We start from the raw sequence: 46010 nt of genomic DNA, 5'->3' as shown, positions 1-46010 counted from the left end.
CAGTCCACCCACAGCCCCAACGCCACCCCCACGGGTCCTGGCCCCAGCGCTCCGGCAACCGCCATCAGCCCCGCCGGCGCCGACCCGCGCATCCCACCTGGGCCGACGCCTCTGCGCTGACGGCCTCGCACGTGGACCCGTCCGCGCAATCCGCCGCTCCGCGGCGCCCTCCACCACGACCCGATCGACACAGACACTCGGAAGAGACCACCATGATCTCTGCACAGTCCACCACCGCCACGGCAACCGCCCCGGGCCGGCTGTTCGAGCAGATCCTCGACCCCGCCAGCCGCCCGAACCCTTACCCGCTCTACGCGCAGCTGCGGGAGCAGCCGGTCACCGTCCAGGACGACGGCAGCTACGTGGTGAGCACCTATGCCGAGATCAGTCGGCTCCTGCACGACCCTCGGATCAGCTCCGACGAGCGCAAGAGTGCCAGAGGCGCCGGTGCGCTGGCGGCCTCCGGACGTCTGAACTCGGGTGGGGAACCCCGCAACCCGGCGTTCATCTTCCTCGACCCGCCCGAACACGACCGCCTGCGGCGTCTCGTGATGCGCCACTTCACCCCGACCCGGATCGGCGGCATGCACCAACGCATCGTCCAGCTCGTCGACGGGCTGATCGACGCCCGGAGCGACCTCGGTGAGCTCGACGTCGTGGGTGATCTGGCCTATCCGCTCCCGGTCGCCGTCATCTGCGAGCTGCTCGGCGTGCCCAGGGAGGACGAGCGCCGTTTCCACGGCTGGTCCTCGGCGCTGATCCGTAGCCTCGACCCGGCGGCGGGGATGACGGAGTCGGAGATCCAGCAGGCCGGACAGGCCGCTCAGCAGATGCGCGACTACTTCGCCGAGCTGGTGGAAGTCCGCCGGGCTCGACCAGCCGACGATCTGCTGTCCGCTCTGCTCTCCGAAACCGACCCCGATGATCGAATGAGCGATCAGGAGCTGCTGAGCACGATGGCGCTGCTGCTCATTGCAGGGCACGAGACCACCGTCAACCTCGTCACCAACGGAATGCTCACCCTCCTGCGCCACCCCGACGTGCTCGACCGCCTCCGGGACGACCCCGCGCTGGCGCTGACGATGGTTGAGGAGATCCTGCGTTACGACCCGCCGGTGCAGTACCGCACCCGCACCACCCTGGCCGACATCCAGATCGCCGGCACCACAGTGCCGGCGGCGGCCACCGTAGTGCTGTTGCTCGCCTCCGGCAGTCGCGACCCCCGCCGATTCCCGGCCGCCGACTCCTTCGTGCCCGACCGCACCGACAACGTCCACTTCGGATTCGGCGGTGGCGGCCACTACTGCGTCGGTGCTCCGCTCGCCCGGATGGAGGCACAGGTCGCCCTTGCCGCGCTGGCGCGCCGCCTTCAAGCTCCCCGGTTGCTCACCGAGCCTCCCTCCTACCGGGACAACGCCGCCCTCCGGGGCCCGGCACACCTTCCCGTCGCCTTCGACCGCTTGCGCACGTAAGGGCCCGCGGCCACCTGTTCCCGGTGACGGTGGAAGGTGGTACGAGACGTCGACCGAGCGCTCGGCGATCAGCTCTCGTGACCGTCGACGGTCACACCGCGGCGAAGATCTCACGCCCCAGTTCTCGAGCAAGTTGGATAGGTCGTCCCCGATGCGAGCTAATCGGCGTCGACTTCGCCGAGGTCGCGCTGGCGATCCTGGTCCGCACCTACGTCGAGGGCCGGCGCGGCAGCGAGCACGCCTGGGGGCAGGGTTCGGCGATCTCCGGGTTACCTGAAGCTTTTCGTCGAGTGCGTTCGCTGTCCCTTTCCGGGACGTAGGCTGCTTCCGTCCTTGTTGGATGTTTCTGCCGTTACATAGCCTGTCTGCCCCGTTGACCGCCGGACATATGGGGCCTGTGATGAACGCACGACCGGTGGGTCGGCGGTCCGTCGCGGCGCGACCTTGCTTCCGGGTCATCCGCGTGTTAGTCATGATTTATCCCCATGCTCGACCGGTCGTGATTCTCCTGATCCGGTCGAGCCTCCATGTGACATTCCGAGTGAAATCGCTATATCGCACTGCTGGCGCCTGTTATGCCGGAAACGAGGCGGCCGGAACTTCGCCTCTGACCAGGACGACGAGGAGATCACGATGGCAGGACGGCTCGAAGGCAAGGTCGCTATGGTCTCCGGCGCGGCGCGGGGGCAGGGCCGGTCGCACGCGGTGCGGCTGGCGCAGGAGGGCGCGGACATCATCGCGTTCGACGTGTGCCGTCAGCTCGACACCGTGCCTTACCCGATGGCCACGCCGGAGGACCTCGCGGAGACGGTGAAGCTCGTGGAGAAGCTCGGCCGCGGGATCGTGGCGGGTGAGGCGGACGTGCGGGACTCGGCTGCCGTGCAGGCCCTGGTCGACGGGGGAGTGCGCGAGTTCGGCCGCTTGGACGTGGTGTGTGCCAACGCGGGTATCGCCGGGATCGTGGAGAACACCTGGTCGATCACCGAGGACGAATGGGAGGAGCTGATCGCGGTCAACCTCACCGGGGTGTGGAAGACCGTGAAGGCGGCGGTGCCGACGATGATCCAGGCCGGCAACGGCGGCTCCATCCTCATCACCAGCTCGACCTTCGGGCTGAAGGGCATGAGCAGGATGGCGCACTACGCGTCGGCCAAGCACGGCCTGGTCGGCCTCATGCGGACCCTGGCCACCGAGCTGGCCCCGCACTTCATCCGCGTGAACTCGGTGCACCCGACGGGCGTGAACACGCCGATGATCGTCAACGAGTTCGTGGCGCAGGTGCTGTCGGACGCGGACGGGTCGTTCAGCCTGCAGAACGCGCTGCCGGTGGAGATGGTCGAGCCGGTGGACGTCTCGAACGCGATCGCCTGGCTCGCCTCCGACGAGGCCCGCTACGTCACCGGGGTGTCGCTGCCGGTGGACGCCGGGTTCCTGCAGCGGTGACCGCCCGGTCAACCGTTGCAGCAGGAGTGCTGACGTCAGCACGCCCCTCACAGTCCGAGCCGAACTGGACCGGCTGACCATCCACGCTCGGGGCTTCGCCACCGTCAACGCTGATCACACGAGGGGGGAAGTGGTCTCGAGCGCAGGTCGATGGACAGGCGACTGATCATCCAGGTCTGCCCGGACTTGACCAATCGTCAAGCTCCGCCCGGACCTTACGGATCGTCAAAGGGTCCTTAGATCGAAGATCAAAGACGAAAGTGGAACGCTTACGTACTCACGGAACAGCGTTTCTGGACACTTGGTCATACTGAATCCTTCTAGGTACGTCCGTCGGGTTCACCGGCCGCTCGCCGACACCATCGATGCCGATGGGGTGCGAGCGATCGCCAGGCGGTTCCAGCTCGCGCTTGCCTGGATCGGCGTCGGGACGCTGCTGGGCGCGCTGCTACCGGTGCTCGGCGTGGCCGTGATCGCCGCGTTCGCCATCTTCTACCGGCTGCCGATCTCCGGCGAGGTCGGCGCGGCACCGCCCGGCGCGGCGCCATGACCTGCTCCCGGCGGGCCCCACCGGGAGCACCGCATCCCGCACGGCGCGGCCCGCCCAGACCCGTGACGGGACTGCCGACCGCGCCGACCGCGCCGTACCTGACGACCTGTCGCGTTGCGGTCAGCCGTCGTGCCCGGTGAAGGATGCTCCACTGTTCATCGGACACCGGAAGCTGGTCGACCGGAGCACGTGGGAGTCGGCCGCCAGCGTCGTTGTGCTGACCGTCACGGCACTGTCCGCAGTCACCTTGTAGCGGATGTACTCGGTGACCGGATGACTCTGCGGATCCAGCGTCTGGTGCACGTCCGAGAATGCGACATTGTCCTGAGAAATTTGAAATCCGTTGATATGGAGGCCGCCGGAGACCGCCGGCCCGGGGGCCCCGGTGTCGGCTGCAGTGCACTTCGGAAAGGAGACCGCAATGGCGACGTCCTCACTGTGGCTCAACGCGGTGACAAGCTGGGGATAGGTCGTGAGGGCCTCGCTGTGATCGGGGCTCGGTGCTGTCGCCGCTGATCCGCTCGCGCAGCCCTGAATCAGCACGACCGAACCGGCCATCGTGATCACGGACATCGCCGAAAGAACAAGTTTCCTACTAATCATCCGTTGGTACTCCGTCGTCATCGGGGGGTTGTTTTCGGTAGCAGACGTGACGAGCACGGGACGCACTTTTCACCGCCCCACGGGCCGCCTGTCGTCCTGGCTGTCGTCGGTCAAGAAATGGCTGATCGCAGGCCGGATATGGCGAGCAGTTCGGCGAACTCCGCTTGCGTGCGTGCCCTGCCCGGCAATTCGATCAGCATGTTCAGATCCCGCACCAGCATGGCAATGTCGAAAGCGGCGGGATCGGTGGGTACCACCGACTCGATCAGGTACAGCCTCGCGTCGGCCGTCTTCGACTCCCGGCACCGGGTCAGTACCGTGGCGGCCCGTTCGTCGTCCCAGTCGTGGACGATGTGCTTGAGCAGGTTAGCGTCGCAGCCACCGGGCACCGATTCGAAGAAGTCACCAGACACGATCTCGCAGCGGTCCCGGACCCCGGCTTCGGTGAGCGTTGCCTCGGCTTCGCACAACCCGGAATCGGTGTCGTAGAGCAGCCCGAGCGTCTGCGGGTTCGCGGCGAGCACACCGGCAAGCAGGGCTCCACTGCCGCCACCCACATCAGCTATTCGGCCGTGCCCGGCGATTCCCAGTACGTGCAACGACAGTGCCACGCTCCGGCTGATCTCGGCGAGCTGATCGGCAGGCGCCGCCCCGTCGGCCAACAGATCGACGACGCCGAAACTGACCAGTGAGTACAATACGTGAGGAATGAACGAGTTCCAGATGAAGGAGACAAGTCGGGCGCGCTCCTCATCGACATCGTTCACGACACCGTCCTACCACATGTCCACACGTCCGGCCGCTCAAATCAGCAGCGCCTCCGCCGACCAGCTCGACCCAGCCATCGAAAATTTCGTGGCCATTCATAGAAAATCCTCGCGGCTCGGCTGCCTCACCGCGTGAATTAGGGGTGCAATTCAGACAATCCATGACCACGACCATCGTGGGAAACATCTTTCGAGGCAACGTGGGCGGCCGCGAGCGAGGGGCTTGGTGAATCGCGTCCCGCTACTACGAAGCTTGACTGGAACGAGTTCCGGCGCCGCCTCAAGGGCCCGCTCCACCGGCCGGGGGAGGCCGGATATGCCGCAGCCCAGTTGTTCAACCCGAGGTTCGAATCGATCCAGCCGGTCGGCGTGGCGCGGGCCACCACCGCAGACGACGTGCGCGCGTCGATCCGGTTCGCCCGTGACAACGCGCTGGCCTGCGTCCCCAAGAGCGGGGGGCAATCGTTCGGCGCCTCCACCGTCGAGAACGCGCTGGTCGTCGACGTCGGTCCGCTGAACGGCATCAGCTATGCGGACAATGTGGTGACCGTCGGCGCTGGGGCCGGGCTGTACGACATTCACTCGTTGCTGGACAAGTACGGCAGGTCGCTCCCCACCGGCGCGGGCCCCACGATCGGTATCTCCGGACCGGCTCTCGGTGGCGGCATGGGAATCCACACTCGCGGCCACGACCGGCCACCAGCCAGAAGCCCTCGGCAATCACACCGCGCTCCGCTGCGATCCTGACAAGCTGCTCCCCCCGCTGGCGACAGCGCAGATTCGCGGGCGTCCGACCAGGCGCTATCGGCCTCGCGGCGCCAGACGTAGCGGGTGAACGAATCGGGACACGGCGCCTACCTGCGAGTGCGCGGCGAGACCTCATGTGAGCTGCGCGAACACTCGCCGGTGGTTCTCGTCGTTTTGCTCTGCCGGTGGACGTCCTGACGAACGTTTGACGAACGGCCCGACCCCGGCGCGCACCTCACCACCACGGGGCCCGTGTTGCATCCCGTCGACCTGGCGCAGCGCGTAGCCCTCAGGGAGGTCGACGGGATGCCGCACCAGCCCCCGGTCGATGACGACCTCAGCCCGGCGACCAGCTGGCTCGCACGAGGAGGAAAGGCGGGAGTGCGGCTCGCTGGGGTTGCTCGGCGATGACGAGGGGGTGCGCCAGCGGCTCGGCGACCATGGTCAGGGTGAAGTCATGAGCGATGAGGGCGTTGAGGTAGTGCGAGATCATCCGGTGGTGGTTGCCGGCACGGCGCACGCCGTGTGGATTGGCGGAGCGCCAGAATCCCTCGGTGGAGTAGCTTCCGATCACTCGCTCGGCTCCGACCCAGCGCGCGTGAGGAGCCTCGAAGCACGGATGGGGCACGGTGAAGGCTAGTTGACCCCCGGGAACCAGTGCGCGCCGAATCGAGGCGATGGCGGCATTGAGATCGGGGACGTTGTTGAGCGAGAGGCCAGCGGTCACCCAGTCCGCCCAGTCGTCGGCGACGGTGGCCAGGGTGCATCCGTCGTCCACGCGATATGTCGCGCCGGTGGCGCCCGTCGCTTCGATCGCGCGAGCCCGTTCGATGAGGCGGACCGTCGGATCCACCCCCACCACCTCAGCACCCCGGCTCGCGGCCGCGCGTGTGATCAGGCCTTCGCCGCAACCCAGGTCGAGCACTCGCTGCCCGCTCATGTCCATGGGCAAGACATCAACCAGCACGGCACGGGCGAACTGGTGCATCGCGGACCCTCGATCGACGTGATCGGCATACCAGTCCGCAATGGTGTCCCAGGTATCGGCCATCGCGCTGGAGTCTACGGATGCGGTGGAGGCCCCGGTTCCAACTCGGACGTACATCGCTGCAGCCCGCGGCGCCCGGTACGCGGACCTCTTCGTCCCGAACGCGGATACCTTCGCCTGGCTACTGACGTCGCGTGCCAGCGTGGACGGTTTGACGTGCGCGTTCATGCCGCTGTGTGCCGGGAAGTGACGGTGCGCGTAGGCCGTTCGCTCCGGGTTTGCTCAGTCAAAACCACGCCCAGCCGGGCCGGCTACACGGCAGATACCCGCCCGAAGACGGCAACGGCATGCACTCCGGCTCGGCGTCGCACACAAACAAACGACCAGCACCACGACCCGACCGGGAAGGGCTGATCCCTTGACCGCGCCCTATCCGCCCCGTCGCGGCCGCAACACCCAGCCCCTCCACCGGTCTGACGCAAGATCGTTTTACCCAGCCGTTTCCGCAGGTAGAAATGCTGATGGGCGGCTCCCCCGACGAAAGGGAACCGCACATCATGCCGTCGGGACGACAGGATTTGAACCTGCGACCCCTTGACCCCCAGTACGGTCGCAGTAGTCCTCTGACCAGCGGATATCGAGATTCCGCTGCTCGGCCTGGTGCACCACAGCGCATGTCAGGCACACCCAGGGCTCCCCCGCACAACGCACAACACCGTGCTCCACATCTGCTCCACGCTCGCCAGTCGTCGCATTCTGCGGCGCGGCCGCAACGATGCGTCGACCGCTTCGTGCAACCCGGTACTGGCCGTGGAAGCCCAGCGGCGCGGGAGCCGGGGTCGCGATCGTGCCGACTCGGGCGAGCGGGGCGCCTCAGGCGTCGAGGGTGGTGGTGGGCAGGCCCACGGTTCGTGCTCACGCCAACGCACCCGGTCGCTACAAGTCGGGTAACCGCCACCCCTGCTCGGCGGGGAGACGCAGGGTCTCGCTCGGCCCCCACGAGCCGCGTGGGTGATGCACCGGCAGCGGGGGGGTTCCACAGCAACGGGTCGCACAGGAGCCACCCGCTCGCTCCGGGCGGGAGCATGATCGGCTCGTCCGGGCCGACGATGGTGTGACCGGCTTCTCGTTGCCGTTGTTGCCCACGGCGATCGTCAGCGGCCGCGCTCGATGGCCGCGAGCACGTACTCGTCGGCGAACGAGTCGCTGACGTCCACCGGCGTGCCCCAGATCAGGTGGCGCCCGCCGCGGGCGGTGTGACCCGGCATCCCCAGGGCGTACGCGGATGGATAGTCAGCAGCGGGATCCCAGGGCACGCGCCACCAGCTGCCCGCGGCTTCGCACGTCGAACTTGGCGAACAGGGATTTCACATGGTCCTGCACGGTGTTGGGTGAGATCGTCAGCGCGCCGGCGATCTCCCTGGAGGAACGACCGGAGATCACCTGCTCGAGGACCTCCCGCTCCCGCACCGTGAGCCCGTACATGCGCATCAGCATCTCGGTGATGTCGGAGGCGGGGGTCGGCTGGATGACGATCGAAGCGCCACCGTGGGGGTCACCGTCGACAGGCGATCCCCACAACGACAGCCAACGCCCGGTGCGGGACCGCACCCGCAGATACGCCTCCTCACCCCGGCCGGCTCGGGCTGCCGTCGCCACCTCGTGCGGCGCCAGCGTTCCGATCTCGTCCATCCAGTGCCGCGCCGCCTCGTTCGCGACGAATGTGCGGCCCGCGCTGTCGAGCACCAGAACACCAGGCCCGGCTGGGCCGGACAACGGGACCGGTGCGGCGTGGGCACAGGCCCGGCGCAGCGCCGCTGCGACCGGCCGCGAGAGCGCTCGGACCAGGGCCGCCTCCCGGTGTGTGAAGTCGGCCCGATTGCCGCGCCGGAACATCGAGACCGCGCCCCAGCACTCGCCGTCCGCCAGGAACACCGCACGCAACTCGTGCCGGGCCCCGATGACCGGCAGGACGGCCTGCGGAACCGAGCGCTCGAACTCGGGTCACCGCCGGCGCTGCGGCTGAGAACCCCGACGGTTCGGCCGGTCCGCGCCAGGTCAGCGTACTTGTCCACATCGGCCACGAAGTACTCATTGTGGGACGCGAGTCCTGCGTTGCCGGGCGGGATTCCCTCGGACACGTCATCGGTCACCAGCAGTGTCCACGGGTCGATGGTGCCGAAGCAGAACGCGTCGAAAGCGACGTCCTGATGCAGCCGGGTCATCACCCGGGAGCGCAGCGTTCGCGAATCCAGATCGAGTCGACATATCCGCTCGACATCTGCCTGCAACCTCATCGCCCGGGCAATCCGATCCAATCTTGAAGATCCCCAAATTCTGGGATACCGGGAGCAGGGGTACCGAACCTACTGTTCAAGTCCCGCCCATCGGAGCAGAAGGATCGCCATGAGTTCTCCCTACGTCGCCCAGCCCGGCGATCATGAACAACTGAAGTGGATCGATGGTGGAACTATAGAGGTCCTGCTGGACGCGCGGCATACCGGCGGCCATCTGAGCATTTTCCGGTCGACCGTACCGACCCGCACGGCTTCCCCGGTGCACGTGCACCCCGATGAAGACGAGATCGTCGTGATGCTGAGCGGAAGCGGCGTGATCTGGATCGGCGACCGCCGTTGTGAGCTCACCTCCGGAGGCGTCGCGTTCCTGCCGCGCGGCATTCCCCACGCGTACCGCTTTACCTCCGACAACGTCGACATGCTCACGATCGCCACACCCTCGGGATGGAGGGGTTCTTCCGCGACGCGGGCTGGAACCGGTCCCAGCCGACGCCGGCTGGCTGGGCGCTCACCCCGGCCGTCCTGGGCAAGGCCGCCGCCGCGAACGGTCAGATCGTGCTGGGCCCGCCGCTTGCCGCCGACGACATGATTCCGGCCGCACTTCTCGCAACTCCAGGAGAATGAGTTGAGCAACGTCAGCCTGCACGATCAGTTGAACCACGAGCCCGTGCCGTTCGACGCGGCGCCGGCCGAGACGATCGCGGAATGGGAGCCGGGCACGTTCGTGGAGAACCTCGCGCCCCACCCCGACGGAGGTTGGCTCGTCACGGTGCCCTCCCACCACCGGATCGACCACGTCACGGTCGACGGCAGGCACAACACCTTCGCCCAGCTCGCCGCTATGCCGACCGGCATCGTCACGGCCGGCGACGAGACCTGGGTGGTCTCGGGGTTCATGGGCGAGCCCGGCTGGCGCCTCGATCGGGTGCGCCGCGGCCGGGTGGAGCACGTCTGCGAGCTGCCTCTGCTCCGCTTCGGTAACGGAATGGCTCGGGCCGGTCGTCGCCTCCTGATCGCCGACTCCGCGCTCGGCATCGTGCTCGCGGTCGACCTCGACTCGGCGAGGGCCGCGCCGTGGCTCGAGCACGAGCTCCTCACCCCGCCGGCCGGGGCAGCCGGTATCCCCGGCGTCAATGGGATCGTCGTCACCAGCGGCCATGTCCTGCTGACCAACACCGCGCGTGCACTGGTGCTGCGCATCCCGGTCGCTGCCACCGACTCGGCGGGCCTGGAGGTACTAGCCGAGCGCCTGGTCGCCGACGATCTCGCGGCCGACGGCGACGGCACTCTCTACTTGGCAACGCACCTGTTCGACACCGTGCTGCGGCTCGACCCCGACGGGCGGCGTACCGACATCGCCGGACCCAGCCAGGGTGTCGAGACCAGCACCTCGGTAGCGATCGATGCCGGGGATCCGGACGTGCTCTGGGTCACCGCCGCGGGCGAACGCTTCGGCGGTGGGCACGTCAAGCCCGCCCGGCTCATCCGGTTGATGGTCAGCCATCCGAGCCCTTCGACATCGACATGAGTCGTGGGCCGACCGGGGTTGAGGAAGCCGCTGGAGAACGGTCCGAGCAGGGTGACGTCAGCGACCGTCCGCCCAGGTCCACATGGAGGCACGAGCCTCCAGCACCCGACCTGGCGACACGGCAATCCCGACGCGCCTCAGCCGGCGCCGGTACGAGCAGCTGGCGCCGCTCCGATCCGTCGGGGAGACCCCGGCTATCGCGCTGCTCTGGACCGTGACGGCGACGGCGAGGGCTGCGCTGGCGACTAGACCAGACGTCCTGCGTGCCTGCCGCCGTGCCGAGGTCACGAGCAGCCCGCGCCGTCGGATCACCCGCGCGGGAGAATGAATCACGGGGTACTCGTCGCCAACGTCTCGAACCACACAGCAGTCGTCGCCATCTCCTGAACCTGCCGGGAGGTCAGTTCCCGGTGGGTTCGAGCAGGATCAACGGGACTTCGCGGTTGCCGGTCTCGGCGGCACGGTCACGCATACTCGCGAAGAACGGGTAGAGCTCGTCGGCGTAGGCGAGCCAGCTCTCTCGCTCGGCGCCTTCGGCGACGCGTGCAGTCATCAGCGAGCGGTCGGGGCCGTCCTGCAACTGCACCGTCGGGTTGGTCACCAGGTTGTGGAACCAACCCGGGTTACGGGCCTGGCCACCGGCGGAGGCGCCGATGGCGTAGACCCCGCCGCGCTCGATGCGCATCAACGCGACCTTGCGCAGCTTGCCTGAACGCGCCCCGCGCATCGTCACCACGATCACGGGATTGCCTTGCATCGTCGCGCCTTCGCGGCCGTCGGTGCGCTCGTAGAGCTCGACCTGGTCGCGGGTCGTCGCATCGGAGCTGGGGACGTACTCACCGTCGAGCAGATTCTTTGTCACGTCGGGTGGTCCTTCCTTCAACGGGGTTTCTGCTCCCGCTGTCGATATCGAAGTTCGAGCCGTCGCCTGGCCAGTCGGGACGAGGAGGTGCGAGCCGACGGCTCAGAGGGCGATCACCGTCTTGCCGATGGTCCCGCCGGTCTCGACGAGCGTGTGCGCCGTCCTCATGGTCTCGCTGGTCAGGCCCTCGAGCGTGGTCGTGACGATCGACCGCAGGCGGCCCGCGGCCACGTCGTCCGCCGCCCGGGCGAGAATTCGCCCCTGACTACCGGCGTCGCCGCCAGCGGTGATCTTGCTGAACACCATCTCGCTGTGCAGCGACAGCGACTTCCCGATGAACGCGTCGAGGTCCAACGGGCCGGGGGTGTCGATGAAGGCCAGGTGACCGAAGGGCCGCAGCACCTCGACGATCGACGCCAGGTTGCCGCTGGTGCCCGAGGTGGAGAACACCAGATCGACTTGGTCGATCCCGGCTCCGCGCAGCTGCGTGGCCAGGTCGGCGTGGTGATCGACGACCAGGTCGGCCCCCATCGCAGTGGCCCACTTCCGCGACTCGGGTCGCGAGGCCGTGCTGATCACGAACGCGGACGTTCGCGCCTTCAGTAGCTGCGTGGCCGACGAGCCCACACCGCCGGCCCCGCCGATGACCAGAACACTTCCGACGCCGGCCGGCACAGTGCGCTGGTCGCGGAAGAGCGCTTCCCAGGCCGTGAGGATGCCGATGGGTAAGGACGCGGCGTCGGTGAACGTGAGCTCGTCGGCGATCTTGGCGACAACCCGGTGGTCGACCGCAACGCGCTCGGCCCAGCAACCGTCGCGGGTGATGTCGCCGGTGCCCATCACCCGGTCCCCGATCGCAAACCCGGTGGCGGCGGGCCCGTTCGCGACGACGACTCCGGCGAACTCCCAGCCGAGAATGACCCGGCCGCCGGGTTCGGCGCTGCGGGTCTTCCGGATCGCGGCTTCGCCCGGGTTGATACCGATCGCACGCACCTCGACCAGCAGGTCACCGTCACGCAACTGTGGCTCGGCGACCTCGACCAGGTTGATGGCGAAGGCTGTCAGCTCGTGTGCCTTCTCGTAGGCGAGTGCTTTCATGAGGTCCCCCCTTCTTTCGGGGTTAGTCCTGCTTCAAGGCGTGCAGGCCCGAGAGCGGGCCACCGATCTGCATCAGCCGGCCGCCCTCGCGTAGCGACCCGGCGTCGACCGCCGCAAAGCCGAGACTCTCGGCGACATCTCGGAAGGTGGCTTTGGTGGCGGTGTCGTCGCCGGCGTAGAACAGCAGCTGTCGACCCTCCGGGTGCCGGGGGTCAGCGGCGATGTACTGGGCGTAGAGAGTGTTGAAGGCCTTGACCACGTGCGCGCCCGGCGCCCGGCTCGCGACGAACTCACTCGGCGTCTCGACCCCGAGGTCCGCGGTGATCGGCGGCCTCGGTAGCTGATTGGTCGTGTCCACCAGGATGCGGCCGCCCCACGGTGGCAGCCCGGCCAGCGCGTCGCCGACCTGCGGCCACATCACGGCGAGGAACACCATGTCTGCGGCGGCGGCCTCCTCGACCGTGGCCGCGCTCGCCAGCGGCCCCAGCCGAGTCACGACGTCGAGCAGCGTGTCCGGGCCGCGGCTGTTGCTCAGGGTCACCTTGTGGCCTGCCGCCACGAGGTGACCGGCGATGGCCTGCGCGACCACCCCGGCTCCAATGGTCCCGAAGTTCACGACGGCTCCCTCGCAGTCTTTGATGATGATCGACATCATAGTTAGGCTGCCGTCGCTGTCATCCGCTGTCAAGCGCGGCGTCGCCGGGGTGCCCGATTTGATGGTGGGCATCATCGAAACTGGCTAGACTTCGCCTGCGTAAGGCATGCGCCTGTCCGGAAAGGTGATCAATGTGCCCCGCATCACACAAGAGCAGAAGCGGCTCAACCGCGAGAAGATCGTCACCGCAGCAGGCGAGGGATTTCGGCTGCGCGGCATCGACGGCTTCGGCATCGAACAGCTGATGAAGTCGGCCGGCATGACCCATGGCGGCTTCTACAACCACTTCGCCTCCAAGGACGCCCTCGCCCTCGAAGTCCTCCACCAGGGCTTCACCGAATCGCTGGCAGCGCTCGACGCCATCCGCAAAGCGCACCCCGGCTCGGCCCGCGCAGCCCTGCACGACATGGTCGACCGGTACGTCAACGCCGAGCATCGCGACCACCCCGAGGTCGGTTGCGCCTCGGCCGCCTTCGTCTCCGACACCGGCCGCCATGGAGTCGCCGCTCAAGCCGAGTACCGCCGGGGACTCAACGGCTACCTCGAAGCTATCGCGGACATGCTGATCGAATGCGGCCGCGAGTCAGGCACCGACCTCGCTCCTGCCGAAGCCCGGGAGCATGCAGTCGCGCTGTTCAGTCAGATGATCGGCGCAGTGCTCCTCTCCCGCGCCATCGCCGACGCTGCCCCGGAGCTGTCGGACGAGGTTCTGGCGGCCAACCGGAGACGGCTCAAGGCCGTCTGACCGGCGGCTTGTCAGGATAATGGCTATGGCTCGGAAGAGGTGGTGGTCGGTATGCCTGGTGCAGCGCAGCGCATTACGCGCAAGCCCAGGACTGGCTACTGGGTCTCGAATCCCGCACACCCGGGTGAGAACTTCGCCGACAAATGAACCGAGTACCCCGACCGCCGCACCGCCTTCATCAAGTGGCACACCGAGATCAGCACCGCGCTCGCCGATCTCGCACAGCTGCGGGGTACCGGGCTCCACGTCGTCGTCTCCGCGCTGGAGAAGGCCTTCCCTGGGAGTGCGGTCCGGACGTCGGCCTCCCGATACGGCGAGCACCTGCGCTGCCAACGCGTCGACGGGCTGCTCCGAAACCACGGTGAATGGGACGACAGTTGTCTCCTGGTCAGCACCGTGTCGAGGCCCCCAACAAGTTGGCCAACGCAGCGGCCAAACCCGCAACGAGCAACCGGAGACCCGGCGGCCATCACCGCAATGAGCACCCGCCCGGGCCCGATCAGCCCCGCCGGTCCAGCCAGACCCGCTCGTACCAGACACCGGAGGTCATGTACCGGTAGACACCTTTGACCTCCTTGCGCGCGATGTTGGACGAGTAGTTCCGGCTGTACCAGGCCACCGCCAGGTCCCGCCCGGACAGGAGCTCCACCTGCTGGTAGTCCCGCGTGCGCGTGGCCTCGTCGGTGGTCACCGCCGCCTCGTCGAGCAGCCGGTCGACCTTGGGATTGGAGTACTTGCCGTAGTTGGCGCTGCCGTTCGAGTGCAGCATGTTCGCGACGACCGGGTAGGGCGTGTCGATCGAGCCGACGTAGGTCGTCAGCTGGAAGTCCCCGCCCTGCACGACCGCCGACGAGAACTGCGCGAGGTCGTACTGCTTGACCTGCATGTCGATTCCGATCGCCGCCATCTGCGCCTGCATGAACTCGGCGAACGCCGTCCGGGTGGTGGTCGTCTTGAAGGTGAAGTCGGGGTTTCCGCCGTCGGCTCGGTAGGCCTCGACGAGCCTGCGTGCCTCGTCGAGATCGAACGTCGGCCACGCCTCCGACGCCGCCTGCGTGTGATATGGGCTGGCCGGGTCGAACAGGCTGTCGGCGGCGATCATCTGGCCGCCGTACTGGCTGACCGAGAGCGCCCGCAGGTCGATCGCCCGCACGATCGCCTCTCGCATCCGCCGATCGTCGAACGGAGCGGCCGCGTGGTTGAACTGGAGCCTCTCACCTCCGGAACCGGGCCCGTAGTAGACCTTGAGGTCCGGGTTGCCGAGCGCTCGGCTCAGCTCCTGGTAGTAGCCGCCGTAGACGTAGTCGACATCACCGTTGGCGATGGAGGCGAATCGGGTGTCGGTGTCCGGGAGCGGGCGGAACTCGATGCCGTCGAGGTAGGGCAGCCCCGCCTGCCAGTAGTCCTCGTTGCGGACGAAGGTGATGTGCGAGTCACGCACCCAGTCGACCAGCCGGAAGGGACCGACGCCGACCGGGTGTGCGCCGACGTCCGCGCCGTACTTCTGGATGGCCGCCGGTGACAACAGCATTCCCAGCGTCCCGGCCGAGTAGCTCAGCGCGAACACCGTCGGGAACTCCCCCATCGGCTCGATCAGCGTGAACTCGACGGTGAGCGGGTCCACGACGCGCATCGAGCGGATGCGCTCGGCGAACTGGTGCGCCGGCGACGCGACCCGGTCGATGTGCCGTTGCACGTTGACCACGACCGCATTTGCGTCGAGATCGGTGCCGTCCTGGAACCGCACCCCGGGACGCAGACCCATCCGCCAGGTCAGCCCGTTGTCCGGACTCTCCATCGACCGCGCGACGAACGGCTCGGTCTTCCCCTCCGGAGTGAGCCGCATCAGCGAGTCGTAGACAACCGACGCCGCCTGGTTCGCGTTCTGAACGGCCGGGTCGAAGCTGACCGCATCGCGGTCCATGGCGACGCGCAACGTGCCGCCACGCACGGGCTGCCCTTCGCTCGCCCGATCCCCGCCATACGGGTTGACGGCGGTGAGCGCGGGACGGTCCGCCGGACCGTTGCCGGGAGCTGCCCCGCAGGCGCCGGTCACCATCAGCGTGACTGCCGCCAGTGCTGCCGATATGCACACCAGTCGATTTCGCATCGTCGAAACGCTCCCCCGAGAACGGCCCCCGACTCAGCGCACACCGGCCGGAAGGTCGTCGATGTCGTCCACTCCACTCTGTCGTTCATGTGCGGCCCGCACCGGCCGCCACTGGCTGCGAGGGCGCCTGCCGCGCCCTCGCAGCCACGGGACCACGCCGCTAGTGCGACAGCCAGGCGGTCGCCCACATCTGCGGGCCCGTCGGGATGTCCAGCACGACGCCCTTGACGTTCTTGGTCGCCAGGAGCCCCGTGGAGGCCCGGCTGTACCACCCGATCGCGAGGTCCTGGCCGGCGATGAGCTGCACCTGCTTGTAGTCCTCGACCCGTTTCGCCTGGTCGGTGGTGCTGACCGCGTCCAGGAGCAGGGAGTCGACCTGCGGGTTCGAGTAGTCGCCGTAGTTCCCGCTGCCCCCGGTACGCAGGAGCTGCAGGAGGTTCGGGAAGGGGTCGGGCCATCCCGACACCCAGGTCGTCATCTGGAAGTTCCCGCTCTGCACCACCGCGGAACTGAACGTGGCTAGGTCCTGCAGGTTCAGCTTCACGTCGATGCCCACCGCGGCCCACTGGGCCTGGACGAACTCGGCGAACTGCGCGCGCGTCGGGTTGTTGGCCGAGGACAGGGTGAAGTTGGGGTCCCCGCCGCCGGCCTTGTAGTCGGCGATCAGCTGGCGCGCGCGATCCGGGTCGTACTTCGGGTACTGGTCGGCCGCCTCCCGGCTGAAGTAGGGGCTGTCCGGCGAGAACGGCGTCTGCGCGGGTTCCATGTACCCCTGGTAGAGGGTCGCGCTCATGGCCTGCGGGTTGAGCGCCGCCAGGACCGCCTCGCGCATGCGCCGGTCGTTGAACGGCGGCTTGGTGAAGTTGAAGTAGAGGAACTCCCCGCCGTTGCCCGGGTTGTAGTAGGTGACCAGGTCGGGGTTCTTCGAGGCCCGCACCAACAACGTCTGGTACGAGGCGAACAGCATGTCGATGTCGCCGTTCTCCAGAGACGCGTACGCCGAGTCGGTGTCCGGCAGCGGTCGGAACTCGACGCCGTCGAGGTAGGGCAGGCCCTTGTCCTTCTGCCAGTAGTTCGCGAACTTCTTGACCACGATCCGGGAGTCGGGCTGCCACTCGACGAACTCGAACGGACCGGCTCCCACCGGATGGCGCGCGTACTCGTTGCCCCACTTCCGGACCGCGGTGGGCGAGGCCATCAGACCGAGCGTCCCGTCGTTGGACCGGAGCGCGAACGCGTTGGCGAACGACCCGAACGGGTCCTGCAGGACGAGCTGGACGGTCAGGTCGTCGACCGCCGTCATCGAGGCGATCTGCTTGGCATACACGTTGCCCGGCGACCGGACCGTGTCCTGCTGCCGCTTCAGGTTGAACAGGACCGCATCCGCGTCGAGCGGTGTCCCGTCCTGGAACTGCACGCCCGGACGGAGCTTCAGGATCCAGGTCCTGCCCCTGTCCGCCGTCGTCATGGACTGCGCGAGGTAGGGCACGAGCTCGCGCTTGTCGTTCACCCGCATCAGGGGGTCGTAGATCGCGTAGATCGCCTCCTGGGAACCGGGGACGACGGGATCCAGAGCCACCGGCTCACGGTCCATGCCGTATCGGAGGACCCCACCGGGTGTCGGGGTGCCCTCGGTCGCCGGGTCACCACCGAAGGAACGCGACGTGTCGAGCGTCGCGCTGCTCGGGCCCGCCGACGCAGAACCGGCGGGGCTGCCACACGCCGCTGTCAGTATTCCCACGCAGGCAATGAGGACCCAGATCATCGAGCGCGTACGGGTACGAATTCGGCACACAATGTGCTCCTCGCGTTGCCGCGGACTGCATTGGCCGCGGTCGAGGGGTGGGGTGGCAGCGGGGGCCGCCGGAAGAAGAGCCAGCGAGCTGACCGAGCGCCGATTTCCGGAGTGCGTCAGGTTTGCTCGCCGGTGGCGAGCATCGCCTCCTGGACCGTCGGGTCGTCGTCGGTGCCGAGGATTCGCCAGTCCTCACCGGGTTCGAGGATCTTCTCCGCGGAACGGAAGGTCCGGAAGTCGTGCCCCTCGACGCCGGCCAGAGCGGGCGGGGTCGCGCCGTTCTCGGCGAGGCGCTTGGCCGCGTCGAGCAGGATCCGGCGCATGCGGATCACCGCCCGGTCGGTCGTGCCGAGGTGCTCCTGCGACCGGTCATAGATCGGGCCCATCGACTCGGTCGCCATGAGGTCCTGGCTGTTGAAGTCCGGGATGCCGGTGAAGGTCTCGTTCCGCTGGACGTCCCGGTCCATCTCGTACTCGTTCTCCGCCGTCCAGCGCCGGCCGCGGATGCCGGTGAACTTGCGCGCCTCGTACGGGTAGTTCGTGACGTCGAAGAGCTCGTGCCCACCGCCGTAGCCGTTGGGGTTGCGCGGCGGCTGGGCGACGGCGTTGATCCGCCACGTGTTCTCGTCGTCGATCGGCACGAACATCGAGAGCCGGGACCGGAACGGGATGCTCGCGACCGCCGTCATGTACGGGACGCAGAAGCCGGTGATCCGCACGTGGGTGTGACCGCCCGGGGTGGTCCGGATGCCGGCGTACCGGTAGCCGTACCAGGTGTCGTGCACCTCGAGCCGCGGTGCGCGGTCGTGGCGCCAGATCTTCCACGACATGTCGACGGACAGGTAGCCCGGCTTGTCGCTGCCGTCGTCGGGGATGTCGTCGATCGCGTTGAACTGGTGCAGCCACGAGATGTGTGCACTGTCGAGATTGCCCTCCATCGCCTGCACCCAGTTGCACGGCGAGAAGGTCTTCCCGGCCGACACGTACTCCGGGGGGAGCGAGTCGGTGCCGAAGTCCCGGAACGGCGTCATGGTGTCCGGGGCACCGAGGTAGGTCCAGATGAGCCCCCCGGACTCGTGCACGGGGTACGCCTTCGCCCGGACCCGATCCTTGAAGGTGCTGGTCGGCGGCTCGGACGGCATGTCGATGCAGTTGCCGTCGACGTCGAACTGCCAGCCGTGGTACGGACACCTGAGTCCGCAGAGGCCCTCCCCGGCGACCAAGGGCGCGTGCGCCGTCCCCTCGTTCCGGCCGAAGTAGAGCGACGTTCCGCGGTGCGGGCAGTTCTCCTGGATGAGCCCGACCCGGCCGTTCAGGTCGCGGAAGGCGACGAGATCCTCGCCGAGCAGGCGCACCCGGACGGGGTCGCCCCCCGGCGTCGGCACTTCGTTCGCCAGGAGCGCGGGCGTCCAGTAGCGCCGCAGGAGATTGCCCATGATCGTTCCCGGCCCGACGCGGGTCAGGATCTCGTTGTCTTCGGCTGACAGCATTGTCGGAGCCTTTCTCTCGGACCGGATCCAGGGCGTGGCGCGGCACGCCGGGCACCGCAGCGGCGGGCCGGATCGTCGGAACAGGTGGGCGCTGGCGTCTACACGCGCAACGGCGCGCGCGGCGCCGGGACCGGCTTGCCCTGCTCGTACAGCTCGGTGACCATCTCGACGCGCAACCGCTCGAGGCGGGTCAGCGCGTCGAACGGGGTGCGCCCTTCCGCGACACAGCCGGGCAGCTCGTCGTAGCCGACCCGGCAGGCCCACTCCCCCGGCGCGACCTCCACCGCCTGGACGTCGAGGACGTAGGGGATCCGGAGCAGGTCGTCGAGTGAGGGTGCCGTGGTGGTCTCCGGCATCTCACGCCCCGCCGGCCAGTGCGGGGTCGAGTTCGGGGTGCTCGACGCCCGCCTTGCGCAGCTCCGCGGTCGCCTCCATCCAGTCGGCGTCGGCCGGCAGCACGATCCCCCCGGAACGCTGCTGGTAGACCGCGGGGGCGTCGACCGCGGGCGGGACGGTGCCCTCCGCTGCGAGCGCGCGAGCCGCCGCGAGCAGCCGGCGACGCACCCGGATGACCATGATGTCCGAGCTGCCGAGGTGCTCGCGGGTGCGGTCGAAGATCGGGCCCATGCTCTCGGTGATGGCCTGGTCCTCGACGTTCACCCCGGCAAGACCGGTGTAGCTCTCGCCGCTGCGCTGCAGCGCGCGGTCGATGAGGTGGTCGTTCTCCACGCGCGCGGTGATCCGGAAGCGGCCGAACCAGTCCGAGGTGTTGGGAAGGAACTCGGTCGCCGTGGCCTCCCGCTCGGTGATCCCGACCTTCTGCGACGCCGGCGCCGTGTAGCGCCGCGCGGCCGGGGCGGAGTGGAACGCCATGGTGTGCGTGTCGTCCATCGGCACCCACGCACGCAGCTGCGACTTCGTGCCGAGCACACCGGTCGGGACCATCGTGTAGAAGGGGAACAGGAAGTGCGCGAAGCGCCAGTACAGGCTGTCCTCCGAGCCCGCCGGGCGGTACGCGCCGTACGTCGCTCCGAACTCGGTGTCGAGCACCTTGTACCGCGGGGCGCGGTCCTCGATGGTGTACCGGAGGAACGACCCCTCCGGAGCGTCCTCGGGATCGGCGTGGCCGACGTGCAGGAACCCGAAGTGGCTGGTGTCGATGTCGCCCTCGAGCGCCTGCAGCCAGTTGCACTCGCGCTGGAACGCCCATGACGCACTCGTGCCGTCCGGGTTGTCGAACCACTCGAAAGACGGCATCGGGGGCGGGGTGTGGCGGGACCCGATGTAGGCCCACACCAGGCCGCCTGCCTCCGTGACCGGGTAGGTGGGCAGCCGCACCTTGTCCTTGAAGTTGCTGCCCACCGGCTCGTTCGGCATGTCGACGCACGCGCCGGTCCCGTCGAACTTCCAGCCGTGGTAGACGCAGCGGATCCCTTCGTTCTCGTTGCGCGCGTACCACATCGACGCGCCGCGGTGCGGGCACGTCTCGTCCATCAGCACGGGGGTGCCGGACGTCGTCCGGATCGCCAGGAACCGCTCGCCCAGCAACATGATCCGCACCGGGTCGCAGTCCGGCTCCAGCTCTTTCGCGAGAGCGAACGGCACCCAGTACTCGCGCATCAGGTCGCCCATGGGCGTGCCCCTGCCCACGCGGCAGATCGTTTCGTTGTCGGCATGGCTCAGCATCGAGTTCCTCCGCAAGAACGGTTCACGACCGTGATCGCCGCCAGAGCACGCGAAGTCACACCTGGTCAGAGGGCGTCGTCGCGCGAGATCGAGCCGAACGCCTGCCGGCGCTCCGTGGTGGAATGGTGGGCGGCAGTGTCTTCAATCGTGAAGCCACTGATGGGTGGTGTCAATAGACGCCGTGCCGACGGCGGCTTTCTGCCAGGAGGGACGCGCGCTATCCGGCGGCGCGACGGCCGGGCCCGGACGGCATGACGTGGCTCCCCACGGCCACCCCGGACCGCCCGCGCAGCGTCGGTCGCAGCAGCAGCTCCCGCAGCCGGGGAAGGTCCTTGGCCCGCAGGACGTCCACGATCACGTGCAGCCGCTGGCCCGATCGACCCGGGTCACTGCTGACGTCGACGCTCAGCGAGCGGTAGGCAGCCGTGCGCACCCACAGCCGCTTGACCTCTTCGACGATCAGCTTCTTGGGAGACAGCTCGTAGATCCCGAGGTAGAACTCGGCGAGCTCCTGGAGGGCGATGTCGGGACGCCCGGAGCGAGCGTGCTGCTCGATGTCGTCGGCGACGTTCTCCAGCTCCGCGAGCTGGGCCTCGCTCGGCCACTCGATCTCCTCGAGCGCCTCGCGCTCCAGCAGCAGGCGCATCGTGTAGAGCTGCTCCATCTCGTCGCGGTTGAACTTCGCGACGAAGTAGCCCTGGTTGAGCCCGTGCACGAGCAGGCCCTCGTTGGTGAGGATCTCGAGCGCCTCGCGCAGCGGTGGCCGGCTGACACCGGTGCGGTCGGCCCACAGCTGTTGCCGGATCTGCTCGCCGGGGCCAAGGTCACCGCTCAGGATGGCTGCGCGCAGGGTCGAGAGGACCGTTGCGGTGGCCCGGCCGGCCGGCTTCGACGGTGACACCCGCGGCATCCTCGCTCCCATCGATCGTGCGGTCCGCCAACCGTCGACCGCGACCACACACCCACCGGAGCGGCCGTTGCAGCCCTCGTCGGTCGCCCCACGTCAGTTGCCTGCGAGGACGCGCACACGATACCGCCGGTCTCGAGCTCCCAGCCGAAGAACGGCTCGGGGCATCCCTCGACCGTCGCCACGCCCACTCGGCGAGCGCGCCGGGCTCGTCCACGCGGGCGATGCCATGTCCCGCGTCCCGTTGGGCAGCACGAACCGGTGGTGGTTGACGATCAGGCGTTCCGCAGCCGGATCGCCGAGGGCCGGCCGGGGACCGGTGGCGTCGCCACCCGCAGATCTTGCGCAGGTTGGTGCCCTGCCCGAAGTCCGGCCCTGCGCCCAACGATCTTGCGCACGTTGGTGCCGCCACTGGCCTCCGCGGAGTGCCCGTTACGGGTCGACCAGCTCCTCGGTCGATTCCCGTCCGAGAAGTTCGCGTAACTTCGCGGCACTTGCGCCGATCCTGCGGGTTCCGCTCCCCGAACGCACCGCTGTTCGCCTGCCACAAGACCCTTGAAGGACAAGCGACCGCCGGCTGGCTTGCCGTCGAAGGCTCCGGACACGTCAGGCGTCCACATCGCCGTCGCAACGGGACGGCCCGACCACGCCGCCGTCACTCCCGCTCCGGACTGTCCACGCTCTGAGACTCCTGCGCCGGCACACCACCGCCAACGGTGCACCACCACGGCCACGTTCCACCGACGGCAGCGGTGTCGACCGGTTGCCGATTCGCTCCGCCGGAAGTCAAGACCTGCAGACTGCTGAACGTGCGAGGGCAGGGGCTCGAGGCCGACGAATGCGCGCATGACAGGTGCCTCCAACGCGGGTACGGGAATGTATTTCAGAGGCGGGCCTGCAGCGTCGTCCCGTGCTCCCCGGGGTAGCCCCGACGCCCCCGCGCAGCGATCGTGGTTCTGATGTCCGCCCAGAGCCCAGATGGTCGGTGCCAGTCCCGGTGATCCGATCAGCACCCGGGGCCCGTAGCGGGAGCGGCGGCGTTCGTGGCTGTCGCGGCCGTGGACGCGCCAGCCGCCGCCGTCGCGGAGCCGGCCGAGTTTCTTCACATCCACGTGCACGAGTTCGCCGAGGCGGGCACGTTCGTAGCGGCGGATCAGGGTGCCGGTGGGGTGGTCCAGCCAGCCAGGCGGGCCAGTCGGTGGCGGGTCAGGACCGCGTGCACGGTCGAGGTGGGCAGCCCGAGCAGCGGGGCGATGCGGGCGGATTCGACGCCGCAGCGGGGCGACTGCGACTGCGCACGGACGAGCCGGGCCCCGACGCGGGGTGAGCCCGACCTGCGCCCAGTGCCCCCTGCCGCTCTGCGCCGACGGCGTAGCCGAAGGACCGCACAGACCCGGACAAGGACGCCAAGCTGGCTTCTACGCAGTCCGACGAGACGATCGTTGGCGCAGCGCCTGTGCGCTGGACGGTCTGGTTGCCGAGGGCTGCCAGTGCGGCACCCTGAGTTGGATACGGTGGTGAAACTGGATTTTCGGCTGGACCCAGGGGAGCCGCAGGGTGGATCCGATTTCCTCCGCATTGCTCGCGGCACTCAGTGCCACCTTCGCCGCCCTGCACGAGTGGGGCGTGGAGCGGGCGGGCGACCGGCTTATCGAGGTCGGACGCGAACACGCACTCGCGAACCCCGAGCGTGTTCTGGACGAGGTCGCGCCCCGCCTCGCCGAGATGCGGCGGATCGAGTTCGGCGGGCTGCCGGACAACGAGTGGGCGGCGGCGCAGGCCGCGGTGGCCGACTCCCTCCGCGCCGCAAGGATCGATCAGCTGACCACGATGCCGCACGTGCTCGTCAACGTGGACGCGCTCTGCGACCACGTCGGCACCGCCGGGCGCCCGGTGCTGCGCTCGGCCGGTCTCGACCGGTCGGGCCGCGAGGTGCACGACCGGCTGCTGCGGGAGACCTGCCACCGCATCGCGGAGCAGGCGCTGCGGATCGACGTGGTGATGCGGAACCTGCACGCCGAAACGGCCGAGCGGGTCGGCGACGTCACCACCCAGGTCAACAACCTCGTACGCCGGCCGGACGACCAGGCAGCCCGGTTCGAGCGGGTGTACGTCCAGTACGTCGCCGATGACCACGCGAAGTTCGAGCTGTTCCAGGTCAGCATGGGCCGATCCCGCGCGCTCCGCACGTTCGACGACTTCTACACCACGCCGTCGATCGCGCGGCGGCAGCGTTCGGTCGACGGACCCGAACTGACCGGTGCGGGCACGGACAGCGCGGACGCGATCGGCACCGAGCGCCGGGTCCTGCTGCTCGGCGGTGCAGGCGCCGGCAAGACGACGTTCCTGCACTGGCTCGCGCACACCGCGGCGGTCTCGGTTCGCGACCGCCGTGAAGGTCCGTGGCGCGACGACATCCCGTTCCTCGTGTCGCTCCGCCAGTTCAGCAACCGGCAGCTGCCCGACCCCGAGGAGCTGGTCGCCGTCACGGCCCGGCCGCTGGCGGGGGAGAAACCGGACCACTGGGTGAGCTCGGTGCTGCGCTCGGGCCGCGCGGTGATCCTGGTCGACGGCGTCGACGAGCTCCTGCTGGAGAAGCGCGAAGAGGTCCGGGCCTGGGTGACGAACCTCGTCCGGGCCTATCCGTCGGCGCGGTACGTGATCAGCACCCGCCCGTCCGCGGTCCCCGACGAGTGGCCCGACGCCTCCTTCGCCCGCTTCGAGCTGCTTCCCCTGAGTAGGAACGGTCTGGAGAACCTCATCGGCCACTGGTACAAGGCCGCACAGGAGCTGGAGTCCGATCCGGAGCTGCGCGCCTGGCTCAGTCGCTGCGAGCGGCGCCTCGTGCAGAGCCTCGCCACCCGGCCGGACGTGCGCGGCCTGGTGTCCAGCCCATTGCTGTGCTCGCTGCTGTGCGCCCTGTACCGCAAGGAGAACATGTACCTGCCGCAGAGCCGCAAGGAGCTGCTGGACAAGGCGCTGGAGCTGCTGCTGGGACAGTGGGACGTGCAGCGGAACATCGAAGTCGAGGACGAGCTACGGATGTCCACGCGGGAGAAGATCATCCTGCTGGAGCGCTTCGCGGCCCCGATGATCCGCAACGCGGAACTGCTGGTCGGGACCGAGACGGCGACCCGGCGCTTCGGCCGCGCGATGTCCGGGCTGCGGCCGGAGGCCCGGGAGCTGGCGCCCGAGCAGGTGCTGCGGCACATGCTCGAACGCACCGGCCTGCTGCGCGAGCGCGACGGCCAGATCGAATTCGTTCACCGGACCTTCCGAGACTTCCTCGCAGCGGGTGAACTCGTCAAGGCCGGCGAGCTGCGCTATCTCATCGACCACGCGCACGACGACTCGCTCAACGAGGTGGTGTTCATGGCCGCCGCGCAGGCGCGGGCGCGCGAGGCCGGTGAGCTGCTCCGGGGCATGCTCGACCGGGCAAGCCGGGTGACGCCGAGGAACTCGGAGACCTCACACCGGCTGGAACTGCTCGCCGCCGCGTCACTCGGCTACGTCGACGTGATCGACCCGGAGCGGGTGCGGACCGATGTGCTCGAGGCCGTCCGTCGGCTCATCCCGCCGCGTTCCTTCCAGGACGCGGAGATGCTGGCCAGGGCCGGCACGTTCGTCGCGGATCTGCTGCCCGGGCCCATCGAGGTCGGCAAGTACGCGGACGAGAGAAGGGTGGACCGGGGCGGGGTCGCCGCGTACGTGATCCGCACCCTCGCGATGACCGGCGGCGAGGAGGCGTGGGACAAGATTGAAGCGTTCACCGACACCGACCGCGGGGCGGTGATCGACGAACTTCTCCGGGCCTGGCGCCAGTTCGACTACTCGGAGAAATACGCGCGCACTTTACTGTCCCGTGTCGACTTCGGGGAGCGTGTGCTGGAGGTGCACCGCTGGGATGTGCTGGCCCGGCTGCCGCATCTCCAAAAACTGACCGCGGTGCGGCTGATCGGCGACTTCGCGCTCAGCGGCAGGGACCACGTGCGCCCGCTCGCGAAGATCCCGCGGTTGCGGCATCTGGAGATCCGCTCCAACGAGGTCGCCAAGGACCTGACGGGACTCGAAGGCTGCCTGGAACTACGGACCCTGCGGATCTCTGGCTACAGCGGGCTGCGGGATTTCTCGGCGCTGGCCAGACTCGGTGTCGAGGACTTGCACCTGCATACGATCGGCCGCTTCGCCGGCCTGCGCGCTCCTGAGCTTTCGACGCTCGCGGGCGCGCCGCTACGGCGGCTGTCGATCCGACATCCCGCACTCCACCGCGGGCTGGGCGTGCTGCCATCGGACCTGCCGCTGACCGAGCTCGTCCTCGACGGCCGCGCAACAAACCGTTCCTTGCGAGGGATCGAGCGGTTTACGGGACTGGACACGCTGATCGTGAACGGGATCCCCAGCGTCGAGGAAGTCCGGTTGCTCGGTGAGCTGCCCGCGCTGAAGCGGCTCGTCGTGCACGATGCCGTGCCCGCCGCTGATCTCGTCCGGCTCCGCCCGCTGAGCGGAGTGACCTTCGAGCTGCACGGTGTGACCGACGACGTCGCAACCCGGAACGCGTTGCCGGAGGCGAACCTCACCGTCCACACGCGACAACGAACGACGTCTTGAGCAGACGTGGATTGATCAAGAGATGAGCACGGCTGGGCGCGGCTAACCAGGAACGGGCACCGACCGTCGATCATGTGGCGACCGGGAGCAACTGCTGCCGTCTGCCGGCCCGGCGTGTGGCGCGCCGCCTCGGCGGCTGCCGGATCGTGACTCACCTCGCCCTCGCTGACGGACCTGTCTGGCTGCTCGACGCGGGGCGGATCAAGCCAGAGGGAGTGAACTACGGCGGAGGCTCCCGCGGCGGTGGTGAGCGCCGGCGAGATCATCATGCCCTCGGGATGTTGCCGATGCCGATGACGGCGAGGTCACGGGGAACCGCGACGCCCAGGTCCCGGGCCGCCCAGATCCCGTCGACGGCGGCTCGGTCCGTGGCCGAGAGAAGCGCGGTCGGCGCATCGGGCCGGCGCAGCAGGTCGCGTACCGCGGCGTAGGCCGCCGAGCGGGAGGCGGCCGCCGGCAGCACCAGGCCTGGGGTCGACGTGAGGCCAGTCATGGACTGCTCGCCGCCGGCACGCCCGGATCGGTCCATGCCATCTCGGCGGACGCGGGAAACCGAACGGCGGACGCACCTCACGTCGCTTGCCTCACCGACATCACCGCCCACGGCGAGAGGTCGACATCAATTTCGAGCGTGCCGCTGTCGGGCACCGTCAGCGTAAACCTGCGGAGCGAGTCCGCGACTTCGCTCAGGTACTTGCTCTCGGTGCGAGACAGATTGAGGGGGGAGCTGAGATTGTACCAAGCTTCGGCGACGTTCCCGTGCTCCCAGTCCATAATTTCGACCAGGAAAGTCCTCCCCGGCAGGAGTTCACCGATCGAGTGCCGGATCCTACGGTTCGGGCCCACCCCGGCCAGGGCACGCGTCGCCGAATACGAGTTGGCCGAGCCAGGCGACTTCATGGCCATGTCGTCGGGGTAGTTGAAGAACAACGCTGACACGGCGGACGTCCGGCTGTCCCGGGTCACGACGCCGTCGGCCGCCGCGAGGAGCAGTCGGTCACCGAGCTGTTCGAGCATCCTGAATGCGTGAAAAGTGGGCTTGTGGATCCCGGCCTCGTTCACGATCCCGAACCCGCCGTGGAACGGTCCGAGCCCGGCTCCGCCCTCCTCGAACACGTCCGTGAAGGTCCAGTAGGAGATCGAGTCGGCAAGCGTGGCGCACTTCAGGTACGTCCGGGTGATGAACGTCGCCGCGAACAAGGTGTCGTGGATGAAGTCGCGGGCCGACGGCGAGGTCGACCACTCGGTGATGTGGATCTCCGCGTCCGGATACTCGCTCTTCGCCACGAGTTCCCGCAGGAGGGTGAGGTCGTCCAGCGTCGCGTCGGCATAGCGGGAGATGTGCACCGCTTCACCGTCGGCGCCGTACGCGAAGTCGGTCGGGTACGTGTGGGTGGAGATGAAGTCGATCGGGAGTTCGCGCTCCGCGCACCAGTCGATGAAGTCCTCGATCCACACCGGCTGCCAGTCGAGCGCGTCCACGTCCGGGGCCCCGGCCGTCTCGTGCTGCGCCGAGCGGTCCTCGACTTCGCCCTTGTAGCGGTCGTCGGGCACGAAGACGCTCGTGGAAGGTCCGCCGACCTTCAGCTCGGGATCAATTTTCTTGATCGCCAGCACGGTCTGCTCGTAGAGCTCGAAGTACTCCGTCTTCGTTCCCGTCCAGAAGTGCGGGACCAGGTTCGGCTCGTTCCACACCTCGAATCGCCATTCGCGCACTTCTGCGAGCCCGTACCGGTCGATCCAGTGTTCGACCGAGCGGGTGACCAGCTCGACCCAGCGAGCCATGTCCTTGGGCGGGCTGCAGTGCGCACCCCACCAGAACACCGTCTCGTGCACCGTCGCCAGCTCGCGGGGCATGAAACCCAGCTCGACGAAAGGACGGGCCCCGGACTCCAGGATGAAGTCGAACACCTTGTCGACATAACTGAAGGTGTACACCGGCGCAGCGAGGGGAGAGTTCGGGCCGAATCCGTGACCATAGCTCTCCCGGTACACGAACATGTCGTCGTGGAAGACACCGTGAAACCGGATGAAACGAAATCCGCAGGCATCGACCGCCTCGCCGAACTGCTGCTGCCAGTCCGCTCGCAGCGCCTCGTTCGCCCGTCCGGCGCCCACGCACTCCGACCAGATGTGCGGGAGCGGGCTCTCCTCGCGCAGGTCACCGTCGATCCGGAGCAGAGGTGCACCCGGAAGGTCGTTCGTCATGGCCTCAACTTCCGCAGAGTCGAATGTGGGTGACGGGCTTTCGCCGCGCGTCCGGGTTGCCGACCCCGATCCGGGGTCGACATCGATGTGCTGAGCCGCCCCGGCCCTAGCCCTTGACGGCGCCGAGCGACACGCCTTCCTGCCAATAGCGCTGCAGGCAGAGGAACGCGACGATCAGCGGGATGATGGTGAGCAGCGCGGCCGTGATCACGAGGTTCTGGATGAGGGCGCCGCTCCCCGCGGTCGAACCCAGCTTGTTCCACTCGTTGAGCCCGATGGTCAGCGGATACCAGTTGGGATCCTTGAGCATGATCAACGGCAGGAAGTAGTTGTTCCAGATCGACACGAACGAGAAGAGCAGAACCGTCACGCTCGCCGGCGCAAGCAGCGGGGACGCGACCTGGAGGAAGATCCGGAACTCCCCCGCACCGTCGACCTTCGCCGCATCCAGCAGTTCCGTCGGCACGGCGTCGGCCGCGAACACCCACATCAGGTACAGCCCGAAGGGGTTGATGAAACTCGGGATGAGGACGGCCCACGGGGTGTTGGTGATCCCGAGCTGGGCGAACAGCAGGAACTGCGGGATCGCCAGCGCGATGCCGGGCACGGCGATCGATCCGAGGATGACGAACAGGAGCACGCGCTTGCCGCTGAAGTGGAGCTTCGCCAGTGCGTACCCGCCGAGGGCCGCCAGGAAGGTCGACCCCACCGCGCCGACGACGACGTAGATGACGGTGTTGAGGAGCCACCGGGAGAAGATCCCGTCCTGGTACCGGAACACCTCGACGATGTTGTCCCACAGCGCGAAGTGCTGACCTGGCGCGAGCCCGAACGAGGAGATGAAGTCGTCCTGCGACTTGGTCGCATTGATGACCAGCCAGGCGAGCGGCAGCAGGCTGTACAGCGCGAACAGCCCTGTCACGACCGTGAGCGTCACGCTCTTCCGGGGGTTCTCGATGCTGTGGAAGCGCCCCCGGCGGGAACGAGGCATCGCGGTGCGTGAGGTCGCGACGCCGGGTTCTCCGGTTCCGGCGCGACCGCTAGTGATCGAAGGCATTCTTCAGTCCTCTGATCTGGACGGCGTAGGCAACCGCGATCGTGATCGCCGCCATGACGAGCGCGAGCGCTGCCGCATAGCCCTGTTGAGATCCGGTGAACGCCAGGTTGTACGCGTAGAGGTTGGGCGTGTAGTTGGTGGTGATGCCGCTGTTCGCCACCAGGGACGGCAGGATCTGGGGCTCGTTGAAGATCTGGAACGTCCCGATGATCGAGAAGATGACCGCGATCACCAACGAGCTCCGCAGGGCAGGCAGCTTGATCTTGCGGACCACCTGGAACTCGTTGGCCCCGTCGAGTGCGGCGGCCTCGTACAGGTCGCGGGGCACGGCCTTCAGCACGGCGTAGAAGATGAGCATGTTGAAGCCGGTGAACGCCCAGGTCACCATCACCCCGATGGAGATGAGCGTGGTACCGGGACCGAACGGGTTGAGGTCCGTGCCCAGCGCCTTGTTGAGGCTCCCGAACAGGCCGTACTTGACGCCCAGCATGAAGCCCCACATGAGCGTGGAGACCACCGCGGGCACCGCGTACGGGAGGAAGATCGACACCCGCATGAACTTGGCACCGTGCAGGCGCTTGGAGTCCAGCGCCAGCGCGAGTGCCATCGCGAGGATCAGCATGACCGGCACCTGGATGAGCGTGAACCAGAAGACCCGGCCCACGCCGTCCCAGAACTGCGCGTCCTGGAACAGCTTGGTGTAGTTGGCGAGTCCGGTGAACTTGTTGCCGCCGATGAGCTTCTGCTGGAAGAGGCTCAGGTAGGCGGCATACAGGATCGGTATGACGTACACGAGCAGGAACAGCAGCGCGAAGGGCGCGACGAACACCAGCCCGATCTGCTTCTTCCTGTGCTTTCGGACCGGTGTCCGGTGTTGCGTCGCGGATCGCGATGCCACAGCCTCGACCGTGCCGTCCGGCCGACCGGCATGGTCCACGGCCGCGGTGTTCCTCGTCATCGGTTCCATTCCCAGACTCGCCTCCTTGCGCCGCCCTGACGGGAACCCGCTAGTCCACCTGGAAACCCTGCTCGTTGCCGTACGCGATCATGCGCAGGCGCCACTGGTCGAGGATCCCGGCGAGCGAGCCCTGGCCGCTGGCGTAGAACGGCGCAACGAGGTCGGTGTAGGTCGTTCGGGCCCACTCGAAGAACGGCGGGTACTGCCAGCCGGTCGCCACGTCCTTCGACCCTTCGGCCAGCACGGAACCAACCTTCTGGCCACCGAAGTAGTCGTTGGTCTTGCCCTGGAAGTCCGGGCTCGTCAGCACCGGCTTGTCCGGCACGAAGGCGCCGGCGTCGACGCGGGACGAGAGACCGCCGCCGTGCGTGAAGTACTCGAGGAACTTGTACGCCGCGTCCTTGTGCGCCGCCGCGGCCGGGATGCCGAAGCTGCTTCCGCCGTTCTCGGCCCCGAGCTCCTCGCCCTGGTTCCACTGCGGCATCGGGGCGACCCGGAAGTTGCCGGCGGCCTGGGCCGCGCGCTGCGGCAGCGTCGACGTCAGCCAGCCGCCCGTGACCTGCGCGGCCAGGGTGCCGTCGTTGAGCGTGCGGTTCCAGTCGTCCGACCACGCCGTGACCTTGGTGTTGACCAGGCCCTCGTCGAGCATCTTCTGCCAGAACGCGACGGCCTTGGCCGTGGCCGGGTCCGTGAAGTCGATGTGCACCTTGTCGCCGTCCACCGTGAAGGGACGACCGCCGGCCTGCCAGATGAGCGAGAGCAGGAAGAAGATGTCCCCGGTGTCCTGGGCGATGTAGTAGTCGCTGCCGAGCGCGTGGATCTTCTTGGCGTCCTGGTAGTACTCGTCCCAGGTGGCCGGAGGCTGGTCGATGCCGGCCTTCTTGAAGGTGTCCTGGTTGTAGAACATGGCGACCGGACCGTAGTCGGACGGCAGCGCATAGGTCTTGCCGTCGACGGTCACGTCGTTCCAGGCGGCGTCGACGAAGTCGTTCTTGACGCTGTCGACACCGTATTTCCCGAGATCCTCCAGCTTGCCCGGGATGGCGAAGTAGGGCACCGCAAAGTACTCGAACATCGCGACGTCCGGCACACCGGAGCCGGCCTGGATCGCGTTGTCGAGCGCCGTGTACTCGTCGGTCGACGAGCCGGCGTTGACCACGTTGACCTTGATGTTGGGGTTCGCTGCCTCGAAACCGGGCACGGCCTTCGCGACGGTGTCGTCCCAACCCCACACCGTGAGGGTCACCGGACCGTCGCCGCTATCGGCCGACCCACTCGAGCAAGCGCCCAGTACGAGCATCGACACGAGCGCCGCGGAAATGAGCATCGCGGTCTTGCGGAGCCTCATGAGCCGCCTCCTCCTCGAGATGACCCGAAAACATTTCGCATCCTTTTCGAATGTCCCGGCAAGTTACGTGGCACCCATCGCCACGTCAAGCCCTCGCCTCGCCGTCCGCGGACTGAGCCGGATGCGTGTAGGGTGCGCATCGTCCGAAACAGTTTCGAATGCGAGCGGAGTCACGATGGGTCGCCGGTCTGGTGCTGGACGAGCCACCCTCGCGGATGTCGCCCGGATGGCCGGTGTCTCGCCTGCGACCGCCTCGAAGGTCCTCAACGGGCGCAGCGACGTGGGAGCGAACACGCGTGACCTCGTCCTCGGCGTCATCGCCGAGCTCGGCTACAAGCCGACGACGGCGCGGCGAGATCTGCAGCGCGAGCGGACGCTCGTCACGGTGCTCGACGTCGTGGAGTCCCGCTACGCCGGCACGGTGCTCCAGGGGATCCTGGTCGCGTCGACCACCGCACAGAGCGAGCTCCTCCTGCGCCTGCCGCCCGAGCAGTGGATCGACACGAACCGGACAGTGGCGTGTGCATGGGTTGCCGAGCTGCAAGCGGCCGGTGTCATCGGCGTCATCGCGCTCGCCGTCGCTGTACCCGACTCGGTGCTCCTTGCCGCAGAGGATGCAGAGCTGCCGGTGGTGACGATCGACCCCATCGACACCACCGACTCCCGTGTCGTCAGCATCGGCTCCACCAACTGGGCGGGCGGCCGGTCAGCGACCGAGCACGTCATCGGACTGGGCCACCGCAGGATCGCCTGGATCGGCGGTCCGCTGGGCTCCACCCCCTCGGCAGAACGCTTCCACGGGTACCAAGCCGCGCTGCACTCGGCAGGCATCACGTCGGATCCCGCGCTGATCCGCCACGACGCGTTCTCCGTCGAAGCGGGAATTCGGCACGGCCACGCCATGCTGGCGCTCGACGAGCGGCCTTCCGCGATCGTCGCGGGCAACGACGAGATAGCCGTCGGGGTGCTCGCTGCGGCCAATGAACTCCACATCGCCGTCCCGGGGGATCTGTCGGTCACCGGGTTCGACGACACACCACAGGCCCGATGGACAACCCCCCGGCTGACGTCCGTCGGGCAGCCTCTCGTCGGCATGGGCCGGATGGCCGTTGAGACCGTCCTCGGCATGGCTGACGGCGTCCAGCCCGCCTCCCGGCACTTGCAGCTGGCGACGACCCTCAACATCCGCGATTCCACGGGCCGTGGCCCTCTGGCCTGAGCCTCCGGTCCGGGACGACGGCCATCGCGAAGGCCTCATCACCCGCGTCGGCTCGATGACGAACGCACCCGTCGCCGCTGCCCACGCCCTGCCGCACACCCGACCGTGCTCGGTGGAACGAGGACGAATGGCCGCCGCCGCGATGAGAAGGATGCGGCGGTCGACGCCGCTGTCGAAGCCCGAAGGCGCGCCGGGAGTGCAGACGGCTCTGCGCGAGCCCGAGGTCAGGAGGTCTGGTCGGACTGACGTTGGAGGTCGGCACCGAGCCGGTCCTGCTCGCGTCGCTGGTCTGCCTCCTCGTCCCGCCCGCCGCCGCCGGCGGCGGCCGCCCGCGCATGCACCAAAGCCCGCGAACCGGCAGAGCCCAGCTGATCACGTCCGGAAATATTCGACGACCCGCCCTTCGCCGAGCACCACGACCGTGCCGGCCGGACCACCCGCCGTCCCAGCCGATCGTCTCGATCACTCCGGCTCCGGTCCCCCCTCTCGAGTCGCGGGAGCGGTGTTCGACCCGACGAGCACCCGCCCACTCCGGGACATCAGGCGACGACCAGCTGCCGAGCACCCGGCTCGGGCGTCGTCGACGACGGCGCAAGGCAGCGAGTCGGTGCCAGGTTGCCGGAGCGGCAAGAGCACTCGCCTCTCAGCGCCTCCGCCGGGCATCGTCTCCACCATGAGCACCGCCATGCCCTTCCCGACCCCCGACGACACCGCGGAGACCTATTGGAACGGCTTCTACCGCAGTCTCGACCGGTCCGTCGACTCCCCACCCGGCCCGAACGCGCTGCTCGTCGAGGAGGTCGGGCCGCTGAGCCCGGGCACCGCACTCGACCTGGGCTGCGGCTTCGGCGGGGACGCCATCTGGCTCGCGACCCAGGGATGGCGGGTCACCGCCGTGGACGTGTCGGGCGCAGCGCTGGAGCGGGCGGGCGAGTACGCCGCGCGAGCCGATGTGGCCGAGCGGATCGACTGGCAACGCCACGATCTGACCGCGACCTTCCCCGCGGGCACCCACGACCTCGTCTGCGCGCAGTTCCTGCACTCGCCGATGGAGCGCCCCGGCCAGCGGGACGCGATCCTGCGACGGGCGCTCGACGCCGTCGCACCCGGCGGATCACTGCTGGTGACCGGGCACACAGGGATCCCCGACTCCATGAAGGACACCCCGTTCGACGTGCACCTGCCGACCACCACCGAGCTGCGCGCCGCCCTCAGACCCGATCCGGCGGTCTGGAGCACCGTGACCGAGCGGGCCGCCACCCGGGAGGCCACCGGCCCGGACGGGCGGTCCTTCACCCACCGAGACATGATGCTGCGCCTGGTCCGGACTCAGGCCTACGCGTAGGGCGGGGCCGGGTCGGACTGGATGTAGCGCAGGACGGCGCGGCGTGCTGCGCGTCGTCCAGCTGACCGACGAGCCACAACGCCATGTCGATCCGGGCGGACACGCCCTGGCTGCTGACAACGGTGCCGTCCCAGCACCCACCGCACGCCGCGGGCGACGCCGACGCCCCGTTCGGCGCGCGGTCCTTCGCAATCCAGTGGGTGGCAGCCACCGGCCCTCGGCGACCTCGGACACCTGCAGCAGGAAGGGTCACCGGCGACGGAAGGCAGGCGCATTGCGGGTTCCGCATCTGCTCTTGGCAGCCAGACCTCGCCGCCCAGCTCGTCGAAGCCGCGGGCGGCGGGCGATTCGGCGGCAAGGCGCAACGACGTCACCAGGTCCACGGTCGCCGTCGAGCGGGTCAGGCTGTAAAAGTGCAGGCCGGGCACGCCCTCGTCGAGTAGACGTGAGCACAGCTCGCCGGGCGCGTCCATCCCGGCGGCCAGACGTACGACCGGGTTGTCGGCGTAGCGTTCCAGGACATCTGCAAGAGTCTCGGCCTCGACGAGGGCGAGCTGTTCAACATGTACCGCGAGGTCCCGTCGATCATCGACAAGGACGCGTGGGCGCTGCGCTTCACCCGAGCCTGTCCGACCCGCACTTCGCCACCGGCACCCCCCGAGGCGGACCGGGGAGCCATGTCGACCTCGGCCGCACCGCCGTCGGTGTTGCCGATGATCAGTGGGACACGCCAGTGAACGGCCGCTCGACCCGGTCCGCCCACACTGCGAGCAGCTCCTCGTCGTGCGAGACCGCGAGCACGCCGGTGCCGTCCTGGGCCCGAGCGGCGACCACGCCGACGAGCGCGGCCGTCGTCAACGCGTCGAGCATCGCGGTCATCTCGTCGCAGATCAGGTACCGCGGCCGAAGCACGAGCGCGCGGGCGAGACAGGCGCGCTGCAACTGCCCGTCGCTCACCTCGTGCGGCCGCCGCCCGAGCAGCTCAGCGGTGAGGCCGACGCGTTCGTGCAGCTCCCCCTCCCAGCTCGGGTCGCGCCCGCGTCCGGTCGCGAGCAGCGGTTCCGCGACGATCTCGCGCAACGGCAACCGCACGTCGGTGGCCAGCCGCGGGTTCTGGAACACGACGCCGACAGCCGTGCGCAGCACACGGGGCGCGCGGTAGCGGACGCCTCGCGCCCGCACGCCGTCGATCTCGACCGCGCCGCCCCACGGGGCGTGCAGGAGCGCCAGCACCCGCGCGAGCGTCGACTTCCCGCATCCGCTCGGGCCTGCCAGCCCGACGACCGCGCCCGCCTCGACCACGAGATCGAGCCCGTCGAGCACCGGGACCCCACGCCCGTATCCGGCGGTGATCCCGCGCGCCATAAGCGTCATGACGCACGCACCGGCGCGCACGCGACGGCCCGTTCGCCGCTCCACACAAGCGCCGGGTCGGCCTCGCAGGTGTGCAGGGAAGGGCGCCGCTGTTCGAATCCGCACCCGGAGGGCAACGCCGTGAGCTCCGGCGGGTGGCCGGGCACGGGGGTGAAGCCCCGGTCGGGCAGCGCGCCGAGCAGGCCCGCGGTGTAGGGGTGCCACGGATCCGCGAAGACCTGCTCCGCGGGACCGATCTCGACGAGTCTGCTCGCGTACATCACCGCGACATCCGTGGCCACGCGCCGGGCGGCGCGCAGGTCGTGGGTGATGAGCAGGACGGCCTGGCCACGGTCAGCCATGCGGCAAGGAGGTCGACGCTTCGGTCGACGAGCGGGCGGTCCAGCCCGGCGGTCGGTTCGTCGGCCAGCAGGACGGGCGGATCACCCGCGAGCGCCGCCGCGAGCCCGACGCGCTGCGCGGTTCCGCCGGACAGTTCGTGCGGGTACCGCTCGAGCATCTCGGGCGGCAACCCGACGTCGTCCGCGAGCCGGCGCACGGTGGCGCGTGGGTCCGGGTCGGTCGGACGCAGCGCGCGCACCGTCTCCACCAGCTGCGACCCGACCCTTCGAACCGGTGTCAGGTGCGTCGCCGCCGACTGCGGCACCAGCCCGATTCGCCGGCCCCGCACCGTGCGCAGCACCGCTTCGGGCGCGTCGAGCAGGTCCCGGCCGTCGAGCTCCACCCGGCCTGCCACCTCGGCGTTCGCCGGCAGCAGCCCGGTGATGGCCGCGGTCAGAACCGACTTGCCGCACCCGCTCTCGCCGACCAGCGCCAGCAGCCGTCCCGGCCGCAGTGTGAAGCTCGCCTCTGTCACCGCGCGCACCGTGTCGGCCCGACCCCGCGCTCCGAGCCGGAACCGCACCGAGAGCTGATCGACGACGAGGGTGTCCGTCACAACCCCAGCTCCGATCGGCGGCGCGGCAGGGCGCGGTCGCGCCACCACGCGGCGATCCCGGCGACCGCCAGCGCCGACGCCACGAGCAGCAGTGCCGGGAACGTCACGATCCACCAGGAACCGAGCAGCACCGCCGCCCGTCCCTCACCGAAGATGTTCCCGATCGACGCGAGGTGCGGCGGGAGGCCGAGGCCGAGAAAGCTCAGTGCCGTCTCGTGCCAGACGGCGTGCGGGAGCAGCACCACGGTCGACAGCGCCGCCTGCGGCACGATCGCCGGCAACAGGTGGCGGCGCAGCACCCGCCACCGCGAGGCACCCCCCGAGATCGCCGCATCGACGAACGGCCGCTCACGCAGCGACAGCACCTCGGACCGGACGATCCGAGCTACACCCGTCCAGTGCGTCAGGGCGATGGAGGCGATCACGGCGACCACCGAGCCGCGGTACAGCGCCACGATGACGATCCCGAGCAGCAGGTGCGGCACCGCGTTCACGGTGTCGACCGCGCGCATGAGCAGCCGGTCGGGCCAGCCGCCGAGCACCCCGGACGTCGCGCCGAACAGCGCCCCCAGCACCGTCGAGACCACCGCGCACACGGCCGCCACCAGCAGCGACACCTGCAGGCCCGCGAAGCTGCGCAGCAGCAGGTCCCGGCCCTGCACATCCGTGCCGAACGGGTGCGCGAACGACGGCGCCAGTCGCACCGACGTGTAGTCGACCAGCCGCTGGTCCAGCCCACCGAGCCAGGGCATGAGCACCGACGTCACGGCGAGCACGACGAGCAGGCCGGCACCGGCCACGAGCCGCGACCGGGCCCGGTCCGCCGCCCGGCCCCTCGGCGTCCCGGCCCGCGGACGCGCCGCCGACCGCCAGCGCGGCTCCGCGTGCACGGCGGTCATCACGGCCCCCGGCCCGTCCGGCTCCACCTCGGTGCTCATCGCGCCCTCTCACCCCGACTCACGTACACCCACACCCCGACTCGCGGTCTGCGTGTGGCCCTCAGCCATCGGCCACCACCCTCGGGTCGGCGAGCAATCGTAGTCGAGCAGGTGCCGTAAATAGCGATCCGGAGCTTCCAAGAAATCACGGGTCAGCCGAACTGGCATGGCCTCGTCATAAGGGACGGGGGTGATCACGCCGTCGTCAGCGATCTCCAGGGTGGTTGCGCCAGGTAATGCAAGCAGGATCGGTGAGTGCGTGGCAACCAGCACTTGGCAGTTCTGTGCGGCGAGGTCTGCCAGCCTGACGATTAGAGCCATACAGCCACGTATCGACAATGCGGCCTCCGGCTCGTCGAGCAGGTAGAGCCCTTCCGGTCCGAAGCGGTGTACGACAAAGTCGAGGAAGGACTCTCCGTGGGAGCGCTCGTGTGGCGAGACCCCGCCGTAGGCAGGTAGCAGTGGCAGTCCGGAGCTGTTCAGGCGCTCGATCTCAGTCGCGACGTTGTAGTAGGACTCGGCGCGAAGGAAGAAGCCATTGCGAGGCTTCACCTGTCCCCAACTGAGTACGAGCTGGCTGGCGAGTGACGATTCCGATGCTCGGGTGCTGAACCTGAAGTTGCGGCTGCCGCCCTCGGGATTGAACCCGGCGGCTGCCGCAATCGCTTCGACGAGCGTCGACTTTCCGCTGCCGTTCTCTCCCACGAGAAAGGTCACACGATGGCAGCGCCAGGCCGCCGGAGCGAGCCAGCCAGGTCACAGCAGGCAGGTTGAACGGGTATCCCTCAGACGCCGCCGATGTCTCGAGCCGGATCATGCGCAGGTATCGCGCGCGTTTGCTTGGCACGGGGCGCGGCCGGCTCATACCGGCCCGCTCGAGCGGGGGGCACTCGGCGCCGGATCGGTGGCTCGGTCGGCGTCGATCGCGACGCAGTCAGCGAGTTTCCCGGCCCGCGCGCGAACTCGTCGAGCACCTGGAGCCACCACGGCCACGACTTCCATTGTGGTCTCAGTGTCGATCTGCACACCACCATCCTGCCGGGAGTACGGAGTACTCACCCGCCGCCTCGCGATTTGAGCTCGGATTCGCACAGACATCGACACCGCGGTCCGACATACCCGCAGCGCTGTAGGGCCGCTGCTCGACGTCGGCGGCCCTGGCGGACTAAGAACTGGTCTCAAAACGGGCTTGGGTCCTCCTGCTGGCCGGGCGCTGGTTGGGGCTGGCTGAGCGTCGACGGGCGTCGTTTGACGGCGCAGATCGACCGCGTGTAGTGCTCGGGCAGGTCCCCCTGGGTCCTCCTCGGCCCGGTCAGCGCAAAGCACGTGCGCTCGGCGACGTCCGTCCCCTCCGCCACCGTTGGTACATCGACGGTGGCCATCGTCCCGCCCGCTGCTAGCGCAGCCCGTCAACATGCAGCTTGACCTTGCCACTGATGTCAGGGCTCTAGCGTGCCGTCATGACCGACGACCTCCAGGAGTGGAACAACCGGATCGTGGCGGAATTCCGTTCAAACGCAGGTTTCGTCCCGTGGAGCAACGAGGAGGACCTGGCCCGCGGGCGCCCAATCCCACCTCTGCTGCCAGGCTTCGACCCGGACGGCGGCGTCCCGATCATCCTGGTCAGCCACACCGGCGCGGCAACCGGCCGCCAACGCACCAATCCACTGATGTACCAGGCAGTGAGCCACGCGTTCGCGATCTTCGGCACCTTCGGCGGAAGCGCGCGACCGCCGGCCTGGTACCACAACATCGTGAAGAACCCCGACGTGACCATCGAGTTCAGAGCCGACGTCACGCGGGCCACTGCCCGCGTCGCCCACGGATCCGAGCGCGAGCGCATCTGGAGCGAGCAGGTTCGACTCATGCCCGCCTTCGCCGACTTCGAACAGGCTGCCGGCCGACAGATCCCGGTCGTCGTCCTCGACCCGACCCAAGGCGCGGGCCGCGTAGATCCACCGCGGCAGCGATGACACGGCCGGTCACGACCCACCAGGGTGATGGCATGGATCCCGCTGCCGACCACCACGACGGGCTACGCATCGGCGAGGTCGCTCGCCGCACCACCACGAGCACCCGCTCGCTGCGCTACTACGAACAACGCGGCCTGATCACTGCCCAACGCGATCACAACGGCTACCGCCGCTACCACCACGACGTCATGAATGTGGTCAACAATCTCCGCCACCTGCTCAGCGCTGGCCTCTCCATCGACGACATCAACAAGTTCGGGTCCTGCGTCCGCTCGCCCGACCTCGACGCGTCCCCTTGCACATCAGCACTCGAGGTCTACGAGCAACGCCTTCAGACACTGGACACCAAGATCGCCACTCTCAACCACCTTCGCGCCAACCTCGCCGAGCAGGCCGAACGTCTGCGCAGGGAGCTACGCGTCTAGGACCTGGACTCTGCCTCTGTGATCGAGACCAGTCGGCGTAGCTTGATGATCGAGACGGCGAGCAGCAGGAGCGGGCGCAGCGTGGTTTCGGTGCGGTCATAGCGCAGTCCGAGGCACTTGAAGCGCAGCAGCCAGGAGACGGTGCGTTCGACGACCCAGCGGTGACGGCCGAGCTTGGTCTTGTCCTCTATCCCCTGCCGGGCGATGCGGACCTTGATCCTGCGGTGGTGCAGGTTGAACCGCCCTGGGTTCTGTGGAGGCTCCTGACCTTGGAAACGAGGATGGAGTCATGCCGAAGGAGCAGTCGCCGGGCAAGCCGACCACGCGGCGGTACTCGGAGGAGGAGAAGGCCGCCGCGGTGCGGATGGTCCGGACCCTGCGCGCGGAGCTGGGCAGCGAGCACGGCACGGTGAAGCGGGTCGCCGAGCAGCGCGGGTACGGGGTCGAGTCGGTGCGGTTGTGGGTGCGCCAGGCCGATATCGACGACGGCCAGACACCCGGAGTGACGACCGCGGAGGCGGCCCGGGTGCGGGAGCTTGAGCAGGAGGTCCGCGAGCTGCGCCGGGCCAACGAGATCCTGAAGCGGGCCGCGACTTTCTTCGGGGCGGAGCTCGACCGCCAACAGCGCAGGTAGTGGCGTTCATCGACGCCCACCGCGACGCCGTGGTCGAAGGGCACCCGCTCGGGGTCGAGCCCATCTGCCGGGTCCTTCAGGTGGCCCCGAGCACCTACTACGCCGCCAAGGCCCGCCCACCCTCGCGGCGGGCCCGCCGTGACGCGGAGCTGGGTCTGGTGCTGGTTGGGTTATGGGAGGACAACTATCGGGTCTACGGGGCGCGCAAGCTGTGGAAGGCCGCCCGCCGCGCCGGCCTCGAGGTCGGCCGTGACCAGGTTGCCCGGCTGATGCGCGTGGCGGGGATCGAGGGCGCTCGACGGACCAAGCGGGTGCGCACGACCCGGGCGGATCCGGTCGCGGCCCGTCACCCTGACCTGGTCGAACGCCAGTTCCGGGCCGACGGACCAAACCAGCTGTGGGTACTCGCAAGCCCAGGACTGTCCAACACAGCACCGTGCTCCACATTTTGCTCCACCCGCACCAGTCAATGCCCTGCCCGGCACACCCTCGATCGTCGAGGTCACTGCAGGTCCTCCCCGAGCTGCGCCCGACGTATCGGACAGCTACACCATTCCTCGGACAATTCCAGCCGCTACAGAGCCCGGCCTCGGCGGCCGGGAAGAGGGCCGGCGGGGTGTTCCTTGACGAGCGGCGCCTGATCGCCGCAGCCGTATCGAAGAACTGCCCGAGTTGCCGCGCAACGAGACCGGCAAGGTCCGCAAGGAACTGTCGCGGCGATGGCCCGGCGAGGCCAAGCTCACCACGTAGCCCCCCGGCGCGCCTGATCCACCGATCGGTAGGGCGAACGTGACGTCGGTGCAGCGTGCCACGGGCACATCACGCCGACGATCACGCTCGACACCGACGCGGTGGGCCGGACGCGGACGCTCGCCGACTCCGCGCCCGTTGTACCGGTGGGGGTCGCGTGAAGCGTCTGCGCTGGTCGGCGCCCGTGCGCTACCGGCAGTTTGCGAACCAAGATCCACTTTTCTGGTCAGCGACGGATGTCTGCCGTTGTACGCGGTGACCCGCGTTGGGGACTGACGGACCTGCCGATCACTGGCCGTCGTTCGTCGATCTCTGTCGATGAAAGGTGGGGGTAAAGCGGAGCACCCACCGGACCGCCAGACCCGACGACCGAACGGCGACCCGGGGCGGCCCTCGACGCCACTGTCGGCCGATCTCGCCGATGGGCGCTCAGCGCCAGCCACACGCCCGCATGGTTCGGTCGTCGATATCCTCGGCTTCGGCCTCCCAGCCGAGACGCCTTGTGCAGCGCGGCCCAGGTCGGCGTGGTGGTGGTCGAAGCCACGTTGTGCGCCGCCGGTCGCCAGGACACCCAGTCGACATCGGTCCGGCAGTGGCGGTGGACGATGGCGTGCGGCGTGCGGCGTCCTCGTCGGCTTCGGCGATCCAGTAACCGTGTCGGTGCTTCGGCCGGAAGGCGGCTCCTACGGACGCCGCAGAGGTACCGGCGATCTTCGTCGACCACACTCTCAGTCGTGCTGATTCATGGGAGTGAACGAGGGGCGGATCTTGCAGGTTCTTATCCGCCTGGCCCCTGACCTGGGGAGAAGCTCCTCCGGCTGGACTCAAACCAGCAACCCTGCGAACTAAGATCCACTTCGTCTGTCGGTGCCGGATGTCTGCCGTTGTGTGCCATGACTTGCGGAGCACCGACGGACCCTGCCGACCACTGGTCATGGTTCGTCGACTTCCGCCGATGGTTGGTGGGGGTAAAGCAGGGCACCCACCGGGACACCCGCCCAGCTGCCGTTCCTCACCGACGCACCCCCTGCCCGTCGACCCGGACGCGCGCGCTGCCCGACCATCCCGCGGATCTGCCTGCCAGACGAGGGCAACGAGCCATTCGGCGCTCTTGGCCGTGCCGTCGGCGCGATTGGGCAGCCTCCACCCGGAACCGGGCCTCATCGATCTGCGATCGCTTCAAGATCCGGGGCACAATGGGCAAGTGTCGCAGCAGCATCCGGTGCCGGGCTCGTCGGACGAGTACCTGGCGTCTGTCGATCCGGTTCTACTGGCCAACCAGAGGGAGCTGGGCACCTTCGTAACATGGCTGGTTGAGCTTCCGGGGATCCGCGATGCTGGTTACGTCTGCGGCATCAACGACGCGGATAGCAAAGCAACGACCCTGCTCTGGGCCGGCGAGTCACCTCTCCACGACACCGTCTGTTCGGAAGCGGCGCGGCGCGGCATCGCACTCACCATCCGCCTCGTGCGCTACTCAAGCGCCCAACTCGACGACGCAGCCAAGCGGCTCTTCGCGAGTGCGGGTCGCCCGGAATGGAGCGGCTTCAATATCACAAGGATATCGGGAACCAACGCCACCGGGGACGGACTTCTCGTCACCGGCGAGTACGACACACCGAGCAAGGCAGCCCAAGACCCGCGACTGCGGGACGCTCTTGCGTTCGCCCGAACGGTCGCGCCGGAGGTTGCAGCCCTTGAGATCGGTCCAGCACCGGTCCCCCTCTAACCTCGTCCGATCGTCTGACGCGATCGTCTCGACGTCTTCGGTGTGTGAACGCGGATTCCCTGCCAGACCCACGGGCGGTGGTGGCCGTTCTGCCCGGTCGCAGTGCTACTCGGTGCCACCTCGTACCGCGGCGTAGCAGCGCTCGTGATGCCTTCCCGCTGCCTTCCCCGTCGGCGAGTCGGCAACGACCCCCCTCTGACGCCAGGCAGCCGCGTGCCCAGCCTGACCCCGGACCGCGCACCGCTTCCCCGACGGGCCTCGACGCCCGTGTGTGGCACGCATTGCTCGTCGGCGGCTGGACATCTCTTGGCAGCCACACGGGTTGCATGCCGTGTCTTCAGGGTGCTCCCCCGCGACCGCCGATCCTCGTGCAACCGGCCAAGTAACACGCTGCTCCGTTGATCCGACTAGATCATCACTGCACCTCGGCGAGGAGCTCGAATGATGATCGGCAGCAGGCAACGCTTGGCGGTGAGCCTAATCCTGATGATCGTCAGCGGAGCGGTCGTCTCCTACGCGTTCTGGGGGCGCGACGGTCTCGAGTTGTTGAGCTGGCTCGCCGGCATCGGCGGCTTCGCTGTCGCACTGGTGATGCTTCCGTTCCATCCGGGCGCCACGGAGCAGGAGGGCAGTTCCGACCGTCGAGACCATAATGACTCAACGATTGACCCTCGATCCGAGCACGGCCCCATGGTCGGGAGGCGCGTCCTTGTGACGGGCCAGGTGCGCAGCGGATCCGTGGGCGAGGTGACTGCCAAGGTAGCCGGCTCGCTCATGGCGTTTCATGCATATCCGGCAAGTCCCAAGCTTGAACTTGCCCGAGGAAGCGCTGCCGTCGTCGTGTCGTTCGACCCCCCGTCCACTGTAAGGGTCCGCTCGGCTGACTCCAGCGATGACGATGACGACTAAGGACGGCACGTAATGGGCTGGTTGCTCACTGCAGAATTCGGTTTCCTCCTCTTCGTAGGAGGCATCGGACTCTTGGTACTCATCCTGTGTCGCCGAACACCGGCGGCAAACGAGGTCATCGTAATTACCGGCCGGAGAAGGCGCCGTGACGCCGACGGCTTGGCTCCGCCGCCGATCAGGATCGCCAACGGATCCGGAACGTATGTGCTGCCGATCCTGCATCGGGCCCAGCGTCTGAACCTTGACCTGAAGGACGCTCCGCTCAAAGTCGAATGCGTCACCAGCCAAGGGGTGCCGATCAAGGTCCACGGGGTCGTGATCTTCAAGGTTGCCGACGACGAGTTGTCAATCTTCAACGCCGCACGGCGATTCATCGACCAGCAGGGCTCGATGAAGCAGCGTGTCACCAACGTCTTCACTGGGCACCTCCGGGCGATCCTGGGCACCATGACTATTGAGGAAATCATCACAAGCCGTGAATCGCTCGCCGAGCGGACCCGGTCCCACTCAGGACTGGAGATGCAGAAGCTAGGTATTCTTGTCGACTCGCTGCAAGTCGACGACATCGTCGACCCGACTGGCTATATTGAGCACCTCCGCGGTGTAGACGTCGCAAGAGTCAAGGCGCAGGCACGGATCGCCGAGGCCGAGAACGAACAACGCGCAGTCGAGGCCGAACAGAGCGCCGCCATCGCTAAAGCAAAGGCCACACGGGATGCCGAGGCGAAGGCCCGTATTAATCAGGCCGAGAACGAACAACGGGCAGTCGAGGCCGAACAGAGCGCCGCCATCGCTAAAGCGAAGGCCACACGGGATGCCGAACTAGAGATTGCCGAGTTCGCCATTCAGACAGAATCGGCCAAGGCTCGAGTCGACGTTGCCTACAACGAATCCTTCGCCAAGGCCTCGCTGAACGTCAGCCGGCAACATACGGAGCTTGCCCACCAGGAGGCGAGGCTCGAGGAGGCCAAGCTCGATGCCTCCGTGCGTAAATCTGCTGAGGCTCACGCCTTTGCGAGGCTTGCCCAAGCTCAGGCCGAATCAGACGCGATCAAGCTAACCGGAAGGGCAGCTGCAGAGGTGCTCACGGCAAAGTCCGCGGCGCTGGTCGAGAACCCGGAGGCGGTGATCTCCCAGCAGTTGGCCGAGGTGTGGCCGGAGATCGTTCGAGCCGCGGCGAAGCCCATGTCGGACGCCGACAACCTCGTCCTGCTAAATGGCAGCCAAGGAATCTCGGACCTACTCATCGGCGCGATCACTCGCGGGGCGGTCGGCATGGACGCGCTGCGCGAGCTGATCCTGCCTGAGCGAAGCAGCCCGGAACGCGAAGCGCCGGTGCCCTTGCGCTCAGGGGACGACGCCGCCTAGCACTAGAGCTGTAGTTGGTGACTTCGCCGGGTGTGGCGGTCCGGGACGTAGTACGGCGACCGCTTGATCACCGCCACAGGGCATAGCGTCGTGATCAGCCGGGAGTCTCTTGCTCAGCGTGACGGCCAGGGGCTTGTTGTCCTGGTGCGCAACGCCAACATTGCCACTCGAGCGCGATCCCGGCCGATGACCCATCCCGCCCAGGGAGACCACGCCGACCGGGTGATGGACTCGATGCTGGTGTTCCAGGCGCTAAACTCACTCTCGCCCCAGCACCGGACGGTCCTGCAGGACGTCTACATCCCGACGGCGTCGAGGGCGCCTAGGAGCTGTCCTCAAAGCCACATTCGTAGGGTGGCCAGGTCGATCATGGCTTGGTAGGACAGGGCGGTCTTGTCGTAACGGGTGGCGATGGCCCGGTACTGCTTGAGCCGGTTGAAGCAGCGCTCGACGACGTTGCGCCGTTTGTAGGCGGTCTTGTCGAAGG

41 protein-coding genes, 4 pseudogenes and 1 other annotated feature are annotated in these 46010 nt (G+C 68.2%); of the genes and pseudogenes, 18 read left to right on the top strand and 27 right to left on the bottom strand.

Annotation, left to right across the window (positions count from 1 at the left end; all coding sequences use genetic code 11):
• The first annotated feature begins 212 nt into the window (after positions 1-212).
• The 3 genes from HF577_RS16130 (at position 213) to HF577_RS16120 (ending at position 3465) form a co-directional block, all read left to right on the top strand.
• Positions 213-1472 (top strand): cytochrome P450, encoded by a 1260-nt coding sequence (locus HF577_RS16130; protein WP_169396676.1) that lies wholly within the window; start codon positions 213-215, stop codon positions 1470-1472.
• Between the two features lie 633 nt (positions 1473-2105).
• The gene (locus HF577_RS16125; RefSeq protein ID WP_169396675.1) at positions 2106-2915 is read left to right on the top strand and encodes a mycofactocin-coupled SDR family oxidoreductase; all 810 of its coding nucleotides are present in this window, start codon (positions 2106-2108) and stop codon (positions 2913-2915) included.
• A gap of 376 nt (positions 2916-3291) precedes the next feature.
• Positions 3292-3465, top strand: a complete 174-nt coding sequence (locus HF577_RS16120) for a hypothetical protein (protein ID WP_169396674.1) — start codon at positions 3292-3294, stop codon at positions 3463-3465.
• 120 nt (positions 3466-3585) lie between these two features.
• On the opposite strand, the gene HF577_RS16115 is transcribed toward HF577_RS16120, so the two are convergent.
• Positions 3586-4038 carry a VirK family protein gene (locus HF577_RS16115; RefSeq protein WP_169396673.1) on the bottom strand — a complete coding sequence of 151 codons (453 nt, stop codon included), beginning with the start codon at positions 4036-4038 and terminating at the stop codon, positions 3586-3588.
• A gap of 140 nt (positions 4039-4178) precedes the next feature.
• On the bottom strand, positions 4179-4835 hold the full coding sequence (locus HF577_RS16110; protein ID WP_169396672.1) for a methyltransferase: 657 nt from the start codon (positions 4833-4835) through the stop codon (positions 4179-4181).
• A gap of 369 nt (positions 4836-5204) precedes the next feature.
• Here HF577_RS16110 and HF577_RS16105 point away from each other — a divergent pair, with 369 nt between their 5' ends.
• The gene (locus HF577_RS16105) at positions 5205-5582 is read left to right on the top strand and encodes an FAD-binding protein (protein ID WP_211174360.1); all 378 of its coding nucleotides are present in this window, start codon (positions 5205-5207) and stop codon (positions 5580-5582) included.
• Positions 5583-5919: 337 nt separating this feature from the next.
• Here HF577_RS16105 and HF577_RS16100 read toward each other — a convergent pair whose 3' ends face one another.
• Both HF577_RS16100 and HF577_RS39735 read right to left on the bottom strand, forming a co-directional pair.
• Entirely contained in the window at positions 5920-6633 is a 714-nt protein-coding gene (locus tag HF577_RS16100; protein WP_169396670.1) for a class I SAM-dependent methyltransferase, read from the bottom strand.
• A gap of 1230 nt (positions 6634-7863) precedes the next feature.
• A complete protein-coding gene (locus HF577_RS39735) occupies positions 7864-8316 on the bottom strand; it encodes a helix-turn-helix transcriptional regulator (RefSeq protein WP_211174359.1) in 453 nt (150 codons plus the stop codon).
• A 660-nt stretch (positions 8317-8976) separates the two neighbouring features.
• Here HF577_RS39735 and HF577_RS16090 point away from each other — a divergent pair.
• Genes HF577_RS16090 through HF577_RS38405 form a run of 3 tightly spaced genes read left to right on the top strand, consistent with a single transcriptional unit; the run spans position 8977 to position 10644 of the window.
• A complete protein-coding gene (locus HF577_RS16090; protein WP_169396668.1) occupies positions 8977-9456 on the top strand; it encodes a cupin domain-containing protein in 480 nt (159 codons plus the stop codon).
• A gap of 36 nt (positions 9457-9492) precedes the next feature.
• Positions 9493-10395, top strand: coding sequence for an SMP-30/gluconolactonase/LRE family protein (locus HF577_RS16085; protein WP_169396667.1), 903 nt, complete (start codon positions 9493-9495; stop codon positions 10393-10395).
• 3 nt (positions 10396-10398) lie between these two features.
• Positions 10399-10644: an excalibur calcium-binding domain-containing protein gene (locus HF577_RS38405; RefSeq protein ID WP_312859165.1), complete on the top strand. Its 246-nt coding sequence runs from the start codon at positions 10399-10401 to the stop codon at positions 10642-10644.
• Positions 10645-10795: 151 nt separating this feature from the next.
• Here HF577_RS38405 and HF577_RS16075 read toward each other — a convergent pair whose 3' ends face one another.
• The 3 genes from HF577_RS16075 to HF577_RS16065 all read right to left on the bottom strand — a co-directional run bounded on the left by HF577_RS16075 (position 10796) and on the right by HF577_RS16065 (position 13085).
• A complete protein-coding gene (locus tag HF577_RS16075) occupies positions 10796-11278 on the bottom strand; it encodes a nitroreductase/quinone reductase family protein (protein ID WP_211174358.1) in 483 nt (160 codons plus the stop codon).
• Positions 11279-11359: 81 nt separating this feature from the next.
• Complete coding sequence (locus HF577_RS16070; protein ID WP_169396666.1) at positions 11360-12355, bottom strand: zinc-binding alcohol dehydrogenase family protein; 996 nt, start codon at positions 12353-12355, stop codon at positions 11360-11362.
• 22 nt (positions 12356-12377) lie between these two features.
• A complete protein-coding gene (locus HF577_RS16065) occupies positions 12378-13085 on the bottom strand; it encodes an NADPH-dependent F420 reductase (RefSeq protein WP_246266433.1) in 708 nt (235 codons plus the stop codon).
• A gap of 31 nt (positions 13086-13116) precedes the next feature.
• Here HF577_RS16065 and HF577_RS16060 point away from each other — a divergent pair, with 31 nt between their 5' ends.
• Positions 13117-13755, top strand: a complete 639-nt coding sequence (locus HF577_RS16060; RefSeq protein WP_211174357.1) for a TetR/AcrR family transcriptional regulator — start codon at positions 13117-13119, stop codon at positions 13753-13755.
• A gap of 499 nt (positions 13756-14254) precedes the next feature.
• On the opposite strand, the gene HF577_RS16055 is transcribed toward HF577_RS16060, so the two are convergent.
• From HF577_RS16055 to HF577_RS38400, 7 genes and pseudogenes are all read right to left on the bottom strand, one after another.
• Positions 14255-15865 carry an ABC transporter substrate-binding protein gene (locus HF577_RS16055; RefSeq protein ID WP_169396665.1) on the bottom strand — a complete coding sequence of 537 codons (1611 nt, stop codon included), beginning with the start codon at positions 15863-15865 and terminating at the stop codon, positions 14255-14257.
• 160 nt (positions 15866-16025) lie between these two features.
• Positions 16026-17444 (bottom strand): ABC transporter substrate-binding protein, encoded by a 1419-nt coding sequence (locus HF577_RS16050; protein ID WP_312859164.1) that lies wholly within the window; start codon positions 17442-17444, stop codon positions 16026-16028.
• 332 nt (positions 17445-17776) lie between these two features.
• A complete protein-coding gene (locus HF577_RS16045) occupies positions 17777-19150 on the bottom strand; it encodes a Rieske 2Fe-2S domain-containing protein (RefSeq protein ID WP_169396663.1) in 1374 nt (457 codons plus the stop codon).
• Between the two features lie 98 nt (positions 19151-19248).
• Positions 19249-19506 (bottom strand): type II toxin-antitoxin system HicB family antitoxin, encoded by a 258-nt coding sequence (locus HF577_RS16040; protein ID WP_169396662.1) that lies wholly within the window; start codon positions 19504-19506, stop codon positions 19249-19251.
• A gap of 1 nt (position 19507) precedes the next feature.
• The gene (locus HF577_RS16035; protein WP_211174356.1) at positions 19508-20800 is read right to left on the bottom strand and encodes a Rieske 2Fe-2S domain-containing protein; all 1293 of its coding nucleotides are present in this window, start codon (positions 20798-20800) and stop codon (positions 19508-19510) included.
• A gap of 253 nt (positions 20801-21053) precedes the next feature.
• Positions 21054-21737, bottom strand: coding sequence for a GntR family transcriptional regulator (locus HF577_RS16030; RefSeq protein WP_169396660.1), 684 nt, complete (start codon positions 21735-21737; stop codon positions 21054-21056).
• Positions 21738-22795: 1058 nt separating this feature from the next.
• Positions 22796-23007: pseudogene (locus HF577_RS38400) on the bottom strand (IS481 family transposase); the annotation flags it as partial.
• Between the two features lie 293 nt (positions 23008-23300).
• Here HF577_RS38400 and HF577_RS16020 point away from each other — a divergent pair.
• Entirely contained in the window at positions 23301-26351 is a 3051-nt protein-coding gene (locus HF577_RS16020) for an NACHT domain-containing protein (RefSeq protein ID WP_169396659.1), read from the top strand.
• Positions 26352-26616: 265 nt separating this feature from the next.
• On the opposite strand, the gene HF577_RS16015 is transcribed toward HF577_RS16020, so the two are convergent.
• From HF577_RS16015 to HF577_RS15995, 5 genes are all read right to left on the bottom strand, one after another.
• Positions 26617-26844, bottom strand: coding sequence for a substrate-binding domain-containing protein (locus tag HF577_RS16015; protein WP_169396658.1), 228 nt, complete (start codon positions 26842-26844; stop codon positions 26617-26619).
• A 77-nt stretch (positions 26845-26921) separates the two neighbouring features.
• Positions 26922-28559, bottom strand: coding sequence for a GH39 family glycosyl hydrolase (locus HF577_RS16010; protein WP_169396657.1), 1638 nt, complete (start codon positions 28557-28559; stop codon positions 26922-26924).
• A gap of 106 nt (positions 28560-28665) precedes the next feature.
• Positions 28666-29481 carry a carbohydrate ABC transporter permease gene (locus HF577_RS16005; RefSeq protein WP_312859163.1) on the bottom strand — a complete coding sequence of 272 codons (816 nt, stop codon included), beginning with the start codon at positions 29479-29481 and terminating at the stop codon, positions 28666-28668.
• Positions 29482-29599: 118 nt separating this feature from the next.
• Entirely contained in the window at positions 29600-30445 is an 846-nt protein-coding gene (locus tag HF577_RS16000) for a carbohydrate ABC transporter permease (protein ID WP_312859162.1), read from the bottom strand.
• A 178-nt stretch (positions 30446-30623) separates the two neighbouring features.
• Entirely contained in the window at positions 30624-31922 is a 1299-nt protein-coding gene (locus HF577_RS15995; protein WP_169396654.1) for an ABC transporter substrate-binding protein, read from the bottom strand.
• Here HF577_RS15995 and HF577_RS15990 point away from each other — a divergent pair.
• Both HF577_RS15990 and HF577_RS15985 read left to right on the top strand, forming a co-directional pair.
• Complete coding sequence (locus HF577_RS15990; protein ID WP_211174353.1) at positions 31921-33141, top strand: LacI family DNA-binding transcriptional regulator; 1221 nt, start codon at positions 31921-31923, stop codon at positions 33139-33141. The genes HF577_RS15995 and HF577_RS15990 overlap by 2 nt on opposite strands.
• Before the next feature lie 673 nt (positions 33142-33814).
• Entirely contained in the window at positions 33815-34486 is a 672-nt protein-coding gene (locus HF577_RS15985) for an SAM-dependent methyltransferase (protein WP_246266430.1), read from the top strand.
• On the opposite strand, the gene HF577_RS38395 is transcribed toward HF577_RS15985, so the two are convergent.
• Positions 34477-34959, bottom strand: coding sequence for a methylenetetrahydrofolate reductase (locus HF577_RS38395; RefSeq protein WP_246266436.1), 483 nt, complete (start codon positions 34957-34959; stop codon positions 34477-34479). The genes HF577_RS15985 and HF577_RS38395 overlap by 10 nt on opposite strands.
• Positions 34960-34998: 39 nt before the next feature.
• Between HF577_RS38395 and HF577_RS38390 the strand changes: the two are divergent.
• A pseudogene (locus tag HF577_RS38390) lies at positions 34999-35144 on the top strand (ribonucleotide-diphosphate reductase subunit beta); the annotation flags it as partial.
• 59 nt (positions 35145-35203) lie between these two features.
• Here the strand turns inward: HF577_RS38390 and HF577_RS15975 are convergent.
• From HF577_RS15975 to HF577_RS15960, 5 genes are read right to left on the bottom strand one after another with little or no spacing between them, the layout of a single operon-like run.
• A complete protein-coding gene (locus tag HF577_RS15975; RefSeq protein ID WP_169396653.1) occupies positions 35204-35860 on the bottom strand; it encodes an ABC transporter ATP-binding protein in 657 nt (218 codons plus the stop codon).
• On the bottom strand, positions 35857-36120 hold the full coding sequence (locus HF577_RS38385) for an oligopeptide/dipeptide ABC transporter ATP-binding protein (RefSeq protein WP_246266429.1): 264 nt from the start codon (positions 36118-36120) through the stop codon (positions 35857-35859). The genes HF577_RS15975 and HF577_RS38385 overlap by 4 nt, the downstream gene beginning before the upstream one ends.
• Positions 36120-36797 carry an ATP-binding cassette domain-containing protein gene (locus HF577_RS38380; protein WP_312859161.1) on the bottom strand — a complete coding sequence of 226 codons (678 nt, stop codon included), beginning with the start codon at positions 36795-36797 and terminating at the stop codon, positions 36120-36122. The genes HF577_RS38385 and HF577_RS38380 overlap by 1 nt, the downstream gene beginning before the upstream one ends.
• Positions 36794-37735, bottom strand: a complete 942-nt coding sequence (locus HF577_RS38375; RefSeq protein WP_246266428.1) for an ABC transporter permease — start codon at positions 37733-37735, stop codon at positions 36794-36796. Before HF577_RS38375 ends, HF577_RS38380 begins: the two co-directional genes overlap by 4 nt.
• Positions 37736-37744: 9 nt before the next feature.
• Positions 37745-38452, bottom strand: coding sequence for an AAA family ATPase (locus HF577_RS15960; RefSeq protein ID WP_169396652.1), 708 nt, complete (start codon positions 38450-38452; stop codon positions 37745-37747).
• 743 nt (positions 38453-39195) lie between these two features.
• On the opposite strand from HF577_RS15960, the gene HF577_RS15955 reads away from it, so the two are divergent.
• Complete coding sequence (locus HF577_RS15955; RefSeq protein ID WP_169396651.1) at positions 39196-39708, top strand: nitroreductase/quinone reductase family protein; 513 nt, start codon at positions 39196-39198, stop codon at positions 39706-39708.
• A 32-nt stretch (positions 39709-39740) separates the two neighbouring features.
• Positions 39741-40133 carry a MerR family transcriptional regulator gene (locus tag HF577_RS15950; RefSeq protein WP_169396650.1) on the top strand — a complete coding sequence of 131 codons (393 nt, stop codon included), beginning with the start codon at positions 39741-39743 and terminating at the stop codon, positions 40131-40133.
• Here the strand turns inward: HF577_RS15950 and HF577_RS38370 are convergent.
• Positions 40130-40357 (bottom strand): annotated as a pseudogene (locus HF577_RS38370) (hypothetical protein); the annotation flags it as partial. The gene HF577_RS15950 and the pseudogene HF577_RS38370 overlap by 4 nt on opposite strands.
• Positions 40358-40422: 65 nt before the next feature.
• Between HF577_RS38370 and HF577_RS15940 the strand changes: the two are divergent.
• From HF577_RS15940 to HF577_RS15925, 4 genes and pseudogenes are all read left to right on the top strand, one after another.
• Positions 40423-41171 (top strand): annotated as a pseudogene (locus tag HF577_RS15940) (IS3 family transposase); the annotation flags it as partial.
• Positions 40722-40856 (top strand) — a sequence feature (AL1L pseudoknot). (Overlaps the previous pseudogene by 135 nt.)
• 1550 nt (positions 41172-42721) lie before the next feature.
• Complete coding sequence (locus HF577_RS15935; protein WP_169396649.1) at positions 42722-43246, top strand: hypothetical protein; 525 nt, start codon at positions 42722-42724, stop codon at positions 43244-43246.
• A 441-nt stretch (positions 43247-43687) separates the two neighbouring features.
• Entirely contained in the window at positions 43688-44155 is a 468-nt protein-coding gene (locus HF577_RS15930; RefSeq protein ID WP_169396648.1) for a hypothetical protein, read from the top strand.
• A gap of 12 nt (positions 44156-44167) precedes the next feature.
• Complete coding sequence (locus tag HF577_RS15925) at positions 44168-45523, top strand: flotillin family protein (protein WP_169396647.1); 1356 nt, start codon at positions 44168-44170, stop codon at positions 45521-45523.
• 335 nt (positions 45524-45858) lie between these two features.
• Here the strand turns inward: HF577_RS15925 and HF577_RS15920 are convergent.
• Positions 45859-46010 (bottom strand): transposase (locus tag HF577_RS15920; RefSeq protein ID WP_169396646.1); only part of this gene is annotated, 152 nt, incomplete at its 5' end.

The organism is Pseudonocardia xinjiangensis, from assembly GCF_012911925.1.
GTDB lineage: Bacteria > Actinomycetota > Actinomycetes > Mycobacteriales > Pseudonocardiaceae > Pseudonocardia > Pseudonocardia xinjiangensis.
This window is presented reverse-complemented; position numbering and strand designations above follow the sequence as displayed.

Excerpts from the sequence above, each read along its gene's own strand:
- HF577_RS38395 (WP_246266436.1), bottom strand. The coding sequence starts at position 34,959 with ATGGACGCGCCCGGCGAGCTGTGCTCACGTCTACTCGACGAGGGCGTG.
- HF577_RS16125 (WP_169396675.1), top strand. The coding sequence starts at position 2,106 with ATGGCAGGACGGCTCGAAGGCAAGGTCGCTATGGTCTCCGGCGCGGCG.
- HF577_RS16090 (WP_169396668.1), top strand. The coding sequence starts at position 8,977 with ATGAGTTCTCCCTACGTCGCCCAGCCCGGCGATCATGAACAACTGAAG.
- HF577_RS16055 (WP_169396665.1), bottom strand. The coding sequence starts at position 15,865 with ATGCGAAATCGACTGGTGTGCATATCGGCAGCACTGGCGGCAGTCACG.
- HF577_RS15985 (WP_246266430.1), top strand. The coding sequence starts at position 33,815 with ATGAGCACCGCCATGCCCTTCCCGACCCCCGACGACACCGCGGAGACC.
- HF577_RS16070 (WP_169396666.1), bottom strand. The coding sequence starts at position 12,355 with ATGAAAGCACTCGCCTACGAGAAGGCACACGAGCTGACAGCCTTCGCC.
- HF577_RS15925 (WP_169396647.1), top strand. The coding sequence starts at position 44,168 with ATGGGCTGGTTGCTCACTGCAGAATTCGGTTTCCTCCTCTTCGTAGGA.
- HF577_RS15995 (WP_169396654.1), bottom strand. The coding sequence starts at position 31,922 with ATGAGGCTCCGCAAGACCGCGATGCTCATTTCCGCGGCGCTCGTGTCG.
- HF577_RS16130 (WP_169396676.1), top strand. The coding sequence starts at position 213 with ATGATCTCTGCACAGTCCACCACCGCCACGGCAACCGCCCCGGGCCGG.
- HF577_RS16065 (WP_246266433.1), bottom strand. The coding sequence starts at position 13,085 with ATGATGCCCACCATCAAATCGGGCACCCCGGCGACGCCGCGCTTGACA.
- HF577_RS16010 (WP_169396657.1), bottom strand. The coding sequence starts at position 28,559 with ATGACGAACGACCTTCCGGGTGCACCTCTGCTCCGGATCGACGGTGAC.
- HF577_RS15950 (WP_169396650.1), top strand. The coding sequence starts at position 39,741 with ATGGATCCCGCTGCCGACCACCACGACGGGCTACGCATCGGCGAGGTC.
- HF577_RS15990 (WP_211174353.1), top strand. The coding sequence starts at position 31,921 with ATGAGCCGCCTCCTCCTCGAGATGACCCGAAAACATTTCGCATCCTTT.
- HF577_RS15975 (WP_169396653.1), bottom strand. The coding sequence starts at position 35,860 with ATGACGCTTATGGCGCGCGGGATCACCGCCGGATACGGGCGTGGGGTC.
- HF577_RS16040 (WP_169396662.1), bottom strand. The coding sequence starts at position 19,506 with ATGCCGGAGACCACCACGGCACCCTCACTCGACGACCTGCTCCGGATC.
- HF577_RS16015 (WP_169396658.1), bottom strand. The coding sequence starts at position 26,844 with ATGACTGGCCTCACGTCGACCCCAGGCCTGGTGCTGCCGGCGGCCGCC.
- HF577_RS16100 (WP_169396670.1), bottom strand. The coding sequence starts at position 6,633 with ATGGCCGATACCTGGGACACCATTGCGGACTGGTATGCCGATCACGTC.
- HF577_RS16060 (WP_211174357.1), top strand. The coding sequence starts at position 13,117 with ATGCGCCTGTCCGGAAAGGTGATCAATGTGCCCCGCATCACACAAGAG.
- HF577_RS16115 (WP_169396673.1), bottom strand. The coding sequence starts at position 4,038 with ATGTCCGTGATCACGATGGCCGGTTCGGTCGTGCTGATTCAGGGCTGC.
- HF577_RS15930 (WP_169396648.1), top strand. The coding sequence starts at position 43,688 with ATGATGATCGGCAGCAGGCAACGCTTGGCGGTGAGCCTAATCCTGATG.
- HF577_RS38375 (WP_246266428.1), bottom strand. The coding sequence starts at position 37,735 with ATGAGCACCGAGGTGGAGCCGGACGGGCCGGGGGCCGTGATGACCGCC.
- HF577_RS38385 (WP_246266429.1), bottom strand. The coding sequence starts at position 36,120 with ATGTACGCGAGCAGACTCGTCGAGATCGGTCCCGCGGAGCAGGTCTTC.
- HF577_RS16045 (WP_169396663.1), bottom strand. The coding sequence starts at position 19,150 with ATGCTGTCAGCCGAAGACAACGAGATCCTGACCCGCGTCGGGCCGGGA.
- HF577_RS15955 (WP_169396651.1), top strand. The coding sequence starts at position 39,196 with ATGACCGACGACCTCCAGGAGTGGAACAACCGGATCGTGGCGGAATTC.